Origin of the sequence: Kitasatospora sp. NPDC048540, assembly GCF_040651175.1 — a bacterium.
Lineage (GTDB): Bacteria > Actinomycetota > Actinomycetes > Streptomycetales > Streptomycetaceae > Kitasatospora.
The window spans coordinates 1-57,671 of sequence record NZ_JBEZIR010000029.1 but is presented as its reverse complement, the minus strand read 5'-3'; the positions used below and the strand labels follow the sequence as shown (position 1 = coordinate 57,671).

Below are 57,671 nucleotides of genomic sequence, written 5' to 3'. Positions count from 1 at the left end.
GCGGGGCAAGGAGGGCGACGGCCGCAAGACCGCCGCGATGCGCACCTCGCTGCGGGTCGCGCTGGTCATCGCGGTGCTCGGGGGCCTGGGGACCGCGGTCAGCGGCGACACCCTGGCCAAGGTGATGTTCGAGCAGCAGCCGATGAAGATGGCCTCCGCGGAGGCGCTGTGGGACACCCAGGCGCCCGCGCCGTTCTCGATCTTCGCGGTCGGGGACGTCAGCCAGGGCCACAACTCGGTCGAGCTGGAGATCCCCGGGATACTGTCCTTCCTCGCCCACAGCGACTTCTCCACCGCCGTCCCCGGCATCAACGACACCGCCGCCGCCGAGGCCGCCCGCTACGGCGGACAGCCCGACGACTACATCCCGAACATCTTCGTCACCTACTGGGGCTTCCGCCTCATGATCGGCTTCGGGATGACCTCCTTCGTGGCCGCGCTGATCGGCCTGTGGACCACCCGGCGCCGGTTCTGGCTCGCGCCCGAGCACCGCACCGGCGAGGACGAGGCGCCGAAGCTGATGCTCACCAGGAACCGCGAACTCGGCCCGCTCCTGACGAAGTGGAGCTGGCGGATCGGCATCCTCACCATGGGCTTCCCGCTGATCGCCAACAGCTTCGGCTGGATCTTCACCGAGATGGGCCGCCAGCCCTGGGTGGTCTTCGGCCTGATGCGCACCGCCGACGCGGTCTCCCCCAACGTCTCCGTCGGCACCCAGATCGGCGCCCTGACCACCTTCACCCTGCTCTACGCGGTACTCGCCGTGATCGAGGTGAAGCTGCTGGTCAAGTACGCCAAGGCCGGCCCCGTCACGTCCGAGGAGCCCCCCACCAAGGACCCGACCCTGCGCGGCCCGTCCCCGGACGAGGACGCCGACCAGCCCCTCGCCTTCGCGTACTGAGGACGGAACGAGCATGCACCTCAACGACTTCTGGTTCGTCCTCATCGCCGTCCTGTGGACCGGCTACTTCTTCCTGGAGGGCTTCGACTTCGGGATCGGCATCCTCACCCGGACCCTGGCCCGCGACACCACCGAACGCCGGGTCCTGATCAACACCATCGGCCCGGTCTGGGACGGCAACGAGGTCTGGCTGCTGACCGCCGGCGGCGCCACCTTCGCCGCCTTCCCGGACTGGTACGCCACCCTGTTCAGCGGCTTCTACCTGCCGCTGCTGGCCATCCTGGTCTGCCTGATCGTGCGCGGGGTCGCCTTCGAGTACCGGGCCAAGCGCACCGGCGAGCGCTGGCAGCGCAACTGGGAGCTGGCCATCTTCTGGACCTCGCTGATCCCGGCCTTCCTGTGGGGCGTCGCCTTCGCCAACATCGTGCACGGCGTGGACATCGACCGGGACAAGAACTACGTCGGCGGCTTCTGGGACCTGCTCAACCCGTACGCCATCCTCGGCGGACTGGTGACGCTGGCGCTGTTCACCTTCCACGGCGCGGTCTTCGCGGCGCTCAAGACCGTCGGCGACATCCGCGAGCGGGCCCGCGCCCAGGCGCTCGGCCTCGGCCTGGCCACCGCGGTGCTCGCGGTGGTCTTCCTGGTCTGGACCCAGTCGCACTCCGGCAACGGCTGGAGCCTGGCCGCCCTGGTGGTCGCGGTGCTCGCCCTGGTCGCGTCGCTGGCCGCCAACAAGGTCGCCCGCGAGGGCTGGGCGTTCGTGTTCTCCGGGCTCACCGTGGTGGCCGCCGTCGCCGTGCTCTTCCTGGCGCTGTTCCCCGACGTGATGCCCTCCACCCTCGACCCGGCCTACTCGCTGACCGTCACCAACTCCGCCTCCTCGCCGTACACCCTCAAGGTGATGACCGTCGTCGCGGCCGTCTTCACCCCGATCGTGCTGCTCTACCAGAGCTGGACGTACTGGGTATTCCGCAAGCGGATCGGCGTCCAGCACATCCCGGCCGCCCCCCGGCCCGCCGACCACTGACCCGGAGCGACGGAGCACCACGATGGAGCGTCAGCAGCGGATGCGGCCGGTCGACCCGAGACTGCTCACCCACGCCCGCACCACCCGGGCCTTCCTCGCCGGGTCCGTCCTGCTCGGCGCGGCGGGCGCGGTGCTGGTGGTGGTCCAGGCCGGCCTGATCGCCGAGATCGTGGTCCGGGCCTTCCAGCAGCACGCGTACGGGCTCACCGGGCCGCTGCTGTGGCTGGCCGCCACCGCGGTCGGCCGGGCCGCCGTCGCCTGGCTCACCGAGCTGACCGCGCACCGCTCGGTCGCCCGGGTGAAGTCCACCCTGCGCGGCCGCCTGCTGGAGCACGCCACCGCGCTCGGCCCGTCCTACCTGGCGGGCCGGCGCACCGGCGAGCTCACCGCGCTCGCCACCCGCGGCATCGACGCGCTGGACGACTACTTCGCCCGCTACCTGCCGCAGCTGGCGCTCGCCGTGGTCGTCCCGGTGGTGGTGCTGGCCCGGATCCTGGGCGCCGACTGGGAGTCGGCCGCCGTCATCGCCGCGACCCTGCCGCTGATCCCGCTGTTCATGGTGCTGATCGGCCTGGCCACCCAGGCCAGGATGGACCGCCAGTGGGAGGGCCTGGCCCGGCTCTCCCACCACTTCCTGGACGTGGTGGCCGGGCTGCCCACCCTCAAGGTGTTCGGCCGGGCCAAGGCACAGGCCCGCACCATCGCCCGGGTCACCGACGAGTACCGCCGGGCCACCCTGCGGACCCTGCGGATCGCGTTCATCTCCTCGTTCGCCCTGGAACTGCTCGCCACCCTCTCGGTCGCGCTGGTCGCCGTCTCGGTCGGCTTCCGCCTGGTCGACGGCACCCTCGGCCTGGAGACCGGGCTGCTGGTGCTGATCCTCGCCCCCGAGGTCCACCTGCCGATCCGCCAGGTCGGCGCGCTCTACCACTCCAGCGTCGAAGGGCTGACCGCCGCCGGGCAGATCTTCGAGGTGCTCGAGACCCCGCTGCCCGCCGCCGGGACCCGCCCGGTGCCACCGCTGCGGGGGGCGGACATCACCCTCACCGGTGTCACCGTCACCCACCCGGGCCGCACCGCCCCCGCCCTGGACGGCGTCACCCTCACCCTCGGACCGGGCACCACCACCGCACTCACCGGCCCCAGCGGCGCCGGAAAGTCCACCCTGCTCGCCGTCCTGCTCGGCTTCACCCCGCCCACCGCCGGGAGCGTCCGGATCGGCGGCACCGACCTCGCCGACCTCGACCCGGCCGAGTGGCGCCGGCAGATCGCGTGGGTCCCGCAGCACCCCCAGCTGTTCGCCGGCACCATCGCCGACAACGTCCGCCTCGCCCGGCCCGACGCCACCGACCAGCAGGTCCGCGCGGCCCTCGCCGCCGCCCACGCCACCGACTTCGCCGACCCGGCCGCCGTGCTCGGCGAAGGCGGCGCCGGACTCTCGGCCGGCCAGCGCCAGCGGATCGCGCTGGCCCGGGCCCTGCTCGCGGACCGCCCGCTGGTCCTCCTGGACGAGCCGACCGCCAACCTCGACGGCGAGAGCGAGGCCGCCGTGGTGGACGCCGTCCGCGCCCTCGGCGAAGGCCGCACCGTCCTGCTGGTCGCCCACCGCCCGGCCCTGCTCGCCGTCGCCGGCCACCGCCACCACCTGCCCGGCCCCCCGCTGCCGCCCACCGCCCCCGCCCAGCACGACCTCCCCGCCCCGGCCGCCGCCACCGCCGCCCCGCGGACCGCCCCCGAGGAGCGGGACGACGCCCCGCCGGCCACCCCCGCCCGCCCCCGGCTGGCACGGTCCGTGCTGCTCGGCTCGCTCGCGCTCGGCTGCGCCGTCGCGCTGATGGCGACCTCCGGCTGGCTGATCTCCCGGGCCTCCCAGATGCCGCCGGTGCTCTACCTGATGATGGCCGTCACCTCCGTCCGGGCCTTCGGCATCGGGCGCAGCGTCTTCCGGTACGCCGAGCGGCTGACGGCGCACGACACGGTGCTCAAGGCACTCGGCGGCGTACGGACCGCCGTCTACGCCCGCCTGGAGCGGCTGGCGCCCGCCGCACTGCCCGGCTACCGCCGGGGCGACCTGCTCGCCAGGCTGGTGTCCGACGTCGACGCCGTCCAGGACCACTACCTGCGCTGGCGGCTCCCGGCCGCCGTCGCGCTCACCGTCTCGCTGGCCGCCTCGGCCGCGCTGGCCGCCTTCCTGCCGGCCGCCGGAGTGCTGCTCGCCCTCGGACTGCTGCTGGCCGGCGCCGCCGTGCCGGCCCTCGCCACCCTGGCCGGCGGCCGGTCGGAACGTCAGCAGGCACCCGCCCGAGGCGAGTTGGCGGTCGCCGTGGTCGACACCCTGACCGGCACCGCCGAACTGACCGTGGCCGGCGCGCTGCCCGCCCGGCTCACCGCCGCCCGCCACGCCGACCGTACGCTCACCCGGCTCGCCGCCCGCTCCGCCGCCATCGGCGGGCTGTCGGCCGGGCTGACCGCGCTGGTCACCGGCCTGACCGTGACCGCCGCCGCGGCCGTCGGCGTGCACGCCGTGCGAACCGGCGCGCTCCCGGGCGTCTGCCTGGCACTGGTGGTGCTCACCCCGCTGGCCGCCTTCGAAGCGGTGGCGGGCATGCCGACCGCCGTGCTCCACCGCGAACGCAGCCGCGCCGCCCGGGCCCGGCTGGCCGAACTGGCGGACACCCCCGACCCGGTCACCGAGCCCGCCGACCCGCGGCCGCTGCCCGAGCAGCCGCTGCCGCTCGCCGTCCGGGGCCTCACCGCCCGCTGGCCCGGCCAGGAACGGGACGCGCTGCGCGGCCTCGACCTGGACCTCGCACCCGGCCGCCGGATCGCCGTGGTCGGCCCGTCCGGCTCCGGCAAGACCACCCTCGCCCACGTGCTGCTCCGCTTCCTGGACCAGCGGGCCGGGACCGTCACCCTCGGCGCGGGCCGTCCACAGGGTGTGGACAGCCGTTCGATCCCCGGTGACCTGGTCCGCCGCACCATCGGCCTGTGCGCCCAGGACGCCCACGTCTTCGACAGCTCGCTTCGCGAGAACCTCCGCCTCGCCCGACCCGGCGCCGACGAGGCCGAACTGCGGGCCGCCCTGGCCGCGGCCCGGCTGCTCGACTGGGTGGACACCCTCCCCAGGGGCCTGGACACCATGGTCGGCGAGCACGGCGCCCGGCTCTCCGGCGGCCAGCGCCAGCGCCTGGCGCTGGCCCGCGCGCTGCTCGCCGACTTCCCGGTGCTGATCCTGGACGAACCCGCCGAGCACCTGGACCTGCCCACCGCCGACGCCCTCACCGCCGACCTGCTCGCCGCCACCGCCGGCCGGACCACCCTGCTGATCACCCACCGGCTGGCCGGCCTGGACGACACCACCGTGGACGAGGTGCTGGTGCTGGCCGACGGCGCCGTGGTGGAGCGGGGCCGCTGGTCCGACCTGGCCGCCCGCCCCGACAGCCGCCTGAGCGCGATGCGCGCACGCGAGCAGCGCGCCGACACCCTGCTCACGGCGGTCTGACCGCACACCGCACGGACAGTGGACAGACCGCACAAAAGGGGCGCATCGCTCTAGGCTCGACCCATGGAGACCCAGCCGTCCGGCCACCCCGAGCAGCCCCCGGCGACAGCACGGCCCGCACCCCCGGCCCGACCCCGTCGGCCGGCCCGCCCCGAGCCGTCCGACCGGCCCGACCAGGCCCCGCACCGGGTACCCGAGATCGCCTCCCTCGGCCTGGACACCCTGGTCACCGAGGTCTCCGAACGCCTGCAGTCCGCCGCCGCCGTCACCGACCGGATGCAACGCCTGCTGGAGGCCGTCGTCTCCGTCGGAGCCGGCCTCGACCTGCACGCCACCCTGCACCGCATCGCCACCGGCGCCGCCGAACTGGTCGACGCCGAGTACGCCGCCCTCGGCGTGGTCTCCCCCCACGGCACCGGCCTGTCCGACTTCATCCACGTCGGCATCGACGACGCCACCGCCGCCGCCATCGGCGAACTCCCCTCCGGCCGCGGCATCCTCGGCGCCCTGATCGACAACCCCGAACCGCTGCGCCTGGCCGACCTCGGCCAGGACCCCCGCTCCACCGGCTTCCCCCCGCACCACCCGCCGATGACCTCCTTCCTCGGCGAGCCGATCCGGGTCCGCGAAGAGGTCTTCGGCAACCTCTACCTGACCGGCAAGAAGGGCGGCGCCGGCTTCACCCCCGAGGACGAACAGGTGGTCCACGCGCTGGCCGCCGCCGCCGGCGTCGCCATCGAGAACTCCCGCCTGTACGAGGACGGCCGCCGCCGCGAACGCTGGATCGCCGGCGCCGCCGCCGTCACCACCGCCCTGCTCTCCTCGGACGAGGCCAAGGTCGCCCTGACCGTCGCCGCCGAACAGGTCAGGGAACTCGCCGACGCCGCCGTCGGCATGATCCTGCTGCCCACCGTCGACGGCCGGATGCGGGTCGCCCACGCCTCCGGCGAGGTCGCCGAGTACCTCAACGGCGAGCTGATGCCACCGGGCAGCTTCGCCACCCACCTGATGGCGGGGGAGAGCGTCTTCCTCGACGACATGTCCTCCGACCCCGCCGTGGTGCTCCGCCTCGCCCGCCGCTTCGGACCCTCGATGGCCCTGCCCATGGTGTCCTCCGGCCGGGTGCTCGGCGGCCTGTGCGTCTGGCGGCAGCGCGGCTCGGCCCCGTTCACCGACGACGAGAAACAACTCGCCCAGACCTTCGCCTCCCAGGCCGCGCTCGCCCTGCGGCTCGCCGAGGGCCAGCTCGACAAACAGCGCCTGGCCGTCTTCCAGGACCGCGACCGGATCGCCCGCGACCTGCACGACCTCGTCATCCAACGGCTGTTCGCCACCGGCATGATGCTGGAGAGCGCCGCCCGCCGCGCCGTCGTCCCCGAGGTCAGGACCGGCATCGGCCGGGCCGTCGACGAACTCGACGCCACCATCCAGGAGGTGCGCACCACCATCTACGCCCTCCAGCACGGCGACGCCGACGACGAACCCGACACCCTGCGCACCCGCGTCCTGCGCGAGGGCAGCCAGGCCGCCGCCGTACTCGGCTTCAAACCGACCATCACCTTCACCGGCCCGCTGGAGAGCCTGGTCGGCGAGAAGACCTCACGCCAACTGCTCGCCGCCCTCCGGGAGATGCTCTCCAACACGGCCCGCCACGCCCGCGCCTCCCGGGTCGCCGTCGAGATCGACGCCACCGTCCACCTCGACGCCGAGGGCCACCCCGTACCGGGCGACCCGGAGTCCCTGGAACGGGCCGGCAAACCCGGCGTCCTGCTCACCGTCACCGACGACGGCATCGGCATCCCGGACGGCGGCCGCCGCAGCGGCCTGCGCAACCTCGCCCGCCGGGCCGAGGTCCTCGGCGGCGACGCCTGGCACGAGCCCGGCCCGCACGGCAAGGGCACCCGGGTCCGCTGGACCGCCCGCTACTGACCGGCCCGCCACCCGCGGCCGCCCCACCCTCAGGGCAGCAGCGTCTCGATCACGGCCGCCACCCCGTCGTCGTCGTTGCCCACCGTGTGCCGCGCCACCGCCGCCAGCACCTGGGGATGAGCGTTGGCGACCGCGTACGCGCTGCCCGCCCAGGCGAGCATCTCCAGATCGTTCGGCATGTCACCGAAGGCCACCACCTCCGAGCGGTCGATGCCCTGCTCGGCACACCACCGCGCCAGCGTGCTCGCCTTGGTCACCCCCCGCGCGCTGATCTCCAGCAGCGCCACCGGACTCGACCGGGTGATCTCCGCCAGCGCACCCGCCACCACCCGCGCCCTGGCCAGGAACACGTCCGGGTCCAGCTCCGGATGCTTGGCCAGCAGCTTGAACAGCCCGCCCACCCGACCGTCGCCGAGCAACTCCTCGGCCGCGGCCACCGGATGGTCCTCGTCCGACCCCCACATCCGCAGCTCGTACCCCGGCTCCCGGGCGAAGCCACCCGGGTACTCGAACGCGAACGACGTCCCCGGCAGCTCGGCCCGCAGCGCCTCCACCACCGCCAGCGCGTCCGCCACCGCCAGCGGGAAGGTCTCCAGCAGCTCACCGCGCCGCACGTCCACCACCGCGCCGCCGTTCGAGCAGATCGCCACCCCGTGGCCGCCGATGTGCGAGCTGAGCTGCGCCATCCAGCGCGGCGGCCGGCCGGTCACGAACACCACCTGGACACCCGCCCGCTCGGCCCGGGCCAGCACCGCGGCCGTCCGCTCGGAGACGGCGCCGCTGGCGCACAGCAGGGTGCCGTCGAGGTCGGTGGCGATCAGGCGGGGGCGGGGGGAGGTGGTCACCGCTCCATCTTCGCTCACCTGCGCACCGGCCCGGGAGAGGCATGCCCTCCCGGGCCCGCGCCCCGGACCGTGCTCAGCCGGTCCGCAGGGTCAGCGCGGCGGTGTGCAGCGTCCCACCGGTCCGGAACTGCACGAACAGCCGCCAGTCACCGGCCGCCGGCAGCTCGGCGTGGAAGCGCAGCGACGGCCCGCCGCCGCCGTCCGCCGCCGCGCCCTCCGGGTGCAGGTGGGCGAAGGCCAGGTCGCCCGCGTGGAAGGCGGTCAGGTGCCCGAAGGTCCCCAGGTACGGCTGCAGGTCGGTGACCGGCTGCCCGTCCCTGGTCACGGTCAGGCCCAGCTCGCCGCCCTTCGGCGCGCCGCCGTCCACCGTGACGGTGTAGCCGTCCACGGTGGCGCTCCCGGCCGCCGCCGGCAGCGGGACGGGGCTCGCCGCGCCCGGTACGGTGACCTGCTCGCCGAGCACCAGCGCGCCGCCCTTCCCGGGGCCGCTGTCCGGCGTGAACGAGGCGTACAGCCGCCAGTCGCCCGCCGCGAGCGGCTCCAGCGCCGCGCGCCAGGTACCGTCCGGGCCGAGCTCCGGGTGCAGGTGCTGAAAACCGGTCAGGTCGGAGCGGATCGCGTAGAAGTGCAGCTGCTCGGTCTGCTCCGGCACGTACGCGGTGACCGGCGCGCCGTCCGGCCCGGTGATCCTGAACCGGTACTCCGAGCCGGCGAGCGCTCCCGCCAGCCGGTAGCCGTTCCGCTCCGCGGCCAGGCCGGACCCGGCGGCCGCACCGGCCGTCCCGGTCGTGTCGTGACCGGCCATGCCGTGACCTGCCATGTCGTGGCCGGCCGTGTCCTGCCCGGCGGTGGCGTGGCCGTGGTTGTGGCCCTGGTGCGGCGAGCCGGCCGGTGACGCGCAGGACGTCAGCGCGACGGCCAGCAGACCGGCCGCCGCCGCGGCGGACAGCGCACGGCGCAGTGGATCGGTGGTGGGGGTGGTCCTCACGGGTGTGTCTCCAAGGGTGGTACGGACAGGATGCCGATGACCGGATCCCGGACGGGTCCGGCCGCGCCCGTCACGTCCGCGAGACGCACACCCGCAGCAGCACCGCACGCCCCCGCGCCGGCGGCGCCCGGCACCCCGACACCGGCGCCGCCACCGGACCGGCGCCCGCCGCGGGCCGCCGCGGCAGCGGCCCGAGCGGCGCGGGCCCGGGCTTGCCGACGGTCACCCCCGACGCCCGCGCCGGCGTTGCCACGCACAGCCCGTCCGGCCGTTGCACCGTCGGGGTCCGGCCGGGGCCGGCCTGCTGGTGGTGGTGCGCTCCGACGGCCACGGCCCGGTGGCAGCCGGCCGCCGCGGCCGGGTCACCGTGCATCAGGAACAGCCCCAGCAGCAGCGCGCACAGCACCCCGAACCGGGGCACCGCCCCACCGCGTACCGCCATCCCCGCCCCCGCCACCCCGCCGTCCGTCCGACCCGCACCGGCCGCCCTGCTCAAGGTACCCCCACCCGGTATCGCGACGGGATCCGCCGGGCGTCCGGGCACCGTCCGGCTTCCCGAGGCTCCGGGTCCTGCACTACGGTCGACCCGCATGCCGCTACGGGGGAGGTAACCGCATGGCGATCGAGCTGCCCGGTGAAGTCGTGTCACTGCTGTCGTTCATCGGGATCAACTGGCCGACGGTGAACGAGGACAGCGTGCGGGAGTTCGCCTCGCACGTCAGGGAGTTCGCCGGGAACGTGGAGTCCGCCCACCGCGAGTCGACGGCGACCGTGCACGCGCTGGGCGCCGCCTACGAGGGCGCGTCGTACGAGGCACTGCTGGCCAAGTGGTCGCAGCTGTCGGACAGTCACTTCAACGAGCTGGTGCAGGCCTGCCACGCGGTCGCGACGGCGCTGGACGTGGCCGCGGACGTGATCGTGGCGATGAAGCTGGAGACCATCGCCGAGCTGGTGGTGCTGGCGGCGGCGCTGGTGGCGGACCAGGCGGCGGCGGTGGCGACCCTCGGGGCGGCGGAGGCCGCGGTGATCGCCATCGAGGAGGCGAGCAAGCGGCTGGTCAACTACCTGGAACAGCAGCTGGAGCAGTACGTCATCGGGCAGGTGATCGAGGCCGCGATCGACCCGCTGGTCGAGGTGGTCGCGGGCGCGGTGAGCGGGCTGGTCTTCGAGGCGGCGGAGTCCGCACTCGGGGTGTCCGGCGGCGGCGGGGGCACGGGCTTCCGGATCGACCCGGACGCGCTGGACGAGCACGCCCGGCTGATGCACGACCACGCCGAGACGGTGGCCGGCCACGCGCAGGCGTTCCAGGCCAAGGTCGCCGGGGTGAGCTTCGAATGAGCAACCAGATCGTCAGAGCGCTGGAGCACGGCGCGCAGAAGCTCGGCAGGACACTGGCCGAGGACGCCGGCAAGGCGCTGAAGGGCTTCTACCGCAAGGCCGGCGACAACCTGAAGAAGGTCGCCCACAACCACCGCGAGACCGACGCCAAGCACGCCCGCGACCTGGAGCGGATCCTCAAGGGTGAGGACGGCAAAGGGCTGCCGCACCCCCGCTCGGGCGGCGGCGCAGGGCGGGGCGGCGGCTCGCACCCGCGCGGCCGCGGCCGCGACCAGGTACGGAGCCCGCGCACCGAGGGCCGACGGCACGACTCGCGCTGCCCGGGCGGCGAGCCGGTCGACATGGCGACCGGCCGGATGTTCATCGACCAGGTCGACGCGGACCTGCCCGGGTCGCTGCCGCTGCAGTTCACCAGGAACTTCGAGTCCGGCTACCTCGCGGGCCGCTGGATGGGCCCCAGGTGGCTCTGCACCTTCGACGAGCGTCTGGAGATCGACGAACAGGGCGTCGTCCACCTTCGCGCCGACCGGATCACCCAGGCCTACCCGCATCCCGAACCCGGCCTGCCCGTCTTCGCGTCGGCCGGCTCCCGGCACGAACTCGACCTGCACGAAGGCGTCTTCACCGTCACCGACCCCGCGGCCGGCTTGGTCAAGGAGTTCACCCCCACCCCCGAGGGCGACGAGGCCCTGCTCACCCGGGTCCGCGACCGGCACGGCCGCCACTACACCCTCGTCTACGACGCCGACGGCGTCCCGCAGTCCATCACCCACTCCGGCGGCTACCGGCTGCTGGTCACCGTCGACGCCGACCGCATCACCGCCCTGCGCCTCGCCGGGGCCGGCGACAACGGCGGCGACGCGCTCCTCATGCGGTACAGCTACACCGACGGCCACCTCAGCGCCGTCTACAACTCCTCCGGCAAGCCCATGCGCTTCGCCAACGACGCCACCGGCCGCATCCTCTCCTGGACCGACCGCAACGACTCCCGGTACCGCTACACCTACGACCACCTCGACCGGGTGGTCGACGAGGGCGGCACCGACGGCTTCCTCCGCTTCCGCTTCGGCTACGGCGACCCCGATCCCACGACCGGCCTCAGGACCCACACCGAGACCGACGCGCTCGGCCACACCACCACCTACCTGGTCAACGAGCACGCCCAGATCACCTCGCGGACGGACCCGCTCGGCCACACCACGCTCACCGAACGCGACGAGTTCGACCGCCTGCTGGCGGAGACCGACCCGCTCGGCCACACCACCCGCTACGCCTACGACGGCGCCGGCGACCTGGTCACCATCACCCGGCCCGACGGCCTGCAGAGCACCGCCGAGTACGCCGACGGCCTCGCTCTGCCCACCGTCATCACCGCACCGGGCGACGTGACCTGGCGGCAGACCTACGACGGCCGCGGCCGCCGGGTCACGCTCACCGACCCGCTCGGCGCCGTCACCCGCTACGAGTACGACGACCTCGGCCACCCGGTCTCGGTCACGGACGCGCTCGGCGCAGTCACCCGCCTGCGGTGCGACCCGGCCGGGCTCCCGGTCGAGGTGACCGGCCCGACCGGGGCCACCGCCCGCTACCAGCGGGACGCCTACGGCCGCACCGTGGCCATCACCGATCCGCTCGGCGGTGTCACCCGGATGACCTGGACCGTCGAGGGCCGCCCGGCGAGCCGGACCACGCCCGACGGCGCCACCGAGACCTGGACCTACGACGGCGAGGGCAACCGGACCGCCCGCACCGACCCGCTCGGCCGGACCACCACCTTCGAATTCACCCACTTCGAGGCCCTCGCCGCCCGCACCACCCCCGACGACGCCCGCTACACCTTCGGCTACGACGAGAACATGCAGCTCGTCTCCGTCACCGACCCCCTCGGCAAGCAGTGGACCTACGCGTACGACGCGGCGGGACGGCTCATCGGGGAGAGTGACTTCCACGGCCGCACGGTCGGCTACGGCTACGACGCGGCCGGGAGCCTGACGGAGGTGTCCGACGCCCACGGCCGGCAGACCCGCTACCGCTACGACCGGCTCGGCCGGGTCGTGGCCAAGGAGGCCGACGGCCGTGTCACCACGTACCGGTACGACGCCGCCGGCTGCCTGACCGGCGCCGCGGATCCGGACACCCGGATCACCCGGACCGTCGACGCACTCGGCAATCTGCTGACCGAGACCGTCAACGGACGCACCCTCGTCCACCACCGCGACGTCCTCGGCCGCCGGACCCGCCGCATCACACCCGCCGGGCACACCAGCGACTGGACCTACGACCCCGACGGCCGGCCGACCGAACTCACCACGTCCGGCGGCACGTTCGACTTCTCCTACGACGCGGCCGGACGCGAGTGCGAACGGACCGTCGACGGCACGCTCACCCTCAGCAGCGCCTGGGACGGCCGGCACCGGCTCACCGGCCAGACCCTCCGCAGCCGCTCCGCCACCCTGCAACAGCGCGACTACCGCTACCGCGCCGACGGCCACCTCATCGGCGTCACCGCCCAGGTCGGCGGCGGGCGGAGCTTCGAGCTGGACGCGATCGGCCGGGTCACCGCCGTCCGGGCCGAGAACTGGACGGAGAGCTACGCCTACGACCCGACCGGCAACCTCGTCGACGCCCAGTGGCCCGCCGCCGAGCCGGCGAGCGCCGCACTCGGCGCCCGCACCTACCAGGGCACCCAGCTCGTGTCCGCCGGCCGGATCCGGTACGAGTACGACGACCGCGGTCGCACGGTCCTGCGGCAGCGGACCCGGCTGTCCAGGAAGCCCGACACCTGGCGCTACACCTGGGACGCCGAGGACCGGCTGACCGGCGTCGTCACCCCGGACGGCACCTCCTGGCGCTACCGCTACGACCCGCTCGGGCGCCGCACCTCGAAGGAACGGCTCGCACCTGACGGCTCGGCGGTCGAGGAACGCGTCGAGTTCACCTGGGACGGCTCGCACCTCGCCGAGCAGACCACGCACGCCCCGTACCTGCCGGGTCCCTACACGCTCAGCTGGGACCACCAGGGCCGGCGTCCGCTGGCCCAGACCGAGACCATCACCACCCACGAGTCCGCCGGATCCGCGCAGGACCGGATCGACCGCCGGTTCTTCGCCATCGTCACCGACCTCGTCGGGACCCCCACCGAACTCGTCGACCCGGCCACCGAGACCCTCGCCTGGCGCACCACCACGACCCTGTGGGGGAGCACCACCTGGCCGAGCGACAGCGCCGCGTACACGCCCCTGCGCTTCCCCGGCCAGTACTTCGACCCCGAGACGCGGCTCCACTACAACCTGCACAGGTACTACGACCCGGAGACCGCCCGCTACACCTCGCCGGACCCGCTCGGGCTCACCCCCGCGCCCAACCCGGACACCTACGTCCACAACCCGCACACCTGGTCCGATCCGCTCGGCCTCTCCCCGCACCCGCCGCGGCCGCCGATGCGGTGGGACCACAACAACATCGACGCCAAGTACGACAAGCACGTCCTGGGGCAGGGGAAGCGTCCCGGCGAGAAGGCCGACATGCCCGAGTACCAGGACCGGGACAAGGACGACGACGGCTTCGGCCGGTACGAGCAGGACGCGGAGCACCTGATGAACCGCCCCCTGGCCCCCGACATCCGGGAGGTGGACCGCGCGAGCGACGGCGCGGTCCTGCGACTGCACACGCCCACGGGCCGGCTGGTGTTCGGGCAGAATGGCAAGATCACGAACTTCTTCCGGCCGGACGACCCGATCGAGTACATGGACAAGGAGAGCAAGCGCTAGTGGGAGCCGACTTCGAACGGGAGTTCTCGCAGGCGTTCACCGCCAAGGGGTGGCGCACCGGGATCACCCCTCGGGAGGCACTGGACCGGTGGCAGCGGTTCGCCACCGACTGCGAGGCCGGGTTCCCCTGGGACCTCGACGACTACCTCAACGACCTGTCCCTGCGAACGGTCCTCTCCGACGTCCTCCCCCGGCTGGCCGGCCCGGAGGCGGGCGGCCTGCGGGACGCGATCGGCCGGATCGACCCGGCGGTCCGGCAGGTGCTGACCGACGACTCGTTCCCGTCCTACCCGATCGACCAGTGGTGGCTGCGCAACAGCCCGTCGTACGCGGCCCGGAGCTTCTGCGAGGAGTTCGAGGCCGCGTACGGCGTCCGCATCCGCCGGCAGTCGCGCTTCGACGACGACGTGGCCGAACTCTCCCGGCTGGTGTCCACCGGCCTCGGGCCGGCCGACGCCTGCCTGCGCCTACGGGCCTCGGGGCGCTACGCCACCACCGCGGACGGCCTGTTCCTGCGCGCGGCCAAGCAAGGCCTCGGCCTCGACCGGCGGGCCGCGAGGGTCCTCTGGTCCTGGCTCACCGGGACCATCACCGACGCCGAACTCCGCTCCTCCCTCGACCAGGTGTGACGACCGGCCCACCCTCGTCATCGAGGCACCCGCACAAGTGCCGGAGAGACTGGTGAACCTCCTCGAGCGACGCAGGCTCCTGCTGGAGAGCAGTGGTCTCACCGTCCTGCCCGACACCGACCAGGAGATCCGGCCGAGTCCGCAGAAGGTGTGGCAAGGCGTCGCGGGGTTCCTGGTCGAGCCCGACGTCAGCGTTCCGACCGCGCGGCCGGACTGGGCCGAGCAGGTCGACACGCGTTGGCGCGAACTCGCCCGCCGGCACGGCCTGATCGGCCCGGACGGCACCTTCCTCATCCATGTCGGCGCCCGCGGCCTCGGGGGCCTCGGCTGGGCCCGGGTCCGCCGGCAGGACGACGCCCGCCTCGCGGCGACACTGACCGACGGGCCCGGGCAGCCGGAATTCGTGACGATGTCCTGCGACGGTCGCACGGCCTGTGGCGTCACGACCGAGGAGGACAGCATCTGGCTCGTCCGCACCGACTCGGAGCCGGACGGCTGAGAGCCGCGATCCTGCTCGGACTCAGATCGCGATGAGCCGTACGCGAGGTCCGCAGAGCCTGGCCAAGTCGTCGACATCCGAGGTGAGTACGGCCACCGGCCCTGCCTGCCGCGGTGCCATCTCGGTCACGGTCACATGCTTCCGGTCGTGCAGGCCCGCCCGTTTCAACTGCTCGGCCGAGGCCTGGCGGCCCAATCGGTGACCGGCTCCACTCGGTGGAGCCTCGTTCGCCCATCGCGGTCCGACCTGCGAGGACGCTCCGTCGCGGGTCAGATCGGCTCGACGGCGATGCGGCCGTGGCACAGGCGGCGCAGACCATCGACATCGCTGGTCACAACAGTCACGTCGCCGTGCTCCGCGTGCGCGGTGGCTGCGAGTATGGCGTCGGTGGCGTACTTATGGCCGTGAAGCCCCTCGGCTGCCAGTAGCTTGCCTGCCGCTCGCGCGATGTCCTCCGTGATGGGGCGCACCTTGGTGAGGGAGACGGCGTGGTCGAATGCCGCCTGCGGCACCTTGGGGTCACGCGCCTCCACCAGTGTGGCCGCACTCGTCACCACCAGAAGATCCAGCGTGCGGGTGACGTCGAGCCACACCGTCATGTCACGATGCCGCCGGGAGAGCTTCGACAGGGCCTTGCTGTCGAGAACGAGGGTGCCGCTCACGCGGCGTCCGCCGGAGCGGAGTCTCCGCGGTGAGCAGCATGGTGTGAGCGGATGCGTTCGGCCTTGGCCGCCGCGTCGGCCGGATCCACCGGCCCGTGCTCGGCTTCGGCCTCCTTGATGTACTCGTCGATGGCTTCGCGCTGGAGCTGTCGCTGCACAGCCTCCTCGATGTACGAGGAGATGCCCTGCTTGCCGGCCCGCGCGCGAATCGCCTCCAGGGTCTCGGCTCGCAGGGAGACGCTGGTGACTCGAGTCTTGCCAGGTCGAGGTGTACTCATACCGAAAATGTAGTACATGATGTGTGAGGCTGTCGGTGGTCGGCTCCGGAGTCATCGACCACACCCCTGATCTCGATGCACGTAGGGTCGGCAGCATGCGACTGAGCACCGTGATCCTCCCCATCCACCGGTGGGGCGAGGGACAGAAGATCTGGCGGCGGGCCGAGGACCTCGGCTTCCACGCCGCGTACACCTACGACCACCTCTCGTGGCGGTCGTTCCGGGAAGAGCCGTGGTTCGGGGCGGTGCCCACCCTGACCGCTGCCGCGACCGCCACCGAGCGGATCCGCCTCGGCACCCTGGTGACCTCGCCGAACTTCCGCCACCCGGTCACCCTGGCCAAGGAACTGCTGACCGTCGACGACATCTCGGACGGCCGGCTGACGGTCGGCATCGGCGTCGGCGGCGTCGGCTTCGACGCGACCGCGATGGGCCAGGAGGCCTGGTCGCCGAAGGAGCGGGCGGACCGGTTCGGGGAGTTCCTGCCGCTGCTGGACCAGCTGCTGACCGAGGACTCGACCACCTCCGAGGGCCGCTACTACTCGGCCGTCGAGGCCCGGAACATCCCCGGCTGCGTGCAGCGGCCGCGGGTGCCGTTCTACGTCGCCGCCACCGGCCCGCGCGGGCTCAAGCTCGCCGCCCAGTACGGCCAGGGCTGGGTGACCTACGGTGACCCGCGCGGCCCGGCGGACGTCCCGGTGGACCAGGCACCCGCCGTGATCGCCGGACAGCTGGCCAAGCTCGCCGCCGCCTGCGAGGAGCGCGGCCGGGACGTCGCGGAGCTCGAGAAGGTCCTGCTCCAGGGGTCGACCGCGGAGCGGCCGCTGGCCTCGCTGGACGCCTTCGTCGACTGGGCCGGCACCTACCAGGAGATGGGCATCACCGAGCTGGTGGTCCACTGGCCGGTACCCGACTCGATCTTCGCCAACGACCTCGCGGTCTTCGAACGGATCGCCACCGAGGGCCTGGCCCAGCTGGGTTGACCTGCGCCTGAACCCCTCAGGGGCGGCGCCCCGGCGCAGTCGGGTGGCCACCACGTGGCCACCCGATTGCGGTTCGATCACGACGTGTCCGATTGATGGCCCATTGGGCCGACTTTCGCTGGGAATGCGGTTGTTGCACCGGTCAGCGGACTCTCATAATTCCAGCTGACACGCGTGTCGGTCGGCTGCACGGGAGCACCGGGGGAGGCCCCGAGGGGCCGCGGTCCGAACGCGGAACAGACCGTTCTGCCTGGGGGGAGTCCCTTGACCGTGCCCGAAGACAGCCCTGAGGCCGAATCGGCTGCCAGCGAGAGCCCGGTGACGGCGCTCGAGCCCGCGCCCGAGCCCGAGGCCGCGCCGGCGCCCGAGGCCGCGCCGACGTCGCAGCCCGCCCCCGAGGTCCCGTACCCGGCCCCCGTGCCCGTCCCAGCGCCCGGCCTGGTGCTGACGCCGGAGCAGGAACCCCGCCGTGCCCCGGGCCGGGCCGCCCGCGTGACCCTCGCGGTGGTCGGCCTGCTGGCCGTCACCGCCGCCAGCACCGTGGTGACGGTCGCCGTCGGCAAGCCGGACGGCAAGCCCCGCGCCGCCGCGGCCGCCCCCGCCGCCGCGCCCGCTGCGTCCGCCTCCGCGACCCCGTCGCCGAGCCCGACCCCGTCCCCCACCCCGTCGGCGAGCACCCCGCCGCCCCCGCCGAAGCCCAGCAGCACCCTGCACGGCACCGTCAACGGCGACCGCCACGGCGGCGACCTGCGGTTCTTCCTGGTCCCGATGCCCGACGGCGCCGAGTCGTACGGCTCGGCGGACGGCATCCAGCTGAGCACCAAGGAACTGTGCGAGGAGTTCGGCAACGCCGACGAGATGCCGGAGATCCTCAAGTCCTACGGCTACCAGGACGACGCGGCCGAACGGCGTTACCGCACCGCAGACGGCAAGCAGGAGGTGCTGGTCCGGATGCTGCGCTTCAAGAACAGCAGCATGGCCAGGGAGTTCGCGAAGGGCATGACCTTCGACTCCGGCGACTCCTTCGACGTCGACGGCGACAGCAACGCCAAGGGTGTGCTGATGAAGCCCGAGCAGGAGGCCTGGACCGGAAAGCTGGTCGGCGTCTCCTCCATCGGCGACATCGAGTACCAGGTCTCCGTCTACGTGAAGGGCACCCCGGACAAGGCCCTGCTGGCGGACGCGATGAAGCGTCAGCGCGAACGGCTGGGCTCCGGTGGCTGAGCCGCGACCGGCCGAGCAGCCGGACCCCGTACCTGACGCGACCTCATCTGCCCAGGAGCACCTAGTGACCACCGAAACCCCGGAGCCGGCACCGGCTCCCGAGGCACCGGCGGCGCCGCCCGGCCCGCCGGCGCCCGCCGACGCGCAGCCCGCCCCCGCCGGGGCCACCATCACCGTCACCGACGTCGTCGAGGCCGGAACCGAGCCGGGAACCCAGGCCGGGACCGAGGCCGATGCCGATGCCGATGCCGATGCCGATGCCGGGACCGGTGCCGAGACCGGGTCCGCCGCGCCCGCGCGCCGGATCAGCACCGCGCGCCTGATGGTGGCCGCCCTGCTGATCGGCCCGCTGCTCGGCGCCGTCGGCGGCTACGCCATCCAGGCCGGCCGCGCCCCGACGCCCCTGCCGCCGCTGCAGGTCGGCGCCCCGCACTACCCCGCCACCACGCTGGACGAGCAGGCCGCAGCGGCGGCCCGGCCCAAGCCGCTGGTGGTCGACGGCGACCTGCGCAAGCTGCTGATCAGCAAGCCGGACGGCGCCGAGCAGTGGGACGACTTCGGCTACGGCGACGACTCCGGCTGGATGTCGATCGGCGAGAAGGCGCTCTCCTACGGCGGCGCCGACCGCCGCTTCCGCTCGATGCTCCAGGCGGGCTTCCGCCGGGACGCCTTCCTGGCCTGGCGGAAGGGCGAGACCAAGTACCTGGTCGAACTCATCCAGTACGACGACGACTCCAGCCAGTCGGCGGTCGCCGACATCAACGAGGCGGCGGACGGGCAGCCCCTGGACGGCGGCACCATCAACGGGTACTACAGCGCGTCCGACAAGCAGCTCACGTACGCCGAGAGCACCGAGAAGTACTACTACGGGGAGGCGGTCGCCCGGCGCGGCACCGTCGCGATGGTGATCACCGTCTACTCCCCGACCCAGGTCAACGGCGATGAGCTCAAGGCCCTCGCCAAGCTGCAGTGGGAGCGGCTGGTATGAGTGAGTCCGCAGTGAACCCGGGTACGGCCGAGCCGTCGCCCACCGCCGTCGAGCCCACCGTCGTCGAGGCCGCCCCCGCGCTCCCGGCACCCGGTCCGACCGAGAGCCCGACCGAGAGCCCGGCCGCTGCTTCGGCCGGCGTCCCGGCCGACGACGTCCCGGCCGGTGCCTCGGCCGACGCCCTGACCGGCGCTCAGGCGGATGCCCCCGCGCCCGCCTGGCCGTCCGCGCCCCGGACCGCACCGCGCGCCCCCTTCGCCGTCCGCGCCGGTGCCGCCGTGGTGGCTGCCGCGCTCGTCGGTGTCGGCCTCGGCCTCGGCATCCTCAAGGCCGGGTACGGCGAGAGCGACACCACCCCGGTGGCGGCCGCCGCTACCGCGAGCCCGTCCGCCGCACCGAGCCCCTCCTTCGGCGCCAAGTCCAACGGCAGCCACTTCGGTTCGATGCGCGACCTGCTGCTGCCGGTGCCCGCCGGCTACCGGCTCGGACCCGACTCCGGCGCCTACGGCAACGACACCGAACTGACCGAGGACCAGCGCAAGGCGTGGGTCGAGGACGACGTCCGCGCACTGCCGCCCAAGCTCCAGGACCTGGTCCGCAAGGTCTGGCAGGACACCCCGCTCAAGGGCGCCGGCGTCCGCACCCTGGTGTCCGGCGACTCCGGCACGGTGATCACGGTCTGGCTGCTGCAGTACCACCAGGAGGCCGTCCAGGCGGACAACGCCTGGGAGCAGGCGCTGGGTTCGGACTCGGGCCTGTTCCGGATCGGTCCGGACATCCCGGGCCACGCCGAGGCGCACTGCTACCTCCCGCACCTGCCGCCGGGCTCCCTGGTGGACTCCCTGTCCTGCTCCGCGGCCGAGGGCGACCTCCGCGTGGTGGTGCGGGTCGAGGGCGTCGCCCCGCTGCCCAAGGACAAGGTCGTCACCATCTTCACCCAGCAGCTCGACCGGCTGGCCCGCCCAGGAGCGTCCGTATGACCGACACCACCGCACCCGAGCCCGGGCAGCCGCAGAGCACCGAGGCCACCCCGCTGCCCGAGCAGTTCCGCAAGGCCGAGCAGCAGCCCGCCACCGCCGGGGCCCAGACTCCCCAGGACGCCCACGCACCGGCCGAACCGGCCGAACCGGCCGCGGACGCGGACGCGGTTCCCCCGCACACCCCGGCCCCCGAGCAGCCGTGGGGGCCGCCGCCGATCGGTGAGCCGACCCTGGACGCCTGGTCGCTGTCGGCGGAGGCCCTCCAGGCCGAACAGGCCCGCCGGCCGCGCCGCACGGCCATGCTGCGCTGGGGCGGCGCGGCCGTGATCGCGGTGCTCACCGCCACCGCCGCGGCCGTCGCGGTCACCACCCCCGACCGGACCAGCCTGCCGGGCCTGCGCACGCCCAACGACGGCCGGTACGCATTCCCGCAGCTCACCCTGCCGCCGCTGCCCTCCGGCAAGGCCGAGCCCGCCAAGGCGGGCCTGCACCGGCACTACGCGGACCTGCGGCAGCTGCTGCTGCCCGCCCCGGCCGGCGCCACCCTCGAACAGCCCGCCACGGCCTCGGCCGGCGCCGCGGCGAGCGGCAGCCCGACCGCCGCCGCCCCGAGCCCGGCGGCCTCGGCGGCTCCGGCCTCCCCGGGCGCGCCGGGCACCCCTGGTGACGGCCCGTCCGCCACCGCGAGCCCGACCACCGCCGCAGCCGTACCGGCCGCGGCCTGGTCCGACTGCAACGACTTCGCGGCCACCGACAAGAACGCCCCGAAGATCACCGCGTCCCTCCTGGAGAGCGCCTGCCTGGCCGCCACCAAGCGGGTGTGGACCGGACCCGACGGCACCCGTACCGAGATCTGGCTGCTGCGCTTCGGTTCCAACACCGAGGCCAACCGCTTCTACGAGCGCGCCGGGACCAAGTCGGAGCCCAAGGACGCCGCTCCGCTCAAGCGTTCCGGCCTGGTCTTCCAGTCGATGCCGACGGTCGCCTCGCAGGCCCGCGCGGCCGATGAGAAGGCGGACGGCCGGCCGGTCGCCGAGGCGGCCGACATCGCGGCCGGCGACGTGGTCGCCCGGATCGTCATGACCAACCCCAAGGGCGTCCAGGAACAGGCGTTCCGGCAGGTGACCGTCCTCCAGGCCGACCTGCTGGCCTGACCTGCCGGCCCCGGCCGGCGCGCGGCCGCAGCCACGCCGACGACCGTGCGCGGACGGCGCTGCCCGCAGGTGACCCGACGCGGTCGCAGGCACGGTAGCCGGCACGCAGACGGCCGGGCCTCCGCCCCTTAGGGGCAGGCCCGGCCGTGTCATACCGCAGGACGACCGAGCGCTCAGCATCCCAGCTCATGCCCGGCGCACCGGCCGGCCACTACGTTGGTCGATGTGTCCACTGTCATCAAGACGGACGGCCTCACCAAGAGGTTCCCCCGGGTCACCGCTCTCGATCAGCTCACCGTGGAGGTGCAGCCCGGAGTGGTCGGTCTGGTCGGTTCGAACGGCGCGGGCAAGTCCACACTCATCAAGATCCTGCTCGGGCTCTCCCCGGCCACCTCCGGCACCGGCCAGGTCCTCGGCCTGGACATCGCCACCGAGGGCCCGGCGATCCGCGAACGGGTCGGCTACATGCCCGAGCACGACTGCCTGCCGCCCGACGTGTCGGCGACGGAGTTCGTGGTCCACATGGCCCGGATGGCCGGCCTGCCGGCCGCCGCCGCCCGCGAACGGACCGCCGACACCCTGCGTCACGTCGGCCTCTACGAGGAGCGGTACCGCCCGATGGGCGGCTACTCGACCGGCATGAAGCAGCGGGTGAAGCTGGCCCAGGCGCTCGTCCACGACCCGCAGTTGGTGCTGCTCGACGAGCCGACCAACGGCCTCGACCCGGTCGGCCGCGACGACATGCTGGCCCTGATCCGCCGGGTCCACTCCGACTTCGGCATCTCGGTCCTGGTCACCACCCACCTCCTCGGCGAACTCGAACGCACCTGCGACCACCTGGTGGTGATCGACGGCGGCCGACTGCTGCGTTCCTCCTCCACCGCTTCCTTCACCGAGGCGACCCAGCTGCTCGCGGTCGAGGTCACCGACCACCCCGACGACCAGTCCCTGGACGCGGACCGCGCGGTCCGCGAGCGCCTCGCGGCCGCCGGGCTCACCGTCCGGCCGGACGGCTCCCGGATCCTGCTGGTCGAGATGGCCGGCGAGGACACGTACGACACCATCCGCGACACCGTGGCCGGTCTGGGACTCGGGCTGATCCGCCTGGAGCAGCGCCGCCACCGGGTCGCCGAGATCTTCACCGCCGCCGCACCCGGGGCCCAAGCCAACCCGGCCACCCCGGCCGACCCGGCCGACCCGGCCCCCGGGGCCGACCCGCAGACCGCAGACCCGCAGGCAGGAGGTGCTCCCGATGTCGTTGCCTCCTGAGCCCAGGACCGCGCCCGACAGCGGCGTCATCCACAACATCGGCTACCGCGGCTACCAGGGCCCGCGGCTGGGCCGCTCGTACGCCACCCGCTCGCTGTTCGTGCAGAGTCTGCGCGGCGCGTACGGGCTCGGCCGCTCCGGCAAGTCCAAGGTGCTGCCGATGCTGATCCTCGGCGGGCTGGGCGCCATCGCGCTCATGATCGTCACCGCCACGCTGATCGCGAAGCAGCAGAAGCTGCTGATGGACTACACCGCCTTCCTCTCCACCTTCGGCCTGCTGATCACCATCTTCCTGGCCGCCCAGGCGCCCGTCCTGATGTCCCGGGACCTGCGCCACAACACCGTGCCGCTGTACTTCTCCCGGCCGATCACCCGGGGCGACTACGTCCGCGCCAAGTTCGCCGCGATGACCGCCGCGATGCTGATCCTGATGGTGACGCCGCTGCTGGTGCTCTACATCGGGGCCGTCCTCGGCAAGCTCCCCTTCGGCACCAACACCGAGCACTTCCTCTACGCCCTCGTCGCGGCGGTGCTCTACGCGGTGCTGTTCGCCGCCATCGCCCTGCTGATCGCGGCCGCCACCCCGCGTCGCGGCTTCGGCGTCGCGGCCATCATGGGCGTGCTGGTGGTCAGCAACATCCTGGCCACCATCGCGTTCGGCATCAACGGCGGCTTCGAGGGCCGGGACTCCGCCAACTGGGTCGCCCTGCTGTCCCCGCAGATGCTGGTCGAGAGCGTCGTCAACCGGACCTTCGGCCTCGGCGGCGACGGCGCGGTCATCCACGCCCCGAGCACCTTCGCGGCCGTGGTCTTCGGGGTCGAGATCGTCACCATCGCGGTGCTGTGCTACGTGTCCCTGCTCCGCCGCTACCGGAAGATCTGAGGGGACGTCATGGCTGTCATCACGATCGACAAGGTCTCCCGCTGGTTCGGCAACGTGGTCGCCGTCAACGACATCAGCATGCGGATCGGCCCGGGTGTCACCGGACTGCTCGGCCCGAACGGCGCCGGGAAGTCGACCCTCATCCACATGATGAGCGGCTTCCTCGGCCCCTCCGCCGGTGAGGTGACCCTGGACGGCGCACCGATCTGGCGCAACCAGCAGGTCTACCGGCAGATCGGGCTGGTCCCCGAGCGCGAGTCGATGTACGACTACCTGACCGGCTGGGAGTTCGTCCTCGCCAACGCCGAACTGCACGGCCTCACCGACCCGGGCGCGGCCGCCCGCCGGGCCCTCGCCCTGGTCGAGATGGAGTACGCCCAGGACCGCAAGGCCGGTACCTACTCCAAGGGCATGAAGCAGCGCGTCAAGATGGCTTCCGCCCTGGTCCACGACCCGGACGTGCTGCTGCTCGACGAGCCGTTCAACGGCATGGACCCGCGCCAGCGGCTCCAGCTGATGGAACTCCTGCGCCGCTTCGGCGCCGACGGCCGCACCGTGCTCTTCTCCTCGCACATCCTGGAGGAGGTCGAACAGCTCGCCCGCCACATCGAGGTCGTGGTGGCCGGCCGGCACGCGGCCTCCGGCGACTTCCGCAAGATCCGCCGCCTGATGACCGACCGCCCGCACCGCTACCTGGTCCGCTCCAGCGACGACCGCAAGCTGGCCGCCGCCCTGATCGCCGACGGCTCCACCGCCGGCATCGAACTCGACGGCCAGGAGAAGGCGCTGCGCATCCAGGCGGTCAACTTCCAGGGCTTCACCACTCTTCTGCCCAAGGTCGCCCAGCAGGCCGGCATCCGGCTGTACACCGTCTCCCCGGCGGACGAGTCGCTGGAGAGCGTCTTCTCCTACCTCGTCTCCACGTGACCCCCGGCCGGTCGCGGACCGCGGGCTCCTAGTGACCCCCGGCCCGCGGCGGGCCCACCCCCGGCGGCCTCCCGCTCGTGAGACCGCCAGAACGCCGCCAGAAGGGCTGGAACCCATCGTGAACCCGACCGTCGCCAGGCTGACCGTGCGCGGCCTGCTCGGCCGCCGCCGCGGCATCCTGCTGCTGGTGGTCCCCGCCGTGCTGCTGGTGATCTCCCTGCTCGCCCGCGGCTCCGGCCAGGACAAGCACGACCTGGCCGCCAGCATCCTCGGCCAGCTCTCGCTCGGCACCCTGGTGCCGATCCTCGGCCTGGTGGTCGGCACGGGTGTGATCGCGACCGAGATCGACGACGGCTCGATCGTCTACCTGCTCTCCAAGCCGCTGCCCCGCTGGCAGATCATCACCACCAAGCTGGCCGTCGCCATCGCGACCACCTGGGCCTTCGCCGCCCTCCCGACCCTGCTGGCCGGCCTGATCGTCTACGGGCCCGGCGACGGACTCGCGGTCGGCTACGCCGTCGGCGCACTCGTCTCCGGAGCCGTCTACAGCGCGCTCTTCCTGCTGCTCGGCGTGGCCACCCGGCACGCCGTGGTGGCCGGACTGGCCTACGCACTGGTCTGGGAGAGCCTGGTCGGCAACTACGTCGACGGAGCCCGCACGCTGAGCGTCCAGCAGTGGGGCCTGTCGGTCGCCCGGTCGGTCGCCTCGGACGGCATGATCAACTCGGACGTGGCGCTCGGCACCGCCGTGCCCCTGCTCATCGGCGTGGCCGTGGCCGCCACCGTGGCCGCCTCGGTCAAACTCGCCGGCCTCACCCTCGTCTCGGAGGAGTGACACCCGCCCGGCCGCCGCGCACCCGCGCGCGGCGGCCGGGCGCGGCGGCCGGTCCCGGGCGGGCCCGTCAGACCGTACGGTTGCGGCCCGCGCCCCAGCCCGCCACGGCCGCGGCCCCGGCCAGGACCAGCATCAGGACCAGCGGTACCGTCCAGCCCCCCGTCACCTGGTGCAGCGCACCCGCACCGACCGGGCCGGACGCCGCCACCAGGTACCCGACCGCCTGGCTCATCCCGCCCAGCCGGGCGGCACCCGCCGGGGTACCGGTCCGCAGCACGATGAACGCCAGCGCCAGGCCGAACGAACCGCCCTGCGCCACACCCAGCACCGCCGCCGCGGCCCACGCCCCGGACACCGGGGTCAGCAGCAGCAACGCGATACCGGCCGCGTTCAACCCGGCCATCGCCACCGCCAGCCCACGCTGACGGGTCATCCGGCCCGCCAGCAGCGGCACCAGGAACGCCCCCGCCACCTGCAGCAGGTTGCTGAACGCGAAGACCAGACCCGCCTCGCCGCGGTCCATCCCGTGGTCGGCCAGGATCGTCGGCAGCCACGCCACCAGGACGTAGACCAGCAGCGACGAGATACCCATGAAGGCGCTGATCTGCCAGGCCAGCCCGGACCGCCAGACACTCCCGGTCCCGGCGGCGGGCTGCCCCGCCCCCGAAGCCGCCGCCGGACCGGCGACCGGACCCGCGACCGGCACCCCACCGGCCGCATCCGCAGGCCGTACCGTGCCCGCGGGCCGCACGGCGCCAGCAGCCTGGCGGGACCGCAGCAACTGCGGCAGCCAGGCCAGCGCCGCCACCACCGCCAGCAGCGACCACGCGCCGAGCGAGGCCTGCCACCCGCCGCCCAGCGCCTTCTCCAGCGGCACCGACGAGGCAGCCGCCAGCGTGGCGCCCACCAGCGTCGCCGTCGAGTACAGGCCGGTCGCCGCCGCCGCCCGGTCGGGGAACTCCCGCTTCACCAGGCCCGGCATCGAGACGTTCAGCACCGCGATGGCCACCCCGATCACCACGCACCCGAGGTACAGCGCGACCGCCGACGGCAGGACCCGCACCAGCACCCCCGCGCCCAGCGTGAGCACCGCCCCCAGCACCACCCGCTCGGTACCGAACCGCCGGGTCAGCCGGGGAGTCAGCGGCGCGCCGACTCCCTGGAACAGCGCCGGCACCGTCGTGATCAGACCGCTCGCGGTCGCCGACAGGTGGAAGGTCTGCTGGATCTCCGCGAGCACCGGCGCGACCGCCGCCAGACAGGCCCGCATGTTCAACGCGACCAGCACGATGCCGGTCAGGAACAGCGCGGGGTGCGCGAGCTTCGTGCGAGTACGGAGGGAAGTGGTGGCAACCGGCTGCTGGGTGCGGGTGACCGACATCAGGTGGTGCTCTCTCTGGAACGGGCGAGTCAGTGGCGGGCGGAGTGCGCCGACGGCGGTGATGGCACCGGGCGCGGTGGCGGGCAGCGCGGCGACAGGAGTCCGGGGGCCGTTACGGTCTTCGTCCGTACGGTCGCGCTCCGGCGGGCCGGGCGGCGCCGCGCCCCTACTTCCGGGCGGCGATGGCGGCGAGCAGCTGCTCCACGGCGGCCGTCGGCTCCGCGAGCAGCTCGCGACAGGCCGTCTCGGCGCGGTCGGGATCGCCGCTCTCGATGGCGTCGACCAGCGCCGCATGCGTCGCGATCACCACCTCGGGCATCTCGTGGTCCCCGAACGCCGCCCGCATCGACTCCCGCACCGACGCACCGAAGTACCGGTAGACCTCACCCAGCGCAGGGTTGTGCGCGGCGTCGACCACGGCGGTGTGGAACTCCAGGTCGTGCTCGACGGTCGCCTCGCGGCCGGTCCGCTCGGGATGCGCCGCGAGCACCTCGGCCTCGCGAGCCAGCGCGGCCCGCATCCGGGCGATGTCCTCGGGGGTGTGGCGGACGGCGGCCAGCCTGGCCGCCTCGGCCTCGAGCGCGGCCCGGACCTCCAGCACGTCCCGCACACCCGACCGCTGCACGCCCCGCAGGACGGCCGCCGGGTCGCTGGTGCTGCGCACGAACGTGCCCTCACCCTGCCGGGAGACCAGCATCCCGGCGTGGACCAGTACCCGGATCGCCTCCCGCACGGTGTTGCGGCCGACCTGCAGACGCTCGGCCAACTCGTGCTCGCTGGGGATCTTCGTCCCGACCGGCCAGGTTCCCGCGCTCAGCTGCTCCCGCAGCTGCTCGATCGCCGCGTCCACCAGGGAACGGCGTCCGGCGGCCTGCAGGCCGTCCTGGGTACCGGTCACGGGACACGTCCTTCCTGGTCGGGTCGGGCCGAACGGGCCGGGCCGGGCCACGGGCGTGCGGACCGGGGCCGGGGGCTCGGCGGGGGCTTCCGGAGGTCATCCTACAAGTGCTTGCCCGGTCATCCTACAACTGGCTGGGCGTGTCGCCGTTGTCGCTCGCGCCGACCAGATGGGACCCGGTGCCGGGGGCACCGGACCCCGGTACCGAACATGGAGTCCTCCCCGGCACGTTGAACGGAGTGAGGCGGGCCACGGGAACCGCCCCGGCGCGGGCTGCGTTTCTCCGATCACCCGTGTACCGATTTTCCGCCCCTCACTGGAGTCAGGCCTCATGGTGTTCAAGAAGCTGCTGGGTGCGCTCGGCGTCGGCGGCCCCACCGTCGACACCGTCCTGTCCACGCCGGTCGTCCAGCCCGGCGGCCTGATCCAGGGGCAGGTCAACCTGGTCGGCGGGACGCAGGACGCCGAGATCACCGGGATCACCCTGACCCTGGTCGCCCGGGTCGAGATCGAGCACGACGAGGGTGAGAGCACGGGCCTGTCCCCGTTCGCCCGGTACGGCGTCAGCGCACCGTTCCGGCTGGCCCCGGGCGAGCAGCGGTCGATCCCGTTCAGTGTCCCGGTGCCCCACGAGACCCCGCTGACCAGCTTCGCCGGCTGGCAGCTGCCCGGGATGGCGGTCGGCGTACGGACCGAGGTCGAGATCAGCGGCGCGCGCGACAAGGGTGACGCGGACCCGCTTGGCGTCGCTCCGCTGCCGCTGCAGCAGCGCGTCCTGGACGCCTTCACCGGGCTCGGGTTCCGGCTGCGCAGCGCCGACCTGGAGGCCGGGCACATCCGCGGCACCGCCCAGCGGCTGCCGTTCTACCAGGAGATCGAGTTCGCGGCGGCCCCGCAGTACGCGCACCTGTGCCACGCGGTGGAGCTGACCTTCGTCACCGACGAGTCCGGCACCGAGGTGGTGCTGGAGTTCGACAAGCGCGGCGGCGACGTGATCCACCAGCACCGCCTCGAGCACTCCGCGGCCGACCAGGACCTCACCCCTGTCGTCGACGGCTGGCTCCAGCAGGTGGCCAAGGGCTACGGCCACGGCGGACACGGCAGCCACGGTGATCATGGTCACAGCGGCCACAGCGGCCACAGCGGCCACAGCGGCCACAGCGGAGCGGGTGCGGCGGCGGTGGGCGCCGCGGCCGGGCTGGTCGGCGGCTTCGTCCTCGGTGAGGCGATGGAAGAAGTCTTCGAGGACTTCTTCGAGGGCTGACCGCCCGGGAGGGGCCCGGGACTCCGGCCGAAACGGTCAGCCCGGGCCCGGCTCGTGACTCCGCAATGATGCCTTTATATGCTCCGCAGAAGTTCTACGCGTCGGTACTGCACTCGGTGCGTTGCTGAGGCTCCGTGTTGCTGCCGTCGGTGAAGGGTGTACGTATGGCAGGCCAGAGGGCGGGGGCGTCCGGCCAGGACGCCGACTGGTGGCGCGACGATGCCCCGGACCACGGTGGCGGCGACTACCGTCACGATGCCCCGCACCGTGACGACGCCCCGCCCGCGGGCGGCGCGTCGGTGGTCGGCCAGCGACGGCGCAGACCGGATCAGGCCCCGGCCGAAGCCGCCCGGACGGGCGGCCGCGCCGAGGCCCGCCGTGCCCAGCAGGGCCGGGGCGGCAACGGCGGTTCCGGCCACGGCGGACCGGGCGGGTCCGGCGGGCCCGCCGGCCAGGCCGGCGGTGGCCGCGCGGCAGCCCGCGCCCGCAAGAAGCCCCGCAACAAGAAGAAGATCATCATCTGGACGGCGGTCGGCGCCATCAGCCTGGTCGCCGCCGCCGGTGGAGCCGTCTACCTCAAGCTCAACGGCAACATCCAGTTCTTCAGCAACGACGCCCTCAGCTCCGACCGCCCGGCGGCCGCCGCCCCCGACGCCCAGGGCCGGACCCCGATCAACGTCCTGCTGATCGGCTCCGACTCCCGGGACGGCGCCAACCGCGACCTCGGCGGCGGAGAGGACGGCGGTGCCCGGTCGGACACCACGATGCTGCTGCACGTCTACGCCGACCACAAGCACGCCGTCGGCGTCTCCTTCCCCCGCGACGCACTGGTCGACATCCCGCCCTGCAAGCTGCCCAACGGCAAGTGGACCAAGCAGCAGAGCGGCGTCATGTTCAACAGCGCCTTCTCGGTCGGCAACACCGACCAGGGAAACCCCGCCTGCACCCAGAACACCGTCGAGAAGCTCACCGGCATCCGGGTCGACCACACCATCGTGATCAACTTCTCCGGGTTCGCCGCGATGACCAGCGCAGTCGGCGGCGTCAACGTCTGCCTGCCGAACGCGATCTACGAAGGCGACCTCAACCCCAACCTCGGCCACAAGGGCAAGCAGCTCTACCCCAAGGGCGAGCAGAAGGTCGAAGGCCAGGCCGCCCTCGACTACGTCCGGCTGCGCCACGGCATCGGCGACGGCTCCGACATCGGCCGGATGAAGCGTCAGCAGGCCTTCATGTCCTCGCTGATCAAGCAGGTCAAGGGCGCCGGCATGGACCCGACGACCCTGCTGCCGCTCGCCGACGCGGCCACCAAGTCGCTGCTGGTGGACGAGGGACTCAACAGCGCGGCCAAGCTGATGAGCTTCGCGCTGACGATGAAGGACATCGACCTCCACAACATCAAGTTCCTGACGACGCCCTGGAAGTTCGACAAGGAACGGGTGGCCCTCGTCTACCCGGACGTCAACCAGCTCTGGGCCGCGCTGAAGGCCGACCGGACCCTGGACGGCCAGGACGCCAGCGGCGGCACCGCGGCCCCGGCGGACAGCTCCCCGGCGGCCCCCACTCCCGCCGCCGACCCGGGCACGGCCGCACCCGCCACCGTCAAGGGCGCCGGCATCAAGGTCGCCGTGTACAACGGCACCACCACCCCGGGCCTCACCACCAAGGCGTCGGCCACGCTCAAGACCTCCAAGTTCACCGTCACCGGCACCGGCAACGCGGCCCAGCAGAATCACGACACCACCGTGGTCCAGTACGGCCCCGGCGAGAAGGCCGGCGCCCAGACGGTCGCCTCCCTCTTCCCCGGCGCCACCCTGGAGGCGAGCAGCAAGTCCGGCATCAGCCTGGTGCTCGGCAAGGACTACGCCTCGGCCAACGGCGGTGCCGCCGGCGCGGGGACCCCCGCCGCCCCCGGTCCGCTGCCCAGCTCGGTCGCCCAGGACGCACGGTCCGCGGACGACGACCCCTGCTCCAACGTCTCGTTCGGCTGACCCCGGCCCGGCCCCGGCGGCCGGGCACCGGCCCTGACGCGAACGGCGACGGGCCCCGCACCCGGTGGAGTGCGAGGCCCGTCGCCGTTCGCGCGCGTCCCCGGCCCGGCTCAGCCGAGCCCGAACACCCGCTCCAGGACGACGGCCACGCCGTCCTCGTCGTTGCCCACCGTCACCTCGTCGGCGACCGCGCGCAGTTGCTCGTGCGCGCCGGCCATGGCCACGCCGTACCCCGCCCAGTTCAGCATCGGGATGTCGTTGGGCATGTCACCGAACGCGATGGTCTGCGCGGCCTTCGCGCCCAGCCGATGGGCGGCGAGCGCCAGCCCGGTGGCCTTGGTCAGGCCGAGCGGCAGGACCTCGACGATCCCGGGTCCCGCCATGGTCACCCCGACCAGCGCACCGGCCACCCGGTGGGCCGCCTCCGCGAGGGCGTCGTCACCGAGTTCCGGGTGCTGGATGTACAGCTTGCTGATCGGAGCGGTGAACAGCCGGTCGGCCGCCACCCGGGCGACCGGCAGGTCCGAACCGATCTTCAACTGGAAGCCCGGACCGGCCAGCACCTCGCCGTCCAGCCCGTCCTGGTTGGCGGCCACCGCGAGCGGACCGGTCTCGGCCTCGATCTTCGCCAGCGCCAGGGCGGCCAGCTGCCGGTCCAGGGTGAGCGAGGTCAGCAGCTTGTGCGCCCCCGCGTCGTACACCTGCGCGCCCTGGCCGCAGACCGCCAGACCCGTGTAGCCGATCTCGTCGAAGACCGGCCTCGCCCACCCCGCCGACCGGCCGGTGACGATGATGTGCCGGGCGCCGGCGGCCGTGACGGCCGCCAGCGCCGCGAGGTTGCGCGCGGAGACCGACTCGGCACTGTTCAGCAGGGTGCCGTCCAGGTCGGTGGCGACCAGCCGGTACGGCAGGTCGCCACCGGGACCGTCGGACGAGGGCGCCGCCGGGGCCTTCGCCGCGGAGCGTCCGGAAGAGGAGTCGGGGCGGTGGCCGGTCGTGCTCATCTTCCGTACGTCTCCATGGAGTTGCCGTGCAGGAGTTGCCTAGCCGCAGCGGCGGTGCGGCGGCGGGGTACTGCTACTTGACGGGCTCGATCACGGTGCGCCCGCCGAGGAACGGCCGCAGCGCCTCGGGGAGGACCACCGAACCGTCCGCCTGCTGGTGGTTCTCCAGCAGCGCCACGATCACCCGCGGCACGGCGACGAGGGTGCCGTTCAGGGTGGCCAGCGGGCGGACCTTGCCCTCCTCGCGCATCCGGATCGACAGGCGCCGGGCCTGGTACTCGGTGGTGTTGGAGGTCGAGGTGACCTCGCGGTACTTGCCCTGGGTGGGGATCCACGCCTCGATGTCGAACTTCCGCGCGGCCGAGGCCCCGAGGTCGCCGGAGGCGACGTCGATCACCCGGTAGGGCAGCTCCAGCGCGTTGAGGAAGTCCTTCTCCCACTGGAGCAGCCGGCGGTGCTCCGCCTCGGCGTCCTCGGGCGTGGTGAAGACGAACATCTCCACCTTCTCGAACTGGTGCACCCGGATGATGCCGCGGGTGTCCTTGCCGTACGTCCCGGCCTCGCGGCGGAAGCAGGAGGAGAAGCCCGCGTAGCGCAGCGGCAGCTTCTCCGCGTCCAGGATCTCGTCCATGTGGTACGCCGCCAGCGGGACCTCGCTGGTGCCGACCAGGTACCGGTCGTCCTCGGCGAGGTGGTACACGTTCTCCGCGGCCTGGCCGAGGAAGCCGGTACCGTCCATGGCCGCCGGGCGGACCAGCGCCGGGGTGATCATCGGGGTGAAGCCCGCGGCGTCGGCCTGCGCCATCGCCATGTTGACCAGGGCGAGCTCCAGCAGCGCGCCGACACCGGTCAGGTAGTAGGAACGGGCACCGGCGACCTTGGCGCCGCGCTCGGTGTCGATCGCGCCCAGGATCTGGCCCAGCTCGACGTGGTCCTTGGGCTCGAAGCCCTCGGCCGCGAAGTCGCGCGGGGTACCGATCTCCTCCAGGGTGACGAAGTCCTCCTCGCCACCCACCGGCGCAGCCGGGTCGATCAGGTTGGCGAGCGAGCGGAGCAGGCGCTCGGCCTCCTCCTTCGCCGCGGCCTGCTCGGCGTCGGCGGCCTTGACCTCCTCCGCCAGCGCCTTGGTCCGCTGGAGCAGGGCGGTCTTCTCGTCGCCCTGGGCCTTGGGGACCTGCTTGCCCAGCGTCTTCTGCTCGTTGCGCAGCTCGTCGAAGCGACTGCCCGAGGACCGACGCCGTTCATCGGCGGAGAGGAGGGCGTCGACGAGCTCGACGTCCTCGCCACGGGCGCGCTGCGAGGCGCGCACTCGGTCAGGGTCCTCACGGAGCAGGCGAAGGTCAATCACGGGAGTCAGCCTACCGGTGAGAGGCTCCCGAGAAGTAAATGGTTTCGGCTCCGCCGGCCGGCGCCGCGGCGGCTGCCCCCGCTCTCTGGCTCCCGCCCGTGGGCCCCGTCCTCGCCGTCCCACCCGGACGCGGTCGGGGCCGGACGCGGTCGGGGCCGGCCGGGGCCCGGCTGGTGACAGCGGGCGGCGGGGCAGTGGCGGTCGGCGGCGGGCGGCGGGCCGCCGGGTACGCGTCGCCCCGGGGCGCGGCGTGTGTCATCCTGCGCCGAGCCGATCGCCGGCCCGGCCCGGCCGTGGGGCCACGGTGAGCTCCAGCCCTGGGGATAACTCGCTCGAACCTGTGGATAACTGCTGTGGGGAACCGGCTGGCGGGCTGTTTTCCACAGGCCGGCCGCGCCGCCTGTGGATTGTGAAGAAGATCCAGCGCGGGAGGCGTCGAACCAGGGAATTGAGGTTCTAAACCTCGATGAGCCTTCTGGACCGAGGTAATTCGCTCGCTCGGACGGGTGACATATCGGCCGAAGGGTGACTCTGGTCCGATTAGTCACCCCTGTGTCGCTAGCTGATGATCTGAACGGGTGTGACTGTGGCTATGCCGTTTTGTCGACTCATCCCCAGGGCTGTGGATAACTTTCCGTCCACACCTCCTGTGGATGGAACTCGGTGCCTGTGGATGACGGAGCCCGACCGTCCGGCCGCGGCGTCCCGCCCGGTCCGGCGTTCACGAAGGGCCACTGCACCACGCAGGTGAACTTACCTGCGTGTCGAAAAATGACGGATCTGAACAGAAAGCGACGTATTCACGTCGCATTGGGACAACCCGCCGCAGCCGTGAAGCCCTCGCCCTCAGGCCTCGCTCTGGCCGGGCTCGGCCTCGGGCCCGGGCCCGAGGCGCGGCGTCCGCCGGTGACGCCGGAGGCTCAGACCTCGTTCAGACCTCGCCGCGACCGTCCAGGCAGCGGGACAGCCAGTCGGCCGCCGCCGCGAACTCGGCGTCCGAGGTGCCGGGCCGGGCCTCCTTTGGGGTGCCCTTGTCCGCCCGCGGGTACGAGCCGAGGAAGCGCACCTGCGGGCAGATCCGCTTCAGTCCCATCAGTGCCTCGCTCACCCGGCGCTCACTGAGGTGCCCCTCGCAGTCGATCAGGAAGCAGTAACTGCCCATGCCCTCACCGGTCGGGCGGGACTCGATCCGCATCAGGTTGATGCCGCGGACGGCGAACTCCTGCAGCAGTTCCAGCAGCGCACCCGGGTGGTCGTCCGGCAGCCAGACCACCATCGACGTCTTGTCGGCGCCGGTCGGCGAGGAGACCCTCCCGGGCCGGCCGACCAGTACGAACCGGGTGGTGGCGTTGGCGGCGTCGTGGATCTCGTTGACCAGGACGTCGAGGCCGTACAGCGGCGCCGCGAACTCGCCCGCGAACGCGCCGTCGAACCGGCCCTCCTGGACCAGCCGCGCGCCGTCCGCGTTCGAGGCGGCCGACTCCCACTGGGCGTCCGGCAGGTTGGCCGCCATCCAGCGGCGGACCTGCGGCTGGGCCACCGGGTGACTGGTGACCGTCTTGACGTCCGACAACTCGGTGCCCGGCCGGACCAGCAGGGCGAACGAGATCGGCAGCAGCACCTCGCGGTAGATCATCAGCGGTGTGCCCGAGGCCAGCTCGTCACTGGTCGCGGTGACCGCGCCCTCGACCGAGTTCTCCACCGGGACGAACGCGCCGGCCGCGTCTCCCGCCCGGACGGCGTCCAGGGCGGCGGGCACCGAGGCGAGCGGCACCAGCTCGCGGGTGGCGGCCTCCGGCAGGGTGCGCAGCGCCGCCTCGGTGAAGGTGCCCGCGGGCCCGAGATAGGTGTAGCGGGTCGCGGACATTGCTGCCTCCGTGCGCGCGGGTGGTGCGGAGCGGGTGGTGCAGAGCGGGTGGTGCGGAGAAGTGCTCGACTTGCCACCTTAGTCACTCGGGTGGGCCGACACGGCGGCGTTCCGCACAGTGGGAAGCCAGCCGCAGGGCCGTCCCGGGGAACGGTCGCCGCAGCCCGCGGAACGCCCGCCGACGGCACAACGGTGCCGGGCCGAGGGGTCGGGGCCCCGCCGGTCAGCCTTCCGGTCAGCCCTCCAGCAGGAACTGCCCGACGTACTCCCCCTCGGCGGCCCCGGGCGGCACCGCGAACAGGGCGCTCGCCTCGTGCCGCAGGAAGCGGGACAGCCCGTCGCCCTTGGCCAGCTTCCGCTGGACGGGAACGAAGCCGCGGGCCGGGTCGGACTGGAAGGCGATGAACAGCAACCCGGCGTCCGGCGAGCCGTCCGGCAGCAGCCCGTCGTGGTACGAGAAGCCCCGGCGCAGCATGGCGGCGCCGCCGTTGGACGCCGGGGCCGCGACCCGGATGTGTGCGTCGGGGGCGATGGCGAACGAGCCGTCCTGGTTGGTGGCGTCCAGTGCGACCGGTGTGGACTCGCTGCCTCCGGACAGCGGGGCGCCGTCCGACTTGCGGCGGCCGATCACCCGCTCCTGGCGGTCCACCGGCAGGTTCTCCCAGTTGTCCAGCAGCATGCGGATGCGGCGGACCACGGCGTACGAGCCGCCGGCCGGCCAGTCGGGGCCGGTGGTGAAGATCCGGGCGGCGAAGTCGGGGTCGGACGGCTTGGGGTTGTTGGTCCCGTCGACCTGGCCCATCAGGTTGCGGCCGGTCATCGGGTGCGCGGTCGCGCCGGGGGTGCGGTGGAAGCCGGACATCTGCCATCGCAGCGTGGCGAGGCCGGCGGCCTGCCGCTGGAGGACGCGCAGCGCGTGGAAGGCCACCAACGCGTCGTCGGCGCCGATCTGCAGCCACAGATCGCCGTCACCGCGCGAGCGGTCGAGGGCGTCGCCGGGGAACTCGGGCAGCGGTGCGAGCGCGGCCGGACGCCGCTCGGCGAGGCCGACCCGGTCGAACAGCGAGGCGCCGAACCCGAAGGTGACGGTGAGCGCGCAGGGACCGGCATCCGACGCGATCTGGTTCTCGTGCTCCCCGGCGGGCTTGCCCGCGGCCAGCAGGGCGGCGGTCGCGGACCACTTCTGCATCAGGCCGCGCAGCCCGTCCCGGCCCGCATTGCCGGCCAGGTCGAAGGCGGCGAGCTGGACCCGGGCCTGCTGGGGTTGGAGGATGCCGGCCTGGTGTTGGCCGTGGAACGGAACCGCCACCGTGCCCAGCGCCGGGGCGGCTGACGTATCCGTGGCGGATCCCTGGGCGGACCCGTGGGCGCGGCGCGTCGTCAGTTGGTGTGCGGCGAACGCCCCGCCCGCCGCGCCGACCGCGAGGCCCGCACCTGCTCCGCCGAGCAGCGTGCGGCGGGTGAGGGGCCGGGCGCCGGGCGCGCCGGGACCTTGGGCGGTCGCGGTGGCGGCGCCGATAGTGGCCCCGTTGGTGCTCTCAGGCTCGGTCTTCTCTTCCACTTCTCACCAACTCGCAAGCTTTCACGCATACGTGACTATTTATCGGAAGGTGAATGCTGCCGACACTGTCAGCGTTCACCGGATCGTCAGCGCCCCCGATCGGGGGAGTGTTCACGATGACGTGAACACTCCCCCAACCCTGAACGCTCGCGGGGCCGTCAATGCTCACAGGGCAGTCAACGCTCGCGGCGCCGTTAACGCTCACCCGCTCGCGAATGCTCACGCCCGCGCACATGCACGCGAACGCCCACCCGCCTGGGCGGCGCCCGCAACGCCAGGCACCCTGCGGCTATCCGACCTTGAGCTGCTGAACCGAGGTCACCTGATCGATGTCCGAGGACCGTACGGTCACCGAGACGACCCAGTTCCCGGCCAGCGGCAACTGCGCGGTGCCGGACCATCGGCCCGTGCCCTCGGCCTTCAATGTCACCGGAAGCGGTCCGAGATCCCGGTCCGGCAGGGTGAAGGCCAGCTCCAGCTCCGGCACCGCGACCGGGTTGCCCGCGCTGTCGTCCAGCTTGAGCTGTACGGCGTTGCTGCCGGTGGCGGCAGGGTTGATGCTGACCGTCGCCGTGCCCTTCGCGTTGCCGGTCCGCCCGCCGGTGTCGTACGGCAGCTTGAGCTCGACCGTGCGTCCGGGAACGGTGCTCGCCCCGGTCCCCGCGGCCGGTCCCGTGCCCGGCGCCGCGCTCTGGGTCTGCCCGGTCGAGGCGACGGCCGAAGCCACCCGTCCGGGAGGTGAGTTGGTCAGCAGCGTGGTGACCACCAGCACGGCCACCGCGACCACCGACTCCACCAGGACCGAGCGCCGCAGTCCGGCCCGGGCCGGTGTGCCGTCCTTCGACCGCCTACTGTTCGCGGCAGCCCGGGCCGCACGCTGCCGCGCCAGCTGGGCCTGCCGCACCGGGTCACCGTCACCCTCGCCGCCTGCGCCGCCTGCGCCGCCTGCGCCGCCTGCGCCGCCTGCGCCGCCTGCGCCGCCTGCGCCGCCTGCGCCGCCTGCCGTGCCGGCCCCGGCCACGGCCCTGCCCTCAGCCCCGGACGCGGATGCCGCCGCTCCAGCTCCAGCCCCAGCCCCGGCCCCGGCTTCGGCCGCCACCTCCGCAGCGCCCTCCGAAGCGCCAGCCGCAGCGCCCTCCGCCAGGCCGTCCACCGCGCCGGACTCGGTCGCGGCCTCCGGTGTCGCCCGGAGCCGGGCGATCCACGAGCGGGAGATCCAGGCCACCCCCACCATCGCGGCGACACAGCCGACCTTGATCAGCAGCAGCCGCCCGTACTCGGTGTCGACCAGCGCGGACCAACTGCCGAGCCCGCGCCACGACTGGTAGACGCCGGTGAGCGCGAGGACTGTGACGCAGACGAATGCCACCTTGGAGAACATCTCGACAGCGGCCAGGCCGATGCCCTGCCGCAGACCGACCAGCAGGGTGGCCAGGCCGCCGAGCCAGCAGGCCATCGCGAGCAGGTGCACGGCGGCCATGGGCAGCGCGAGCCAGACCTGGATGCCGACCGAGGAGTGGTCCGCGCCGACCCAGGTGGCCGACAGTGCGACGGCCAGGACCAGTCCGGCGATCCCGAGTCCGAGCCGGGCATCACGCTCGGGCCGCGCCGCCGCCAGCCGCTCCAACCGTTGCAGCTCGGCTTCCTCCGCATCGGCATCCGGCTCGCCTGCCGGGCGGTTCTCGCCCCCCGAACGGCCACCAGACCCGCCACGGCCGCCCGTACTGCCTGCGCCGCCCGTACTGCCTGCGCCGCCTGCGCCTTCCGCGCCTTCCGACGTCGCCGATCCGGCTGCCCCGGCCGGCTGTCCCAACTGCCCGACCAGCAGCGACAGGAACACCCCGCCCGCCGCCAGCAGCAGCAGCCGGGCGGCCAGTGCGGTGCCGATCCGCTCGTCCAGGGTGCTGCGCACCAACGAGAGGTCCAACGCCTGGGAGAGCCCGGTCCCGCGCTCGTACGGGCCGCGCAGCAGCAGTACGGCGACGGTGGCTACCAGCAGCGCGATCCACCCGGTCATCAGCAGCCGCTGCACCTGCCGTACGGCCGCACCGCGCGGCCAGCACAGCAGCACGAACGCGGCGGTGCCGGCCAGCAGCGCGAAGGCCGCGTAGGCGACGGTCCGGGCGGTGCCGTAGGCGGCGGCGACCAGGCTGTCGGCCTTGGCGCCCTGGACGGCGGAGGCGGACACCGAGGTGTCCGAGGGAGCGCCGATCGAGAACGTGAAGGCGCCGCCGACCGGGTGCGAGTCCTCCGAGACCGCTCGCCAGGCGACGGTGTAGGTGCCGTTGGCCAGGCCGGACTTGAGGCCGACCCGGGCGGTGTCGGCCTTGCCGTCCACGTGCGCGGGGTCACCGGCGTCGACGGCCTGCCCGGACGGGTCGAGGACCCGGACCGAGTCGGGGGAGAGCGAGACACCTTCGCTGAACGTCAGGGTGACGTCGGCGGGAGCGGTCGGTACGACGGAGTTCTGCGTGGGGTTGGTGGACACCAGCGTGGCGTGCGCCGACGCCGTCCCCGCCCCGCCGACCAGCAGCACCACGAGCGCGCCGAGTACGGCCACCAGCGCCCGCAACGCGGACCGGCGCCCCCGTACGGGGACCCGCGTGGCCGTCCTTGCACGCACCACCGTACGTACCCCAGCGTCCACACCCGCGTCCACACCCGCGTCCGGTCCTGCGCCCGGTCCCCGACCCAGTCCCACAGCCACACCCATCACCGTCCTCGTTCCGGCAGCCGTACGCGTTCCCGCGGGCCACAGCAGTATCGGCAGCATCCGTCAGTTCCCAGGGCGGTAGGTCAGCGGCTTGACCGGCACCTTGACGGAGATTGTGCCGCTCTTGGCGAAGGTGAGGTCCAGTTCGAGCTCGTCGCCGACCGCGGGCGGCCGCTGCCAACCCATGATCATCAGGTGGTTCCCGCCGCGGGCGAGTTCCAGGGAGCCGTGGGCCGGGACCGGGAGGCTGCCGACCTCCTCCATGGTGGTGTCGGAGGAGCGGTGCATGGTGACGGAGGACGCGGCGGGACTGGACACCCGGACCAGCTGGTCCGTGCCCTCGCCCTCGTTGCGGATCGTCAGGTACCCGGCGCCCATCCCGCCCGACAACGCGGGCAGTGGGATGTACGGGTCGGACACCACCAGCTTGGACGCCCCGGCCCCTGCTCCGACCCCCGTCCCGGCCCCCGCCCCGGTCCCCGAAGCGGCCCCCGCTGCTGCCGCACTCCCCGCCGCGCCGGCAGCCGCAACAGCCCCAACAGCACCGGAGCCCCCGGCGCCGCCCGCGTCCCCGGAGCCGCAGGCGACGAGTATCGCCCCGGCCGTCAGCACGGTCGCGAGACCCGCGCCGAGGAGGGCGTTGCGGCGGAAGGCGGTACTCACGCGGCGACTCCCTTGGCCAGCAGCGCGAGGTCGTGCGCGTACGTGTCGAGCGGCGTGTTGCTCATGTAGAGCAGGTGGGCCTTGTCGTCGCCGGGGAGGAAGGCCAGGACCTGGGCGCCGTGCGAGGAGGTGACCGAACCGTCCGCGTTGACGATCGGGTCCTCGACCAGCACCCCGAGCGACTTGGCGGCGGCCTTGACCTTCTCCAGGTCGCCGGTCAGGCCGATGAAGTCCTTGCCCATCGAGTCCAGCCAGGTGCGCAGCACCTGCGGGGTGTCCCGGGCGGGGTCGGTGGAGACGAAGACCACGTTGATCTTCTTACGGTCCTCGGCGGAGAGCTTCGACATCGCCACGCCGATGTCGCCCATGGTGGTCGGGCAGACGTCGGGGCAGCTGGTGTAGCCGAAGAAGAGCAGGGTGGCCCGGCCGGCGGTCCGGGTGCGCAGGTCGAAGGGCTGGCCGGAGGTGTCGCCGAGGGTGAGATCGGGCTTGTCGAAGTTCCGCTTCAGCACGCTTCCCTGGTAGGGGGAGTTGCTGCTCTCCTTGTTGATCTTCACGGTGCCGTCGCCGCCGGCGTTCCCCGACGCGGAGGAACCGCAGCCGGAGAGCGCGAGCGCGCCCGCCAGCGCGAGGGCGGCGACACCCACCAGCCGGGGCCGCACCGCCTGCCGGGGCCGCGCCACCGGGCCGGCCACCGTGCGGCCGGCCACCGAGCCGCCGGCCACCGTGCCGCCGGTCACCGGGCCGGCCGTCGAGCGGGCGGCCGCCGTCGGGCTCGACAGCGGACGGGAGTTCGCGTTGGACGTCGTACGTGCCATGGGAGAGATCCGATCGTGCGCGGGGGTCGGCGGCGGGGGCCGCACGCCGGCCCGGGTGGTCGCCCGGGGCCGGTCGCGCGGCCCCCGCCGGCCAGGGGTCAGGAGGCGGTGCTGCCGGTGTTGCCGGTGCTGTCGCCGCTCTTGCGGCGCAGACCGGCCACGCCCAGCGCGGAACCGATCACACCGACGACGATGCCGACCACACCGAGGGTCCGGGCGGTCGAGTCGTCGGACTTGGCGGCCGCCTGCGTGGTGGCCTGGCCGCCGGCGGCGTCGCCGCCGTGGTGGTCACCGGCGGCGGGGGAGGCGCTCGTGCCCGCGGCGGGCTTGGCCGCCGCGGGGGTGAGGGTCAGCACGGGCGCGGGCTTGGCCGGCTCGGGCTGGCCGTCCTTGGCCTCCTCGATCCAGCGGACGACGTCGCCGTTGTCGTAGGTCTGGAGCGCCTTGAAGGTCAGCTTGTCGGTGTCGGAGGGCAGCGCGCCGAGCGACACCCGGAAGTCCATGAACTGGCCGGGGCCGAGCTTGGTGCCGTCGTTGGCGGTCCAGGTGATCTTCGAGACGGCCTCGGTGATGTCCTGGCCGTGCGACTTGAGCGGCTTGTCGAGCTTGCTCTTCTCCATCGTGGCGGTCCAGCCCGGGACGGGCTCGGTCCGCACGGAGGCCATCGGGTGGTCCATCGGGAGGCTGACCTCCAGCTTCACCGTGGCGGCGCTGTCGTTCTCGTTCGGCACCCGGAAGGCGACGGCGGAGTAGCCGCCCTGCTGGGCGTTGCCCGGCTGCACGGTCACGTGCGCGAACGCGGGCGCCGCCATGGCGACGACGGCGGCGGCCGCGACGGCGGCGATCCCGGCGATCCGGCGGGCAGGAAGGGAACGCATCTGGTTGCTCCTGGGGGAGACGGGCACGTGTACGGGCCGCATCCGGCGGCGGCACACATGGCACTGGGGCTCTGAGGCAGGGACTTGGGCCGCCGTCGCACCACCGGAGACGGGGACGACGGGTCCGGCCACCTGATGCGCGCGCGTCCGTTCATCCGTCCACCCGCGTCCCGAGGGCCCCGGACCGATCCGGACCGATCCGGACGGCTCCCGGCCGACCGGGCCGATCACCCCCCCCCGAAGCCCCACCAGGAGCTCCACCGGGGATGCCACCGCCGAGGACCGGCCCACGGCCGGCCGACGCGAGTGCGATCACGGCCTCGACGACGGGTACGGGTCCGGGCAACGCGTGCGAGGACCGGTACGGATACGGGGGCGGGTCCCGTCGGGCCATCCCGACCGGCACCCGCAGGGTGTGGACGTCAGCGTGCGGACATCAGCGCGCGAAGGCCGTCAGCGGGGGACCCCGCCGGTGCACGCTGTGCCGTAGTGCTGCCGCCCCCGGCAGCCGCCAGTCCTCCGCCGGCCCGGTCGGCCGACGCAGTTCCCGCCCGTCCGCGAGCGGGCCCAACAGCACCGCCGCCAGCAGCGTCAGCGCGCTGCTCAGCGGTATCGCCCACTCCCGTGCGGCGACCGCCGTGACCCGGACCAGCCGCCACAGCGCGGCCTCGCCGCGGCGCAGCCACCAGCCGGCCACCAGGGCCGCGGCCAGGTGTCCGAGGAGCATCGAAGGGCTCATCCCGGTGAACGCGGCGGCGATCCCGGACACGTGCCCGGCGCCGGCGTGCGCGCCGACGGTGTACGCCTGCGGGTCGAGCCCGGCCGCGCTCACCACCTGCTCTGCCGTGCTGCCGGGCGGCAGCGCGCTGGGCCCGTTGCCGGGGCGGTCGTCGCAGATCAGTCGGCCGGCCAGGGCCGGCAGCACGCCGATCCCGGCGGCCTGGCCGCCCGCCGCGCCCGTCCCCGGTGTCCCGGTCATCCCGGTCATGCCCGCCATCGGACCCGCCACCGCGGACGCACCGGCCGCCGCCGTGGCGAGCCCGTGGAACAGCAGGTGCAGGCCGAGCTGGCCGATCCCCAGTGCGCCGGCGATCGCGGCCGCCGACCGTTCCCGGCCGCCGAGCAGCACGGCCGCCGCGGTGACCACCGCGAAGCCGCTCGCCAACGCCGGAAGTCCGACCTCGCCGCCGCCCACCAGGGCGTGCCCGGCCGCGGCGATCAGGGTGCACACCAGCGCGAACGGCACCGCGCGCGCCACCCGCAGGTCCCAGGCAGCGGCCGGCGCCCCGGTGGGGGTCGCGGCGGCTCCTCGGCGCGGGGCGCGGTGGCGGTCGGTCATGGCCGGGCCATCATCTCACCGCCTACCCGGCGCCCCGAGGCAGGGTCACCGGTACCCGGCCGATCCACGGCAGGCACCCGGAGTCGGTATGTCATCCCAGCATCCGAATGCGCCGTTCGGCCCCGGCGCGCGCGCCGCTCAATGCGCCGCTCGGCACAGAGTTCCACATCAGTCCATCCACCGGATGGGTGGCGCGGGCCCCGACGGACGGTTCGGTGCCGGATCGGTCGGAGATACCTAGTTGTATGTGGAGCCGCAGCCAGGAGGGACCTCCCGTGGACATCTGGTGGACTCTGCACCTCAAGCGCGACCCGGCGAGCGTGCCGCTGGCCCGGCGCATCCTGCTCGGCGCGATGGACAGCGCCGGCGTCGACCCCCAGATCGCCTACGACCTGGGCGTCGCCCTCACCGAGGCCTGCGCGAACGCGGTCGAGCACGCCATCACCGGCCGCCCGGACGAGGGCTTCCAGGTCACCGCCTCGATCACCGGCGACCGGCTGAGGATCGAGGTGGTCGACTCCGGGCCGGGTCTCCCGCCGATCGCCGCACCCGTGCTGCCGGCCGTCCCCCCGCTGCGCCGCCAGGGCGGTGTCCTCGCACCGGTCCGGCCCGGCGGGCGCCGCCGCTCCCGGCGCGGCCGGGCTTCCCTGCCCGCCCGGATCCTGACCGCCCACCGGCCCCGCCCGGCCGACCGCCCGGCGCCGTACGACACCCACGTCCTGCCGGCCGGCCGCCCGATGGTGGTCCGCACGCCCGACCTCGACGCCCTGCCCGACCTCACCGCCGAGTGCGGGCGCGGCCTGTTCCTCATCCACGCCCTGACCGACCACGTCCAGCTCCGCAACCACCCGCTGCGCGGTGCGATCGTCAGCTTCGACAAGGTCCTCAAGTGGCAGGACGACGCCCTGCTCCGCGCCTCCTGACCGGTGGCCGGCCTGGGTCGGCCTGGGTCGGCCTGGGTCGGCACGGACAGCACGGGGCGGCATGGGCGCCGCCGGGGCCCGGTCCCTGAAGGGCTAGCAGGAGTTGCCCTCCGCCGAAGGCCCTCGCAGCATGGTGATCATGATTCATCAGATGCGTGCCGAGTACGGGCCTGCGGGTGCGGCGTCGGGTGAGGTGAAGACCTGGCACATCGTGCGCGGGGACGACACCGTGGCGATGTGCGGCCGGGCCCTGGACCCGGACGCCGAGACCCGCGACGCCAAGCACTGGGTCGAGCACCCGGACCTGCACTGCCACTCCTGCGGGGCGCTCTTCCTGCGCGAGGCCCCGTACCTGCCGACCGAACACGACGAGTGACCCCGGGCCGAGCGGTCGAGACGGTCCCGCGCCCGTAGCCTGGCGCCATGGAGCCGATGATCCCGCTGCCGGCCGAGGCCGCCGCGCTGCGCGCCGGGGATCCCGCGCTGCCCGAGTACGTCGAGCGGCTGTGCGCCCGGATCGACCGACTCGACCCGGTGGTCCGCGCCTTCGTGCCCGAGCCGGGGCGCCACCACCGGCTGGCCGAGGCGGCCCGCGAACTCCAGGCCCGGACGGACGGGACGGCGCCCCCGGCCCACCGCACGCCCCCGGCGCACCACACATCACCGGCGCCCCCGGCCGCGCCCCCGGCCGGGCGGCCGCCGCTGTACGGCGTGGCGGTCGGGGTGAAGGACGTCATCCAGGTGGCCGGCCTGCCCACCCACGCGGGCTCCGCGTTGCCGCCCGGGGTGCTCGGCGGCCCGCAGGCGTCCCTGGTGACCCGGCTGCTGGCGGCCGGTGCGCTGGTCGCGGGGAAGACGGTGACCGCGGAGTTCGCCGTCCGGGCCCCCGGCCCGACCCGCAACCCGCGCGACCCGGCGCACACCCCTGGTGGTTCCAGCAGCGGTTCGGCGGCCGCCGTCGCGGCGGGCCTGGTGCCACTGGCGGTCGGCACCCAGACCGTCGGATCGGTGATCCGCCCGGCGGCGTACTGCGGGGTGGTGGGCTTCCGCCCCAGCTACGGACGGATCCCGGTGGACGGCGTGATCGCGCACTCGCCGAGCCTGGACACCGTCGGCGTGTTCACCTCCGACCTCGCGGGCGCCCGGCTGGCCGCCACCGTGCTCTGCGACGACTGGCGGCCGGGACCGGCGGAGGCAGCGGCGGGGAGCGCCGTGCCCGCAGGCGGACGGCCGCCGGTCTGCGCGGTACCCGGCGGCGCCTACCTGGAGCGGGCCGAGCCCGCCGCACGCGCCGAGTTCGACCGCACCCTGCGCCTGCTGCGCGAGCACGGGCTGACCATCCGGGCACTCGACCTGCCGGCCGACTTCGACGGACTCGTACAGCACCTGCGGCTGATCAACCGCTACGAGCTGGCCCAGGTGCACGCCGAGCTGTTCGCCCGCTTCGGCGCGCTGTACCGGCCGGAGACCGCGGCCGCGATCCGGCGCGGCCACGAGATCACCGCCGCCGACCACAGTGCCGCGCTGCACGCCCGGGACGGATTCCGGCGCCGGCTGGCGGCGTTCACCGCGGACGAGGGCATCGACCTGTGGCTCACCCCGGCCGCCACCGGCCCCGCCCCGCGCGGCCTGGACAGCACCGGCGACGCCGTGATGTCGCTGCCGTGGAGCTACGCCGGCGCGCCCGCCGTGACGCTGCCCGCCGGCCGGCTGGGAAGGCTCCCGCTCGGCCTGCAGTGCGTGGGGGCCGTCGGGGCCGACGAGGAGCTGCTGGCCTGCGCCGCCCATGTCGAGCAGGCCCTGGCCGGGGCGGGGAAGTCCGGCTAGGAACCGGCCGGGAACCGGAGGACGTCCACCGCACCCCGGGTACGACAGCAGGGGCGGGCCGTTCCCGGCCCGCCCCTGCCCGACCGCCGTGACCGGCCGTCAGCCGCCGCTCTTGCGACGGAAGGTGCGCTTCCCACCCGCGGCGCTGTGCGCCCCGTGGATCTTGGACTCGCCGCCGGGGCCGCCGGCCGTGCCGCCCGCCGGACCGCCGTGCTTGCGCTCCAGGGCGGCGAGGAACTTCGCCTTCACGTCGTCCTGGGCCGCGGGGGCGGCCTCGGGCTCCGGCTGCTGCCCGGGTTCGGCTGTTTCGCTGCTCATTCGGGGGACCTCCTGGACGGGAGCTGGTGTGCAGGGCACACACTGTCACGTCCCGCTGCCATCCCGCTGACAAAAGGTACGCCGCGGGTCGTCAGTGCTGCTCGTCGGGGAAGTGCGGCCCGCCGATCAGGTACAGGAGCGCCATCGTGGGGAAGACGAACGAGGCGATCACCAGGACGAAGAACTGCCAGACCATCGCATGCTCCAGACTCCCGGAGGCGGACCCGCAGGACACGCGGGACCCTCGGCGTGAGGGGCCGACCATCCGACGGTATGTCCCGGTCCGGGCGGCTGCCACCGGGGCCCGGGGCGCCCCGTCGAGGGATCAAGGACCGGAGTCTGTCCCCCGTCCGCCCGGCGCCGCCACACTGGCGGGATGCAGGTACAGCTGGCGGGCGAGCCCGCAAGACCGGACCGGGTGAGTGAGGACTTCACCGCCGCCACGCCCGAGGCCCTGGTGCTGCTCGACGGGTCCGGCTCCCCCGAGGGGCTGGAGTCCGGCTGCGGCCACGGCGTCGCCTGGTACGTCCGCCGCCTCGGGGTGCACCTGCTCACCCGGATGACCGACCGCGCGGACCGGTCCGCCGCCGAGTGCCTGGCCGACGCCATCGCGGAGACGGCCGCCCTGCACGGCGGCCGGTGCGACCTCGCGCACCCCAACACCCCGGCGGCGATGGTGGTGGCCGCCCGCCTGCACGGCAACTCGCTGGAGTACCTGGTGCTCGGCGACTCGCTGCTGGTGCTGCAGCTGGTGGACGGCCCGCCGCGGGTGATCGGCGACAACCAGCGCTTCCCCGCCGGGGAGGAGCTGCGCCGCGAGGTCCTCGCGGCGGCGCCCGGTTCGGCGGAGCGCGCGGCGCTGCGGATGCAGTACGCCCTGGCGGTCCGCGCGGCCCGCAACACCGGGCACGGGCCGTGGATCGCCGCGGCCGCGCCGAAGGCGGCCGGGTACGCCGAGAGCGGGTTCGTCCGGCTGTCGGCGCTGTCCGCGCTGGCGGCGTTCAGTGACGGCGCCGCGCGCTACGGCGGCCTGTTCCGGCTGGGGAGCTGGGGCGACGCGCTGGCGCTGCTGGCGGCGTCCGGTCCGGCCGAGCTGATCGCCCGGGTCCGGGCGGTGGAACGCTCGGACGGGCGCTGCGCCCGCTGGCCGAGGGCTTCGGCCCACGACGACGCCTCGGCCCTGTACGCCAGGTTCTGACTCCCCGGACACCGCCGAGCGGCGGGGCCGGCCCCGGGGGAAGGGCGGCCCCGCCGCTGATCGGGGGGTGGGTCGGATCGGAGGGGGCGGGTGCGGCGCGGTCAGTCGATCGGGTGACCGAAGGACCCGGACTGGAAGTCCTCCATCGCCTGCTGGAGCTCGCGGTGGCTGTTCATCACGAACGGCCCGTACCAGGCGACCGGCTCCTTGATCGGCTGCCCGCCGAGGACGATCACGTCCAGTGCGGGGTGCCGGGAGTCCTGCTTGGCGTCGGCGGAGACGGTGATGGTGTCGCCCTCGCCGAAGACCGCGGCCTGGCCGGTGTGCACCGGACGGCCCTCGGCGCCGACCTTGCCGTTGCCGTTCAGGACGTAGACCAGGGCGTTGAAGTCGGGCCGCCAGGGGATGGTGGCCTGCGCGCCCGGGGTGATGGTGGCGTGCATCAGGGTGATCGGGGTGTGGGTCGAGCCGGGGCCGCGGTGGCCGTCGAGGTCACCGGCGATCAGCCGGAGCACCGAGCCGCCGTCCGGGGTGGTCAGCAGCTTGACGTGGCCGCCGTGGATGTCCTGGTAGCGGGGGCCGGTCATCTTGTCGCTGGCCGGGAGGTTGACCCAGAGCTGGATGCCGTGGAACAGGCCGCCGGACAGCACCAGCGACTCGGGCGGCGTCTCGATGTGCAGGATGCCGGAGCCGGCCGTCATCCACTGGGTGTCACCGCCCCCGAGGTGGCCGCCGCCGCCGTGCGAGTCCTTGTGCACGAACTCGCCGTCGATCAGGTACGTCACGGTCTCGAAGCCGCGGTGCGGGTGCCACGGGGTGCCCTTGGGTTATGTCAGTTAGGGGAGTAGTACCATCAGTCTTCATGTCCGCACCAGCAGTGATCACCGGCATGGACGTCCATGCGGCCGTCTACGCGCGCCAGTCCGACGCGCGCGAGAACGCCAGTGAAGCCTCCACCACGACCCAGCGCGAACTGGGTACAGCTGAGGCCAAGCGCCGCGACGCCAAGTCGGTCGCCTACTACGAGGACCTCGGCATCTCGGCGTTCACCGGAGTCGAGCGGCCGCAGTTCGAGAAGCTGTTGCAGGACTGCCGGGCAGGCCGGATCAACCTGCTCATCGTCTACTACGTCAGCCGGCTCTCACGCCTTGACCCGCTCGACGCGATCCCGGTCGTCGTCGAGCTGCTGAACCTCGGTGTGACCATCGTCAGCGTCACCGAGGGGGAGTTCCGCAAGGGCAACCTCGTGGACCTGATCCACATGTTCATGCGCCTGGACCAGGCCCACAACGAGAGCAAGAACAAGAGCGTGGCCGTCCGGGGCGCCAAGGCCACGGCGCTCGGCCTGGGCGGGTACATCGGCGGCAAGGCGCCGTACGGCTTCGAGTTGAAGGCCGAGACCAGGCTCACGGCGGACGGCCGACCGATCGTCATCCAGACCCTCGTGCACACCGAGAACGAGCCGGACGTCATTCGCGGCTGGTGGGCGACGATCAAGAAGCACAAGGACGCGCCGTACGACCCCAAGCGCCGCCGCCACCCCGGTTCGCTCGGCGGGATCGTCAACAGCATGAACAACGAGGTCCTCGTCCCGACACGCGGCGCCACCTACGGCAAGAAGACGAAGGACAGCGCGTGGGACACGAAGACCGTGAAGCGCATCCTCCGGGACCCCCGGATAGCCGGATTCGCGGCCGTGCCCGTGTACAAGGTCCGGGAAGACGGTAAGACCACGAGCCAGATAGAGACCTACCGCATCCTCCGAGACCCCGAGACGATGCTCCCGCTCCAGATCTACGAGCCGATCATCCCGCCGGATGCGTGGTACGAGTTGCAGGAGTGGCTCGACGGGCGAGGACGCGGAAAGGGGCTTTCGCGGGGCGAGTCCCTGCTGTCCGCCATGGCGGTCCTGTTCTGCGAGTGCGGAGCTGTGAAGACCTCGCACGCCGACGCCAAGCCGGTGAAGCGCGCCTATCGCTGCCGCCGCCGCAAGGTGCTTCCCGGTCAGCACGCAGGAGACTGCACTATCAGCCAGGCGGCGCTGGACGACCACGTGGCACGAAGCATCTTCGCTCTGCTGCGGGAGGTCGAGCATGATCACGAGGCTCTGGCGGTTCTCGCCGAGGCCACGCGCAGGTTCGGCGTCGCGAACGAGGCGCCCGAACGGTCCCGTGAGCGCGCGACCTTGGTTGCTGATCGCGCCGACGCCGTGAGGGCGCTGGAAGAGCTGTACGACGACCGCAAGGCGGGTGGCTTCCGAGGGGACATCGGCCGACGGAGGTTCGTTGCGGAAGAGTCCACGCTGCTGGGTCTCCTGGAGGCGGCCGAGGCGAGGATCGCAGTCCTGGAGGAAGCCGCGACACCGGTGATCCCCATCGCCGAGTGGTTGCCCGAGGATCCAGCGGCCGACCCCATCGGCCCGGGTTCGTGGTGGCAGAGCGCGCCCCTCCCGGAGCGCCGGAAGTTCGTCAAGCTCTTCGTGGACCGGATCACCGTGTCCAAGTCCAAGGAACGCGGCGGACGAGGGCCGGTGCATGAGCGGGTGAAGATCGGCTTCGCCAAGCGGCAGGAAACGGCTGACGACGGCGGGCAGCGCGTGCTGTGACGGTTGCCAGGAGATGAAGCAGGTCCCGGACAGCGATGTCCGGGACCTGCGCGACAACAGCGGGTCGATTCGCCCCCAATGCTCCCGGGGAGTCGATCTCGGGAGGAAGGCCGTGGGACGGAAGCGGTGCTGGTCAAGGCGGCGAGGGTGCACGACGGTACAGCCGACAGGAGGCTGCTGACCCAGGTGGCCGCCAGCCACCCCCGCGCATTCGTCATGACTGGCGCCTGACAGATTGGCAGGTTTGCGTTGAGGTAGACCGGCAACGGCCTGACTCTGTCCCTGGCCGGGGGCCCCAGTCGGACCCAATACGATCCCTTTGATCGGATTGATGGACCAGAGGGGGAACCGCAGTGATCACACGGAAGCGGGCACGGGGCTGGAGCGCAATGGGGGCCGCCGCTCTCCTCACGATCGGTGTGGCCGGTTGTTCTTCCGTGAGCCGGTCCGGGACGTCTCCGGCGTCTTCCGCCGCCGGCGCCTCGGTCAGCGCCATGGCCAGCTCGACACCATCGTTCACCGAAGCGCAGGCCCAGCAGGTTTTCGAGCGGTACGGCCGGGAGAGGCAGGCGGCCACCGAGAAGGGCGATACCGAGGCGCTCGCCCGGGTGGAGGACGGGCAGCTGCTCAAGGAGAACCGAGCCGAGGCACAGCTGCACCAGGCCAACGGAACCAAGAACGATCCGATCCGGCCTGTCCGCCCGGTGTACCTGATCCCGCAGACCGGCTCCGGAGAGCCGCAGAGCTTCGCCGTCCTGAGCAAGACGGAGGGACGGGAAACGGACCGCAGTTCGACGCTGACCTTCTTCACGCGCGACCGGGCGGGCGGGGAGTGGAAGGCGGTCGTGGCCACATGGGTGGTGACCGAGGCACCGCCGACGACGGCTCCGACCGACGCCCCCTCCTCGACACCGGCGCCGGGCCAACGCTCACTGCACCCGAAGGTAATGCCGGCCCTGGCCCGCGGAACGTCCGGGGGCGTGGAGCTGTCGCCGACAGCGGAGACGGACACCGGTGTGTGCGGGCGCTATGCCCAGTACCTGAGCTTCACCGTGCCGGCCGGGAAGCCGGAGAGCGCCGACTTCGAACGAGGTGACTTCACCAACGGCCTGGTGGACTACTTCAACGGATGGGACCAGAAGGTGCTCGAGCGCAGCCTCTCCTTCCGTTCGCTGACAAACGCGCTGCCGACGTTCCGGCTGCAGGACGGCGGCTCCCTCGTCATCTGCACACTGGAGGGCACGTACCGGGACCGGGGCCGGACGCCGGCCAACTGGATCGAGCCGAGCGACGACACCGACGCGCTGCTGGGACGGGGCCGCAAGTGGTCCAGCATCGAGGAGGTGTGGTCCGTGCCGGCCGTCGTGGAAGTGCCGCAAGGGGGCGGCCCCGCAACGGTGCTCTCCTCGGAGGCGTATGGAGCGACGAAGCTGTCGGTGACGGGTGTGGAGTGGAAGTAGTGGGACCAATCGAGGGGGCGCGGCCTCAGCGGCTGGGCACCCTCGCCAGCCTGCCGAGGTATCAGTCCCGGAAGTCCGCCTCGGGGTATAGGCCCTCGTCGCAGGCGAGGTCGTCCGACCGCACCTGACCATGGCCACCCGGGTTACCACCAGGCGGACGAAGGCGCGTCCGGCCCCCGGGGTTCTGGGGGCGGTGACCCCAGGTTGCCGGACGGCGCTCGATGCGGGGTGCGAATTGGCAGGCGGGCCAGCCCCGGCGGGAACTTGTCAGGCCAGCCTTAGCTCCATGGTCCGATGACCTTCAACGTCGGCCTCCGGAAGGAGACTTCGACGCCACCGGCTACCGTGACCGTGACGAGTTCGAGCGCGAGTTCGCAGAGCGCTTCGCCCGTGATGCCGGAGAGCTGGGCGCGGATCTCGCCAGCTTCGTCGGCGATCATCCGAGAGGGCGAACTGAACTGGAAGCGTCCGAGGCCATAGTCCTCCGCCAGACGGAAGGTCACGGCGGTCTCAGGCTGGGGAGCCTGGAGCATCTTGGCCAGCGCGACCCGCTCCTCGGAAGAGTCGGGGCAGCCACAAGGAGCCCCCCGTACCTCGGTCGGCGACAGGAACAGGGCACCGTCGCAGTGGTGGACGAGCCCCTTCGGCCCCCACAATCGCATCTCGGTCGAGACGGAGCGCGCGCCGTCGAGGACGATGCGAACCGCAGGCGAACCGGTCACTACCCCCTGGGCCCAGTCGTCGGCCGGTGCGCCACCGAGGAGTCGAGCGACCGCGACACCAGTGTCCGGGGTGACGGTGGAGACCCGCCAATTGGGCAGCGACTCAGGGCGGTTGTCGGTCCGGCGGCCGGTGTGAAAGCGGCCCACGACTGCGTCGTTGGGCGCGCGGACGGCCAGAACAGCCGAGGGGTCGGCCAGCTTGCGTGCGCCCTTGCCACCGGCGGACCCCCGCTCATGGAGCGCTGCGAGCGAGCCGTCGATGACATGGCTGGCGCGGAGGATGCTGGTAGTGGCCAGTGCTGGCCGCGCAGCCGCCGCTGGGGCCTGAAGGGCCTTCAGGCGGGTAGTCGCACAGCGGGCGTTCGGCTGGGCAGTGCTGAGGGACAGCTGGGGCATGCGGCTCCTCTTACGGTGGCCGGCGGGCTGCAACCCGGGCTACCGCATGACGACGTCGTGGATGGGCGGTTGGGGAGAGGGCGGCTCCCGACTGGGAGCGAGAAGGCGGCGATCGGACGTCAGCATCGAGATCGCGGGAGCCGGACTGGCCGCGGTCTGTCGCGGCGGCACGGCGGAGAAGCTGCGTCGGCGTCCAGCGGGGTGCGGACGGGCAGCTGGGAACAGACCCGTCAGATGGGTCTGGGGGAGTCGCTGGGGGCGGTCGCGGCGGGGGCCGAGACGAACAGCGCGGTGGTGGGCTGGCAGGAGCCGCGGGTTGCGGCTGCGTGTTGCTTTGGCGGCATGCGAGTCCCTCCCCGGTGGCTGGTGGGCTGCAACCCTGCACCGTGGTCGATCGTCGTGGATAGGCGTTGCGCGGTTGGTGGCCGCGTGGGGTGTGACGTTAGCTCTGGATTCCGGCCGCGCCAAACGGCTGGCCGGGCTCGGTGAGCACGGTAAGAGTCGGTCCGGCCGTTTTCCAAAAAGATCTTGAGCGATCGGCAACGGTCTGGGCGACGGCCCGGACTGGTCACTCGTCGCTGTGGACCGGCTCGGTCGGCATCTTGCCGCCCTTGAGGAACTCCTGGACCAGTGGCGTCGGCGCATATCTGCGGTACTCGAAGGAGAGGCCGATCGCGATCTTCCCGCGCAGCCGCTTGCGGTTGTGGGGGAAGTCCTGGCAGTACTTCTCGGCGGCGGCCAGGGCTTTGGTCGTGAACTCGGCGCCTTGCGCGGCCAGGCGGTAGCCCTGGACCACGTGTTCGGCGAGTTCCTGCATGATCTTCTCTTCGGGAGAGGTCGAAGGGCCGAGGAAGTCCTCCAGGGACAGGTCGAAGACCTTGGCGAAGCCGATCGCCTCGTTGAGGTTGATCCGCCGCCGTGGTTCGCCGCTCTCGATGCGCCAGACCGAGGACTGGTTGATCGGGTAGCCGGCCTCGGTCATGCGCTTGGCCAGCTCGCCGGTGCTCCAGCCGCGTCGCTCGCGTTCCAACCGGACCCGCTCGGCAGCGTTCTCCTCGCTCAAGGTGGCAACAGGGGTCTCGCCGGTCGCACTGCCTTCCGACCCCTCCTTCACCGGCTCGCCGGAAGATCCCTCCGCGGCATTGTCCCGCTTGGGCACTCGATTCACCTCGCATCCCTTTCCGAGGCGACTTGCATAACGGCCGCCGGGGTGCCATGATGATGCATGCCGAAAGGCTTGTCAAGCCGAACCGCATCGCGGCTCGGTGTGCTGCCTGCCGCCCAGAAAGGCCGAAGGCCCCCGGTGCGATCAACACCGAGGGCCTGAAAGGTCCAAAAACCGCCCATCCACGACGATCGACCACGGTGCAGGGTTGCAGCCCATGCGCACCGAGGAAGGACCAACGTGCTCCAGCGTACGGCGTCGCCCCTGTGCGGCGCACCTGCCTCGCACAGTTCCACCCCGAAGGCGGGGTGGTAGATCATGGCGCGCATCCGCACCATCAAGCCCGAGTACCCGGTGTCGGAGGACCTGGCCTCGGTGTCCCTGACCGCCGAGCGTACGTTCCTGTGCCTGATCACTCAGGCCGACGACGAGGGACGCCACCGCGACAACGCGGCGGTCCTCAACGGCGCGCTGTGGTCGCTGCGGCCCGAGCACACCCCGCTCGACACCGAAGACGAACTGCGCCAGCTCGCCGAGACCGGCCTCATCTGCCGGTACACCGGCTGCGACGGCCGCCAGTACCTCCACATCACCAAGTGGCGCGAGCACCAGAAGATCTCCCACCCGACGGCCTCCCGCCTGCCCTCCTGCCCGGCCCACGAAGCCGGTCGTGGGTGCGGCAAGTGCAAGGCCAAGGACTGCGCGCGCCCGGCTCCGGAGAACTTCCGGACCTCTCCGGAGCCGGTCGTGACCGCTGCGGAGGCCCTCCCCGGACCTCTCGTCGGCGAGCCCGCAGCTGGCGGCCTCATGCTCGGCCTCGCGCCCGCGATGGTCGCAGCGGCGATGCCGCCCTCGGGGAAAGCCGCAGGTCAGAGCATGCCTCCGGAGGTTCTCGTGAGGACTCCGGAGAGTTTCGTGCCTGGACCATGGACCTTGGACCATGGACCTTCCCCTGAGGGGGGCGGCTTCGCCGCGCCCGCTCCCACGCCCTCGTCGGCCGCAGCTGACGAGAATAGGCCGGTCCACGTCGGCACACCGGCAGCCGAGCCGCGCGTGAACGCGGGCACGCTGCTGGCCGAGTACATCTCCGGCTGCCCCGCGCCGGTGCCCGCCAAGGTGAAGGGCCACCTCGCCAAGGTCATCAAGGAGCTGCTCGACACGGGCACGCGCCCCGACCACGTCCGGGCCGGGCTTGCCCTGTGGGGAGAGAAGGCGCTGAGCCCCGGCCTGCTGCCGAGCATGGTCCACCAGGCGCTCAACGCCCGGCCCGCCCACACGGCGCACACCGGGCACACCGCCGCCCGCTCGCCGTACCAGCCCTTCACCAACCCGGCCGACGCCCGCGCCTACTTCGAGGGGGACCTGTGACCAGCCTGCCCGGCGCCCGCCGCGCCGCCGACCGCGACCCCCAGCCCGCCTCGGGCGCCGTCCGGCGCCTCCACCAGCTCATGGCCGACCGGGGCATCGACCCCGACCGGCCGCTGACCGACGCCGCCGAACCGTCGAGTGTGCTGGAGCTCGCGGACCGCCGCATCCCGCCGCGCTACCGCCTCGCCGTCGCCGACCACCCGGACGTGGCCACCTGGGTCCAGCAGGTCACTCTGGCCTGCCGCCCCGGCCCCGGCGGCACGCCCGGTATCGCCCAGGGCCCCTCGCTCCTGATCGCCGGACCCACCGGCTCCGGCAAGACCCACCAGGCGTACGGCGCGATCCGCAGCCTGCTCGCGGCCGGAGTGCGGCTGCGGTGGGCGAAGCTCACCGCAACAGAGCTGTACGCCGCTCAGCGGCCCCGCCAGGGCGTGGACACCGAGCGGGAGATGCGCGAGCTGATGACCTGCCCGCTGCTGGTCCTGGACGACCTCGGTGCCGCGAAGGCGTCCGAGTGGACCGAGGAGCTGACGCTGCGGCTGGTCAACCACCGCTACGAGTACATGCTCCCGACGCTCTTCACCACCAACCTCCCGCTCGGCGAGATCAAGGCCGCCCTCGGCGACCGCACCGCCTCCCGCCTCGCGGAGATGTGCGAGCGCGCCATCCTCACCGGCACCGACCGCCGAAGGCGCACAACCGCGTAGACCCGCAGAGCCGCCTCGCCCACGTTTTCGGCCAGCACCGCCAGGCCCGACGCGCGCCCGCCTTCTCGCGCGCGGCCTCGGAGTGGCCCATCCACACCTTCCCCTGCCGCCGCCCGGCCCCTCGTGCTGCCCGCGCGCGGCCGGGCCACCCTGGAGCACCCCACATGACCACCGCCTCGATACCCGGCACCCGCACGGCACCCGCCCGCGCCACTGCCTGGGACCGCCTCGCGGTCGCACTGCTCGGCGTCATCGGCTTCATCCTGTCCTACGACGCCCTGCGGCAGATGGCCGCCGCGACCCACGTCCGCGGCCCGCTCACCTACCTGTTTCCGATCATCGTCGACGGGTTCATCGCCTACGGCGTGCGCGCCCTGCTCGTCCTGCGCGACGCCCGCTGGCCCGCCCGCGCCTACGCCTGGACGCTGTTCGCCGGCGCCACCGCCACCAGCGTCTGGGCCAACGCCCTGCACGCCATCCGCCTCAACCAACTGCCCGCTGCCAGCAGCGGACTGAAGCTCGGCAACACCGTCGTCGGCGCCCTGTCCACACTCGCCCCACTCGCCCTCGCCGGCGCCGTCCACCTCTACATCCTCATCGCCCGCCACGGCCACACCACCACCGACAGCGAGCAGGTCGACCCTGCGCACGACGAGCGCTCCGCCGACCCGGTCCCGGCAGACCACGGCACGGATGTACAGCCGGAGCAGGCGCAGGACCGCAGCGACGAGAACGCACTGCTGACGCTGCTGTCCGCCGCCGGCCTTCTGCCCGACGAGTGGAGCGGCGCACTTCCCGGCCCCCAGTCGGCAGAAGTCGACGAGCCGATCGGCACTCGGGACGCCCCGGTCGGCGGGCAGTCCGAACCCGCCAGCCCGCCGGACGACTCCCGCGCCGAGGAGCCTGCCACCGCCGCGCAGGACAAGCCGATCGGCCGCCCGCCGGGGGCGCCCATGGAGCAACTGGTGGAGATCGGCCTCCAGGCCGCCATCGCCCATGGTCGGCTCAACCGCGCGATCGTCGAGAAGGCCGTCCGGGAGGCCGGCCTCCCGCTCGGCAGTACCCGCTTCACGGAGCTGATGAAGAAGCTCCGCCTCGCATGGGATGGCGAGCAGAGCCGTCAGGACCCCGAGGCTGACTGACCACCGGGGTGTCCGGCCGACCGGCACCGGTCGGCCGGACACCGACTTCTGCCGAATCGCAGACGCAGTCGGCAAAAGTCCCACGACCCCAGGTATCGCACCCGGCAGAACTCGCCCTTGCTACGGACCGCCCGTCCCACGCGCCAGTCCACGCCCGGAAGGTTCTGTCCAACGCGCCGCCTATACCCGTGGAGTCCGGCCGGGCCAAACCGGCGCCCGACCGGAAACTGCCCACCCACGCCCCTACGGCCCTACACCGTCCCGCACCACCGAGGAGCGCCACCCGTGAACGCCGCCCGCCGAGCCCTGAACAGCCTGCTCGGGAAGCCTGTAAACTCCCAGGACCGCAACGGAGTTGAGGACCTCCCTGCCCCAGAAAGCGGAGCAAGCGAGTGCGTACGAGGCCCCTACGGAGCCACGCACGCGGACGTCCACGCCCCGGCCGGCGTGGTCCAACCCGTGGAGCCGCGGGCGGCAGCACCGGCGCGGAGCCCCGCCCGC

General features: G+C 73.1%; 47 protein-coding genes and 1 pseudogene (1 of these 48 running past the window's edge). 28 read left to right on the top strand and 20 right to left on the bottom strand.

Features of this window, described 5'->3' with window-relative positions:
- The 4 genes from AB0D08_RS14430 to AB0D08_RS14415 form a co-directional block, all read left to right on the top strand.
- Positions 1 to 901: the 3' portion of a cytochrome ubiquinol oxidase subunit I gene (locus AB0D08_RS14430; RefSeq protein ID WP_033817936.1), read on the top strand. Its footprint begins 641 nt before the window's first position; the window shows 901 of its 1,542 coding nt (coding positions 642-1,542); its start codon lies off the left edge, out of view; it ends in the stop codon at positions 899 to 901.
- Between the two features lie 13 nt (positions 902 to 914).
- On the top strand, positions 915 to 1,931 hold the full coding sequence (cydB, locus tag AB0D08_RS14425) for a cytochrome d ubiquinol oxidase subunit II (RefSeq protein WP_033817937.1): 1,017 nt from the start codon (positions 915 to 917) through the stop codon (positions 1,929 to 1,931).
- A 40-nt stretch (positions 1,932 to 1,971) separates the two neighbouring features.
- Entirely contained in the window at positions 1,972 to 5,433 is a 3,462-nt protein-coding gene (gene cydD, locus AB0D08_RS14420; RefSeq protein WP_359888734.1) for a thiol reductant ABC exporter subunit CydD, read from the top strand.
- A gap of 63 nt (positions 5,434 to 5,496) precedes the next feature.
- A complete protein-coding gene (locus AB0D08_RS14415) occupies positions 5,497 to 7,362 on the top strand; it encodes a GAF domain-containing protein (RefSeq protein WP_233289022.1) in 1,866 nt (621 codons plus the stop codon).
- A 29-nt stretch (positions 7,363 to 7,391) separates the two neighbouring features.
- Here the strand turns inward: AB0D08_RS14415 and AB0D08_RS14410 are convergent, their stop codons facing one another.
- The 3 genes from AB0D08_RS14410 to AB0D08_RS14400 form a co-directional block, all read right to left on the bottom strand.
- Positions 7,392 to 8,207, bottom strand: coding sequence for an HAD family hydrolase (locus AB0D08_RS14410; protein ID WP_051812383.1), 816 nt, complete (start codon positions 8,205 to 8,207; stop codon positions 7,392 to 7,394).
- Positions 8,208 to 8,280: 73 nt separating this feature from the next.
- On the bottom strand, positions 8,281 to 9,195 hold the full coding sequence (locus AB0D08_RS14405; protein ID WP_033820390.1) for a hypothetical protein: 915 nt from the start codon (positions 9,193 to 9,195) through the stop codon (positions 8,281 to 8,283).
- 70 nt (positions 9,196 to 9,265) lie between these two features.
- Positions 9,266 to 9,637, bottom strand: coding sequence for a hypothetical protein (locus AB0D08_RS14400; RefSeq protein WP_359888699.1), 372 nt, complete (start codon positions 9,635 to 9,637; stop codon positions 9,266 to 9,268).
- 173 nt (positions 9,638 to 9,810) lie between these two features.
- On the opposite strand from AB0D08_RS14400, the gene AB0D08_RS14395 reads away from it, so the two are divergent.
- Genes AB0D08_RS14395 through AB0D08_RS14380 form a run of 4 tightly spaced genes read left to right on the top strand, consistent with a single transcriptional unit; the run spans position 9,811 to position 15,431 of the window.
- Entirely contained in the window at positions 9,811 to 10,533 is a 723-nt protein-coding gene (locus AB0D08_RS14395; RefSeq protein WP_359888697.1) for a WXG100 family type VII secretion target, read from the top strand.
- Entirely contained in the window at positions 10,530 to 14,303 is a 3,774-nt protein-coding gene (locus tag AB0D08_RS14390) for an RHS repeat-associated core domain-containing protein (RefSeq protein ID WP_359888695.1), read from the top strand. The genes AB0D08_RS14395 and AB0D08_RS14390 overlap by 4 nt, the downstream gene beginning before the upstream one ends.
- Entirely contained in the window at positions 14,303 to 14,932 is a 630-nt protein-coding gene (locus AB0D08_RS14385; protein WP_033823633.1) for a hypothetical protein, read from the top strand. Before AB0D08_RS14390 ends, AB0D08_RS14385 begins: the two co-directional genes overlap by 1 nt.
- Positions 14,933 to 14,984: 52 nt before the next feature.
- Positions 14,985 to 15,431: a hypothetical protein gene (locus tag AB0D08_RS14380; protein WP_051813826.1), complete on the top strand. Its 447-nt coding sequence runs from the start codon at positions 14,985 to 14,987 to the stop codon at positions 15,429 to 15,431.
- A 269-nt stretch (positions 15,432 to 15,700) separates the two neighbouring features.
- On the opposite strand, the gene AB0D08_RS14375 is transcribed toward AB0D08_RS14380, so the two are convergent.
- Together AB0D08_RS14375 and AB0D08_RS14370 are read right to left on the bottom strand one after the other, a co-directional pair.
- Complete coding sequence (locus AB0D08_RS14375) at positions 15,701 to 16,093, bottom strand: DNA-binding protein (protein ID WP_359888692.1); 393 nt, start codon at positions 16,091 to 16,093, stop codon at positions 15,701 to 15,703.
- Complete coding sequence (locus AB0D08_RS14370; protein ID WP_359888689.1) at positions 16,090 to 16,371, bottom strand: hypothetical protein; 282 nt, start codon at positions 16,369 to 16,371, stop codon at positions 16,090 to 16,092. The genes AB0D08_RS14375 and AB0D08_RS14370 overlap by 4 nt, the downstream gene beginning before the upstream one ends.
- A gap of 95 nt (positions 16,372 to 16,466) precedes the next feature.
- Between AB0D08_RS14370 and AB0D08_RS14365 the strand changes: the two genes are divergently transcribed.
- The 9 genes from AB0D08_RS14365 (at position 16,467) to AB0D08_RS14325 (ending at position 25,614) form a co-directional block, all read left to right on the top strand.
- Positions 16,467 to 17,354 (top strand): LLM class flavin-dependent oxidoreductase, encoded by an 888-nt coding sequence (locus tag AB0D08_RS14365; RefSeq protein WP_033823631.1) that lies wholly within the window; start codon positions 16,467 to 16,469, stop codon positions 17,352 to 17,354.
- A gap of 318 nt (positions 17,355 to 17,672) precedes the next feature.
- Positions 17,673 to 18,578 (top strand): hypothetical protein, encoded by a 906-nt coding sequence (locus AB0D08_RS14360; protein WP_359888686.1) that lies wholly within the window; start codon positions 17,673 to 17,675, stop codon positions 18,576 to 18,578.
- A 64-nt stretch (positions 18,579 to 18,642) separates the two neighbouring features.
- Positions 18,643 to 19,566: a hypothetical protein gene (locus AB0D08_RS14355; protein WP_359888683.1), complete on the top strand. Its 924-nt coding sequence runs from the start codon at positions 18,643 to 18,645 to the stop codon at positions 19,564 to 19,566.
- The gene (locus AB0D08_RS14350; protein WP_149038477.1) at positions 19,563 to 20,546 is read left to right on the top strand and encodes a hypothetical protein; all 984 of its coding nucleotides are present in this window, start codon (positions 19,563 to 19,565) and stop codon (positions 20,544 to 20,546) included. The genes AB0D08_RS14355 and AB0D08_RS14350 overlap by 4 nt, the downstream gene beginning before the upstream one ends.
- Positions 20,543 to 21,700, top strand: a complete 1,158-nt coding sequence (locus tag AB0D08_RS14345) for a hypothetical protein (protein ID WP_035981439.1) — start codon at positions 20,543 to 20,545, stop codon at positions 21,698 to 21,700. The genes AB0D08_RS14350 and AB0D08_RS14345 overlap by 4 nt, the downstream gene beginning before the upstream one ends.
- 225 nt (positions 21,701 to 21,925) lie before the next feature.
- Positions 21,926 to 22,969, top strand: a complete 1,044-nt coding sequence (locus AB0D08_RS14340; protein WP_359888679.1) for an ATP-binding cassette domain-containing protein — start codon at positions 21,926 to 21,928, stop codon at positions 22,967 to 22,969.
- Complete coding sequence (locus tag AB0D08_RS14335; RefSeq protein ID WP_033823627.1) at positions 22,953 to 23,852, top strand: ABC transporter permease subunit; 900 nt, start codon at positions 22,953 to 22,955, stop codon at positions 23,850 to 23,852. Before AB0D08_RS14340 ends, AB0D08_RS14335 begins: the two co-directional genes overlap by 17 nt.
- Before the next feature lie 9 nt (positions 23,853 to 23,861).
- A complete protein-coding gene (locus AB0D08_RS14330) occupies positions 23,862 to 24,779 on the top strand; it encodes an ABC transporter ATP-binding protein (protein ID WP_033823626.1) in 918 nt (305 codons plus the stop codon).
- Positions 24,780 to 24,894: 115 nt separating this feature from the next.
- The gene (locus tag AB0D08_RS14325; RefSeq protein ID WP_033823658.1) at positions 24,895 to 25,614 is read left to right on the top strand and encodes an ABC transporter permease subunit; all 720 of its coding nucleotides are present in this window, start codon (positions 24,895 to 24,897) and stop codon (positions 25,612 to 25,614) included.
- Positions 25,615 to 25,681: 67 nt separating this feature from the next.
- Here the strand turns inward: AB0D08_RS14325 and AB0D08_RS14320 are convergent, their stop codons facing one another.
- Positions 25,682 to 26,995, bottom strand: coding sequence for an MFS transporter (locus AB0D08_RS14320; protein WP_033823625.1), 1,314 nt, complete (start codon positions 26,993 to 26,995; stop codon positions 25,682 to 25,684).
- 166 nt (positions 26,996 to 27,161) lie between these two features.
- Positions 27,162 to 27,893 (bottom strand): FadR/GntR family transcriptional regulator, encoded by a 732-nt coding sequence (locus tag AB0D08_RS14315; protein WP_233289269.1) that lies wholly within the window; start codon positions 27,891 to 27,893, stop codon positions 27,162 to 27,164.
- Positions 27,894 to 28,224: 331 nt separating this feature from the next.
- Between AB0D08_RS14315 and AB0D08_RS14310 the strand changes: the two genes are divergently transcribed.
- Positions 28,225 to 29,157 (top strand): sporulation protein, encoded by a 933-nt coding sequence (locus AB0D08_RS14310; protein WP_359888675.1) that lies wholly within the window; start codon positions 28,225 to 28,227, stop codon positions 29,155 to 29,157.
- 164 nt (positions 29,158 to 29,321) lie between these two features.
- A complete protein-coding gene (locus AB0D08_RS14305; RefSeq protein ID WP_149038476.1) occupies positions 29,322 to 31,148 on the top strand; it encodes an LCP family protein in 1,827 nt (608 codons plus the stop codon).
- Positions 31,149 to 31,258: 110 nt separating this feature from the next.
- Here AB0D08_RS14305 and AB0D08_RS14300 read toward each other — a convergent pair whose 3' ends face one another.
- The 9 genes from AB0D08_RS14300 to AB0D08_RS14260 all read right to left on the bottom strand — a co-directional run bounded on the left by AB0D08_RS14300 (position 31,259) and on the right by AB0D08_RS14260 (position 43,339).
- Entirely contained in the window at positions 31,259 to 32,152 is an 894-nt protein-coding gene (locus tag AB0D08_RS14300; RefSeq protein WP_082526963.1) for an HAD family hydrolase, read from the bottom strand.
- 73 nt (positions 32,153 to 32,225) lie between these two features.
- Positions 32,226 to 33,500: a serine--tRNA ligase gene (gene serS / locus AB0D08_RS14295; RefSeq protein ID WP_082526962.1), complete on the bottom strand. Its 1,275-nt coding sequence runs from the start codon at positions 33,498 to 33,500 to the stop codon at positions 32,226 to 32,228.
- A gap of 931 nt (positions 33,501 to 34,431) precedes the next feature.
- A complete protein-coding gene (gene pheA / locus AB0D08_RS14290) occupies positions 34,432 to 35,367 on the bottom strand; it encodes a prephenate dehydratase (protein WP_033823622.1) in 936 nt (311 codons plus the stop codon).
- A gap of 235 nt (positions 35,368 to 35,602) precedes the next feature.
- Complete coding sequence (efeB, locus tag AB0D08_RS14285; protein WP_359888731.1) at positions 35,603 to 36,886, bottom strand: iron uptake transporter deferrochelatase/peroxidase subunit; 1,284 nt, start codon at positions 36,884 to 36,886, stop codon at positions 35,603 to 35,605.
- Positions 36,887 to 37,217: 331 nt separating this feature from the next.
- A complete protein-coding gene (locus AB0D08_RS14280; protein ID WP_359888670.1) occupies positions 37,218 to 39,551 on the bottom strand; it encodes a FixH family protein in 2,334 nt (777 codons plus the stop codon).
- Positions 39,552 to 39,704: 153 nt separating this feature from the next.
- The gene (locus AB0D08_RS14275; RefSeq protein ID WP_359888668.1) at positions 39,705 to 40,304 is read right to left on the bottom strand and encodes a copper chaperone PCu(A)C; all 600 of its coding nucleotides are present in this window, start codon (positions 40,302 to 40,304) and stop codon (positions 39,705 to 39,707) included.
- Positions 40,301 to 41,122, bottom strand: coding sequence for an SCO family protein (locus AB0D08_RS14270; RefSeq protein WP_082526959.1), 822 nt, complete (start codon positions 41,120 to 41,122; stop codon positions 40,301 to 40,303). Before AB0D08_RS14270 ends, AB0D08_RS14275 begins: the two co-directional genes overlap by 4 nt.
- Before the next feature lie 98 nt (positions 41,123 to 41,220).
- Positions 41,221 to 42,000, bottom strand: coding sequence for a YcnI family protein (locus AB0D08_RS14265; RefSeq protein WP_033823620.1), 780 nt, complete (start codon positions 41,998 to 42,000; stop codon positions 41,221 to 41,223).
- A 436-nt stretch (positions 42,001 to 42,436) separates the two neighbouring features.
- The gene (locus tag AB0D08_RS14260) at positions 42,437 to 43,339 is read right to left on the bottom strand and encodes a hypothetical protein (RefSeq protein WP_359888665.1); all 903 of its coding nucleotides are present in this window, start codon (positions 43,337 to 43,339) and stop codon (positions 42,437 to 42,439) included.
- 275 nt (positions 43,340 to 43,614) lie between these two features.
- Between AB0D08_RS14260 and AB0D08_RS14255 the strand changes: the two genes are divergently transcribed.
- From AB0D08_RS14255 to AB0D08_RS14245, 3 genes are all read left to right on the top strand, one after another.
- Entirely contained in the window at positions 43,615 to 44,262 is a 648-nt protein-coding gene (locus AB0D08_RS14255) for an ATP-binding protein (RefSeq protein ID WP_033823619.1), read from the top strand.
- A gap of 139 nt (positions 44,263 to 44,401) precedes the next feature.
- Positions 44,402 to 44,638, top strand: a complete 237-nt coding sequence (locus tag AB0D08_RS14250; RefSeq protein WP_033823650.1) for a hypothetical protein — start codon at positions 44,402 to 44,404, stop codon at positions 44,636 to 44,638.
- Between the two features lie 47 nt (positions 44,639 to 44,685).
- Entirely contained in the window at positions 44,686 to 46,089 is a 1,404-nt protein-coding gene (locus AB0D08_RS14245; protein WP_033823618.1) for an amidase, read from the top strand.
- Positions 46,090 to 46,188: 99 nt separating this feature from the next.
- Here the strand turns inward: AB0D08_RS14245 and AB0D08_RS14240 are convergent, their stop codons facing one another.
- Positions 46,189 to 46,407 (bottom strand): DUF5302 domain-containing protein, encoded by a 219-nt coding sequence (locus AB0D08_RS14240; protein ID WP_033823617.1) that lies wholly within the window; start codon positions 46,405 to 46,407, stop codon positions 46,189 to 46,191.
- A gap of 376 nt (positions 46,408 to 46,783) precedes the next feature.
- On the opposite strand from AB0D08_RS14240, the gene AB0D08_RS14235 reads away from it, so the two are divergent.
- On the top strand, positions 46,784 to 47,605 hold the full coding sequence (locus tag AB0D08_RS14235) for a protein phosphatase 2C domain-containing protein (protein WP_033823616.1): 822 nt from the start codon (positions 46,784 to 46,786) through the stop codon (positions 47,603 to 47,605).
- A 101-nt stretch (positions 47,606 to 47,706) separates the two neighbouring features.
- On the opposite strand, the pseudogene AB0D08_RS14230 reads toward AB0D08_RS14235, so the two are convergent.
- A pseudogene (locus tag AB0D08_RS14230) lies at positions 47,707 to 48,432 on the bottom strand (pirin-like C-terminal cupin domain-containing protein); the annotation flags it as partial.
- Positions 48,433 to 48,467: 35 nt separating this feature from the next.
- Here AB0D08_RS14230 and AB0D08_RS14225 point away from each other — a divergent pair.
- Both AB0D08_RS14225 and AB0D08_RS14220 read left to right on the top strand, forming a co-directional pair.
- Positions 48,468 to 50,210: a recombinase family protein gene (locus AB0D08_RS14225; protein WP_359888659.1), complete on the top strand. Its 1,743-nt coding sequence runs from the start codon at positions 48,468 to 48,470 to the stop codon at positions 50,208 to 50,210.
- A gap of 494 nt (positions 50,211 to 50,704) precedes the next feature.
- The gene (locus AB0D08_RS14220; protein WP_359888656.1) at positions 50,705 to 51,670 is read left to right on the top strand and encodes a hypothetical protein; all 966 of its coding nucleotides are present in this window, start codon (positions 50,705 to 50,707) and stop codon (positions 51,668 to 51,670) included.
- A 278-nt stretch (positions 51,671 to 51,948) separates the two neighbouring features.
- Here the strand turns inward: AB0D08_RS14220 and AB0D08_RS14215 are convergent, their stop codons facing one another.
- Entirely contained in the window at positions 51,949 to 52,788 is an 840-nt protein-coding gene (locus AB0D08_RS14215) for a hypothetical protein (RefSeq protein ID WP_359888653.1), read from the bottom strand.
- Between the two features lie 568 nt (positions 52,789 to 53,356).
- Positions 53,357 to 53,851: a helix-turn-helix transcriptional regulator gene (locus AB0D08_RS14210; RefSeq protein ID WP_359888651.1), complete on the bottom strand. Its 495-nt coding sequence runs from the start codon at positions 53,849 to 53,851 to the stop codon at positions 53,357 to 53,359.
- A 420-nt stretch (positions 53,852 to 54,271) separates the two neighbouring features.
- On the opposite strand from AB0D08_RS14210, the gene AB0D08_RS14205 reads away from it, so the two are divergent.
- From AB0D08_RS14205 to AB0D08_RS14195, 3 genes are all read left to right on the top strand, one after another.
- Positions 54,272 to 55,321 carry a hypothetical protein gene (locus AB0D08_RS14205; protein ID WP_359888648.1) on the top strand — a complete coding sequence of 350 codons (1,050 nt, stop codon included), beginning with the start codon at positions 54,272 to 54,274 and terminating at the stop codon, positions 55,319 to 55,321.
- A gap of 80 nt (positions 55,322 to 55,401) precedes the next feature.
- The gene (locus AB0D08_RS14200; protein ID WP_359888729.1) at positions 55,402 to 56,028 is read left to right on the top strand and encodes an ATP-binding protein; all 627 of its coding nucleotides are present in this window, start codon (positions 55,402 to 55,404) and stop codon (positions 56,026 to 56,028) included.
- Positions 56,029 to 56,192: 164 nt separating this feature from the next.
- Positions 56,193 to 57,170 carry a DUF2637 domain-containing protein gene (locus tag AB0D08_RS14195; RefSeq protein WP_359888645.1) on the top strand — a complete coding sequence of 326 codons (978 nt, stop codon included), beginning with the start codon at positions 56,193 to 56,195 and terminating at the stop codon, positions 57,168 to 57,170.
- The last annotated feature ends 501 nt before the right edge of the window (positions 57,171 to 57,671 follow it).

Coding starts and splice junctions, on each gene's coding strand:
- cydB (WP_033817937.1), top strand. CDS start 915: ATGCACCTCAACGACTTCTGGTTCGTCCTCATCGCCGTCCTGTGGACC.
- cydD (WP_359888734.1), top strand. CDS start 1,972: ATGCGGCCGGTCGACCCGAGACTGCTCACCCACGCCCGCACCACCCGG.
- AB0D08_RS14415 (WP_233289022.1), top strand. CDS start 5,497: ATGGAGACCCAGCCGTCCGGCCACCCCGAGCAGCCCCCGGCGACAGCA.
- AB0D08_RS14400 (WP_359888699.1), bottom strand. CDS start 9,637: ATGGCGGTACGCGGTGGGGCGGTGCCCCGGTTCGGGGTGCTGTGCGCG.
- AB0D08_RS14395 (WP_359888697.1), top strand. CDS start 9,811: ATGGCGATCGAGCTGCCCGGTGAAGTCGTGTCACTGCTGTCGTTCATC.
- AB0D08_RS14390 (WP_359888695.1), top strand. CDS start 10,530: ATGAGCAACCAGATCGTCAGAGCGCTGGAGCACGGCGCGCAGAAGCTC.
- AB0D08_RS14370 (WP_359888689.1), bottom strand. CDS start 16,371: ATGAGTACACCTCGACCTGGCAAGACTCGAGTCACCAGCGTCTCCCTG.
- AB0D08_RS14365 (WP_033823631.1), top strand. CDS start 16,467: ATGCGACTGAGCACCGTGATCCTCCCCATCCACCGGTGGGGCGAGGGA.
- AB0D08_RS14350 (WP_149038477.1), top strand. CDS start 19,563: ATGAGTGAGTCCGCAGTGAACCCGGGTACGGCCGAGCCGTCGCCCACC.
- AB0D08_RS14345 (WP_035981439.1), top strand. CDS start 20,543: ATGACCGACACCACCGCACCCGAGCCCGGGCAGCCGCAGAGCACCGAG.
- AB0D08_RS14335 (WP_033823627.1), top strand. CDS start 22,953: ATGTCGTTGCCTCCTGAGCCCAGGACCGCGCCCGACAGCGGCGTCATC.
- AB0D08_RS14330 (WP_033823626.1), top strand. CDS start 23,862: ATGGCTGTCATCACGATCGACAAGGTCTCCCGCTGGTTCGGCAACGTG.
- AB0D08_RS14320 (WP_033823625.1), bottom strand. CDS start 26,995: ATGTCGGTCACCCGCACCCAGCAGCCGGTTGCCACCACTTCCCTCCGT.
- AB0D08_RS14310 (WP_359888675.1), top strand. CDS start 28,225: ATGGTGTTCAAGAAGCTGCTGGGTGCGCTCGGCGTCGGCGGCCCCACC.
- AB0D08_RS14305 (WP_149038476.1), top strand. CDS start 29,322: ATGGCAGGCCAGAGGGCGGGGGCGTCCGGCCAGGACGCCGACTGGTGG.
- AB0D08_RS14300 (WP_082526963.1), bottom strand. CDS start 32,152: ATGAGCACGACCGGCCACCGCCCCGACTCCTCTTCCGGACGCTCCGCG.
- pheA (WP_033823622.1), bottom strand. CDS start 35,367: ATGTCCGCGACCCGCTACACCTATCTCGGGCCCGCGGGCACCTTCACC.
- AB0D08_RS14270 (WP_082526959.1), bottom strand. CDS start 41,122: ATGGCACGTACGACGTCCAACGCGAACTCCCGTCCGCTGTCGAGCCCG.
- AB0D08_RS14265 (WP_033823620.1), bottom strand. CDS start 42,000: ATGCGTTCCCTTCCTGCCCGCCGGATCGCCGGGATCGCCGCCGTCGCG.
- AB0D08_RS14260 (WP_359888665.1), bottom strand. CDS start 43,339: ATGACCGACCGCCACCGCGCCCCGCGCCGAGGAGCCGCCGCGACCCCC.
- AB0D08_RS14250 (WP_033823650.1), top strand. CDS start 44,402: ATGATTCATCAGATGCGTGCCGAGTACGGGCCTGCGGGTGCGGCGTCG.
- AB0D08_RS14245 (WP_033823618.1), top strand. CDS start 44,686: ATGGAGCCGATGATCCCGCTGCCGGCCGAGGCCGCCGCGCTGCGCGCC.
- AB0D08_RS14240 (WP_033823617.1), bottom strand. CDS start 46,407: ATGAGCAGCGAAACAGCCGAACCCGGGCAGCAGCCGGAGCCCGAGGCC.
- AB0D08_RS14235 (WP_033823616.1), top strand. CDS start 46,784: ATGCAGGTACAGCTGGCGGGCGAGCCCGCAAGACCGGACCGGGTGAGT.
- AB0D08_RS14225 (WP_359888659.1), top strand. CDS start 48,468: ATGTCCGCACCAGCAGTGATCACCGGCATGGACGTCCATGCGGCCGTC.
- AB0D08_RS14220 (WP_359888656.1), top strand. CDS start 50,705: ATGGCCAGCTCGACACCATCGTTCACCGAAGCGCAGGCCCAGCAGGTT.
- AB0D08_RS14215 (WP_359888653.1), bottom strand. CDS start 52,788: ATGCCCCAGCTGTCCCTCAGCACTGCCCAGCCGAACGCCCGCTGTGCG.
- AB0D08_RS14205 (WP_359888648.1), top strand. CDS start 54,272: ATGGCGCGCATCCGCACCATCAAGCCCGAGTACCCGGTGTCGGAGGAC.
- AB0D08_RS14200 (WP_359888729.1), top strand. CDS start 55,402: ATGGCCGACCGGGGCATCGACCCCGACCGGCCGCTGACCGACGCCGCC.
- AB0D08_RS14195 (WP_359888645.1), top strand. CDS start 56,193: ATGACCACCGCCTCGATACCCGGCACCCGCACGGCACCCGCCCGCGCC.